The organism is Bacteroides sp. Ga6A2 (assembly GCF_000702225.1).
In the GTDB taxonomy this organism is placed as follows: Bacteria; Bacteroidota; Bacteroidia; order Bacteroidales; family Bacteroidaceae; genus Ga6A1.
Genome location: NZ_JNKX01000038.1, coordinates 1 through 40,805, shown reverse-complemented (window position 1 = coordinate 40,805; position 40,805 = coordinate 1). Strand labels below are relative to the sequence as shown.

At 46.0% G+C, this 40,805-nt stretch carries 37 protein-coding genes and 1 pseudogene; 24 read left to right on the top strand and 14 right to left on the bottom strand.

Features of this window, described 5'->3' with window-relative positions; translation table 11 throughout:
• Positions 1–188 (bottom strand): annotated as a pseudogene (locus T538_RS18410) (IS5/IS1182 family transposase); the annotation flags it as partial.
• Positions 189–790: 602 nt separating this feature from the next.
• On the opposite strand from T538_RS18410, the gene T538_RS0110565 reads away from it, so the two are divergent.
• The 4 genes from T538_RS0110565 to T538_RS0110550 all read left to right on the top strand — a co-directional run bounded on the left by T538_RS0110565 (position 791) and on the right by T538_RS0110550 (position 8,273).
• Complete coding sequence (locus tag T538_RS0110565; RefSeq protein WP_031541189.1) at positions 791–3,259, top strand: TonB-dependent receptor; 2,469 nt, start codon at positions 791–793, stop codon at positions 3,257–3,259.
• 180 nt (positions 3,260–3,439) lie between these two features.
• Entirely contained in the window at positions 3,440–5,284 is a 1,845-nt protein-coding gene (locus T538_RS0110560) for a 2-oxoacid:acceptor oxidoreductase subunit alpha (protein WP_031533715.1), read from the top strand.
• A gap of 16 nt (positions 5,285–5,300) precedes the next feature.
• Complete coding sequence (locus T538_RS0110555) at positions 5,301–6,305, top strand: 2-oxoacid:ferredoxin oxidoreductase subunit beta (protein WP_031533716.1); 1,005 nt, start codon at positions 5,301–5,303, stop codon at positions 6,303–6,305.
• A 156-nt stretch (positions 6,306–6,461) separates the two neighbouring features.
• The gene (locus tag T538_RS0110550; RefSeq protein ID WP_369794995.1) at positions 6,462–8,273 is read left to right on the top strand and encodes a pectate lyase; all 1,812 of its coding nucleotides are present in this window, start codon (positions 6,462–6,464) and stop codon (positions 8,271–8,273) included.
• Between the two features lie 49 nt (positions 8,274–8,322).
• Here T538_RS0110550 and T538_RS0110545 read toward each other — a convergent pair whose 3' ends face one another.
• On the bottom strand, positions 8,323–9,720 hold the full coding sequence (locus T538_RS0110545) for an amidohydrolase family protein (RefSeq protein ID WP_155993120.1): 1,398 nt from the start codon (positions 9,718–9,720) through the stop codon (positions 8,323–8,325).
• A 112-nt stretch (positions 9,721–9,832) separates the two neighbouring features.
• A complete protein-coding gene (locus T538_RS18405; RefSeq protein ID WP_155993118.1) occupies positions 9,833–9,994 on the bottom strand; it encodes a hypothetical protein in 162 nt (53 codons plus the stop codon).
• Between the two features lie 195 nt (positions 9,995–10,189).
• Here T538_RS18405 and T538_RS0110535 point away from each other — a divergent pair, with 195 nt between their 5' ends.
• The 7 genes from T538_RS0110535 to T538_RS0110505 are packed head-to-tail and all read left to right on the top strand — an operon-like array spanning position 10,190 to position 16,905.
• A complete protein-coding gene (locus tag T538_RS0110535; protein WP_031533719.1) occupies positions 10,190–10,693 on the top strand; it encodes a hypothetical protein in 504 nt (167 codons plus the stop codon).
• A gap of 34 nt (positions 10,694–10,727) precedes the next feature.
• Positions 10,728–11,810 carry a glutamate 5-kinase gene (gene proB / locus T538_RS0110530; protein ID WP_031533720.1) on the top strand — a complete coding sequence of 361 codons (1,083 nt, stop codon included), beginning with the start codon at positions 10,728–10,730 and terminating at the stop codon, positions 11,808–11,810.
• Between the two features lie 9 nt (positions 11,811–11,819).
• The gene (locus tag T538_RS0110525; protein ID WP_031533721.1) at positions 11,820–13,070 is read left to right on the top strand and encodes a glutamate-5-semialdehyde dehydrogenase; all 1,251 of its coding nucleotides are present in this window, start codon (positions 11,820–11,822) and stop codon (positions 13,068–13,070) included.
• Positions 13,071–13,074: 4 nt separating this feature from the next.
• Entirely contained in the window at positions 13,075–13,710 is a 636-nt protein-coding gene (locus T538_RS0110520) for a NigD1/NigD2 family lipoprotein (protein WP_031533722.1), read from the top strand.
• 12 nt (positions 13,711–13,722) lie between these two features.
• Complete coding sequence (locus tag T538_RS0110515; RefSeq protein WP_031533723.1) at positions 13,723–14,688, top strand: Rossmann-fold NAD(P)-binding domain-containing protein; 966 nt, start codon at positions 13,723–13,725, stop codon at positions 14,686–14,688.
• 24 nt (positions 14,689–14,712) lie between these two features.
• Positions 14,713–16,269: an alpha-N-arabinofuranosidase gene (locus T538_RS0110510; protein WP_031533724.1), complete on the top strand. Its 1,557-nt coding sequence runs from the start codon at positions 14,713–14,715 to the stop codon at positions 16,267–16,269.
• Positions 16,270–16,284: 15 nt separating this feature from the next.
• Positions 16,285–16,905: a nitroreductase family protein gene (locus T538_RS0110505; RefSeq protein ID WP_031533725.1), complete on the top strand. Its 621-nt coding sequence runs from the start codon at positions 16,285–16,287 to the stop codon at positions 16,903–16,905.
• 58 nt (positions 16,906–16,963) lie between these two features.
• On the opposite strand, the gene radA is transcribed toward T538_RS0110505, so the two are convergent.
• Entirely contained in the window at positions 16,964–18,379 is a 1,416-nt protein-coding gene (radA, locus tag T538_RS0110500; protein ID WP_031533726.1) for a DNA repair protein RadA, read from the bottom strand.
• Between the two features lie 209 nt (positions 18,380–18,588).
• Between radA and T538_RS0110495 the strand changes: the two genes are divergently transcribed.
• The 3 genes from T538_RS0110495 to T538_RS0110485 all read left to right on the top strand — a co-directional run bounded on the left by T538_RS0110495 (position 18,589) and on the right by T538_RS0110485 (position 22,686).
• Positions 18,589–19,875 carry a rhamnogalacturonidase gene (locus T538_RS0110495; RefSeq protein WP_051656030.1) on the top strand — a complete coding sequence of 429 codons (1,287 nt, stop codon included), beginning with the start codon at positions 18,589–18,591 and terminating at the stop codon, positions 19,873–19,875.
• Between the two features lie 315 nt (positions 19,876–20,190).
• A complete protein-coding gene (locus T538_RS0110490) occupies positions 20,191–20,586 on the top strand; it encodes a WbuC family cupin fold metalloprotein (protein WP_031533728.1) in 396 nt (131 codons plus the stop codon).
• Between the two features lie 72 nt (positions 20,587–20,658).
• Positions 20,659–22,686 carry a polysaccharide biosynthesis protein gene (locus tag T538_RS0110485; RefSeq protein WP_051656029.1) on the top strand — a complete coding sequence of 676 codons (2,028 nt, stop codon included), beginning with the start codon at positions 20,659–20,661 and terminating at the stop codon, positions 22,684–22,686.
• Between the two features lie 177 nt (positions 22,687–22,863).
• Here the strand turns inward: T538_RS0110485 and cobC are convergent, their stop codons facing one another.
• From cobC to frr, 4 genes are read right to left on the bottom strand one after another with little or no spacing between them, the layout of a single operon-like run.
• A complete protein-coding gene (cobC, locus tag T538_RS0110480; RefSeq protein WP_031533730.1) occupies positions 22,864–23,391 on the bottom strand; it encodes an alpha-ribazole phosphatase in 528 nt (175 codons plus the stop codon).
• Between the two features lie 22 nt (positions 23,392–23,413).
• A complete protein-coding gene (locus T538_RS0110475) occupies positions 23,414–24,115 on the bottom strand; it encodes an adenosylcobinamide-GDP ribazoletransferase (protein ID WP_031533731.1) in 702 nt (233 codons plus the stop codon).
• A 1-nt stretch (position 24,116) separates the two neighbouring features.
• On the bottom strand, positions 24,117–25,064 hold the full coding sequence (rsgA, locus tag T538_RS0110470) for a ribosome small subunit-dependent GTPase A (protein WP_031533733.1): 948 nt from the start codon (positions 25,062–25,064) through the stop codon (positions 24,117–24,119).
• A gap of 7 nt (positions 25,065–25,071) precedes the next feature.
• Entirely contained in the window at positions 25,072–25,632 is a 561-nt protein-coding gene (frr, locus tag T538_RS0110465) for a ribosome recycling factor (protein WP_031533734.1), read from the bottom strand.
• Positions 25,633–25,915: 283 nt separating this feature from the next.
• Between frr and T538_RS0110460 the strand changes: the two genes are divergently transcribed.
• From T538_RS0110460 to T538_RS0110445, 4 genes are read left to right on the top strand one after another with little or no spacing between them, the layout of a single operon-like run.
• Positions 25,916–26,680 (top strand): polyphosphate polymerase domain-containing protein, encoded by a 765-nt coding sequence (locus tag T538_RS0110460; RefSeq protein WP_031533735.1) that lies wholly within the window; start codon positions 25,916–25,918, stop codon positions 26,678–26,680.
• Entirely contained in the window at positions 26,677–27,360 is a 684-nt protein-coding gene (locus T538_RS0110455; protein WP_034539008.1) for a DUF4956 domain-containing protein, read from the top strand. Before T538_RS0110460 ends, T538_RS0110455 begins: the two co-directional genes overlap by 4 nt.
• 4 nt (positions 27,361–27,364) lie before the next feature.
• Complete coding sequence (locus tag T538_RS0110450; RefSeq protein ID WP_081834952.1) at positions 27,365–28,183, top strand: DUF2490 domain-containing protein; 819 nt, start codon at positions 27,365–27,367, stop codon at positions 28,181–28,183.
• An 11-nt stretch (positions 28,184–28,194) separates the two neighbouring features.
• Positions 28,195–30,171, top strand: coding sequence for a carbohydrate-binding domain-containing protein (locus T538_RS0110445; protein WP_081834953.1), 1,977 nt, complete (start codon positions 28,195–28,197; stop codon positions 30,169–30,171).
• A gap of 528 nt (positions 30,172–30,699) precedes the next feature.
• On the opposite strand, the gene pyrH is transcribed toward T538_RS0110445, so the two are convergent.
• The 3 genes from pyrH to T538_RS0110430 are packed head-to-tail and all read right to left on the bottom strand — an operon-like array spanning position 30,700 to position 32,092.
• The gene (gene pyrH / locus T538_RS0110440) at positions 30,700–31,410 is read right to left on the bottom strand and encodes a UMP kinase (RefSeq protein ID WP_031533739.1); all 711 of its coding nucleotides are present in this window, start codon (positions 31,408–31,410) and stop codon (positions 30,700–30,702) included.
• Between the two features lie 25 nt (positions 31,411–31,435).
• Positions 31,436–31,867: a nucleoside deaminase gene (locus T538_RS0110435; RefSeq protein ID WP_031533740.1), complete on the bottom strand. Its 432-nt coding sequence runs from the start codon at positions 31,865–31,867 to the stop codon at positions 31,436–31,438.
• Between the two features lie 9 nt (positions 31,868–31,876).
• Positions 31,877–32,092, bottom strand: coding sequence for a hypothetical protein (locus tag T538_RS0110430; RefSeq protein ID WP_031533741.1), 216 nt, complete (start codon positions 32,090–32,092; stop codon positions 31,877–31,879).
• A gap of 86 nt (positions 32,093–32,178) precedes the next feature.
• On the opposite strand from T538_RS0110430, the gene T538_RS0110425 reads away from it, so the two are divergent.
• Both T538_RS0110425 and T538_RS0110420 read left to right on the top strand, forming a co-directional pair.
• Positions 32,179–32,556, top strand: a complete 378-nt coding sequence (locus T538_RS0110425) for a YraN family protein (protein WP_031533742.1) — start codon at positions 32,179–32,181, stop codon at positions 32,554–32,556.
• A gap of 63 nt (positions 32,557–32,619) precedes the next feature.
• Positions 32,620–33,363 carry a biotin--[acetyl-CoA-carboxylase] ligase gene (locus tag T538_RS0110420; protein WP_231497099.1) on the top strand — a complete coding sequence of 248 codons (744 nt, stop codon included), beginning with the start codon at positions 32,620–32,622 and terminating at the stop codon, positions 33,361–33,363.
• A gap of 9 nt (positions 33,364–33,372) precedes the next feature.
• Here the strand turns inward: T538_RS0110420 and T538_RS0110415 are convergent, their stop codons facing one another.
• The 3 genes from T538_RS0110415 to T538_RS0110405 are packed head-to-tail and all read right to left on the bottom strand — an operon-like array spanning position 33,373 to position 35,082.
• The gene (locus tag T538_RS0110415) at positions 33,373–33,633 is read right to left on the bottom strand and encodes a DUF4834 family protein (RefSeq protein WP_031533744.1); all 261 of its coding nucleotides are present in this window, start codon (positions 33,631–33,633) and stop codon (positions 33,373–33,375) included.
• Positions 33,630–34,379 carry a CDP-diacylglycerol--serine O-phosphatidyltransferase gene (gene pssA, locus T538_RS0110410; RefSeq protein WP_051656025.1) on the bottom strand — a complete coding sequence of 250 codons (750 nt, stop codon included), beginning with the start codon at positions 34,377–34,379 and terminating at the stop codon, positions 33,630–33,632. The genes T538_RS0110415 and pssA overlap by 4 nt, the downstream gene beginning before the upstream one ends.
• Positions 34,380–34,389: 10 nt before the next feature.
• Positions 34,390–35,082, bottom strand: coding sequence for a phosphatidylserine decarboxylase family protein (locus T538_RS0110405; protein WP_031533746.1), 693 nt, complete (start codon positions 35,080–35,082; stop codon positions 34,390–34,392).
• Between the two features lie 162 nt (positions 35,083–35,244).
• Here T538_RS0110405 and dnaE point away from each other — a divergent pair, with 162 nt between their 5' ends.
• From dnaE to T538_RS0110385, 4 genes are all read left to right on the top strand, one after another.
• Positions 35,245–39,093: a DNA polymerase III subunit alpha gene (dnaE, locus tag T538_RS0110400; RefSeq protein WP_051656024.1), complete on the top strand. Its 3,849-nt coding sequence runs from the start codon at positions 35,245–35,247 to the stop codon at positions 39,091–39,093.
• A gap of 42 nt (positions 39,094–39,135) precedes the next feature.
• Positions 39,136–39,450 (top strand): thioredoxin, encoded by a 315-nt coding sequence (trxA, locus tag T538_RS0110395; RefSeq protein WP_031533748.1) that lies wholly within the window; start codon positions 39,136–39,138, stop codon positions 39,448–39,450.
• Positions 39,451–39,479: 29 nt separating this feature from the next.
• Complete coding sequence (locus T538_RS0110390) at positions 39,480–39,782, top strand: hypothetical protein (RefSeq protein ID WP_031533749.1); 303 nt, start codon at positions 39,480–39,482, stop codon at positions 39,780–39,782.
• A 778-nt stretch (positions 39,783–40,560) separates the two neighbouring features.
• Positions 40,561–40,805: DUF4372 domain-containing protein (locus T538_RS0110385; protein ID WP_031534536.1), on the top strand; the 245-nt coding region annotated here is incomplete at its 3' end.

Below are 40,805 nucleotides of genomic sequence, written 5' to 3'. Positions count from 1 at the left end.
ATCTTCGGGTCGTAAGGGCTGCGGCCACGCTCCTTGTACAGCTTGCGAAGACCGCTCAAGTCCAAACTGTTAACTACGCTGCTCACAAGACGGACTGGGTCGTCCTGGGCAATGTCCTTGTCGATTCTCTGAGGAAAAAGTATCGTCTGATTTGGAGAATACGGACGAAAGTGGTATCTTTGTTGCATTTTATATTGCATGTTGTAAAGATACGAAAACTTTACGACATAACGAAGCCCTGGCTTGAGAAAGTCGGGGCTTTGATATAAAAAAGGATGTGCCTATTTTGACACACCCTCTTTTATCGTTTCTAAAGTAGTATGTAATAGAACTTAATTAAGTGGTGCTTATTTGCTGGTTTGTATGAGTGAAATGTTAAGTGGATTTATGGGGGAAAACCTATAGTAGTGTTTGTTTTGGCTACCCTTTGGCTACCTGTGAAAATTAAATATGCTGATAATCAGTTAAATAATATGCTTTTATAATTCCCCTCGGGGGTACAAAAGTCAGACTGAAAATCGCTCGGTTTTCGGTCTGACTTTTTGCTTTGTTGGCTATGTAAATCGACAATATTGTGTTAAAATCTGTTAAATCGGGGATTTTATAGACGAAATCGGTAATATTATATTTAAACAATATTGTAAATATAATTCTCTTTTTGGTCTAAACATAACCGAATATTGTATGTTTTACAATAAGAAGTTTGCCGTAGAGGTTGTGCGATTTTTTTTTTTTCTTATTTTTGCGACTCGAAATATGTTTTATTAGGAGAGTAATATTATCAGTAACAATGAAAAGAGTTTTAATTCTACTATTTCTGGTAGGAGCTGCAATAAATGATATTGTAGCTGGAAATGTGAAGGGAAAGGTAGTAGACAAGGCTAAGCAACCGATAGAGTTCGTAAATCTTAGCGTTTACAAAAAAGGACAGAAGAATCTTATCAAAGGTACTATTTCCGATCTTGAAGGTAATTTTAACATCGACGGATTGGGCGACGGAACATACACCCTTAGTGTTTCGTACATGGGATATGTAAGCGTGAACCGCGATTTTACTCTGTCTGCACAGAACAACCATAGTGTAAACCTTCACAGCATCATTCTGCAAGAAGACAGCAAGACATTGCAAGAGGTAAATATTGTGGCACAGAAGAGTTCGATGAAACTAGACATCGACAAGAAGGTTTTCAATCTCGACCAGAACCTTGCAGCCGTAGGCGGCTCTGCAAGCGAGGCGTTGGAGACAATCCCGTCTGTCGAAGTAGATTCGGAAGGTAACGTGTCGCTGCGCGGAAGCCAGAGTGTTACAATCTGGATTAACGGCAAGGCGCAGGGTATGACCAGCGACAATCGTGGCGACATCCTTCAGCAGATGCCGGCAGAGAGTATCGAGAAGATTGAGGTCATAACAAACCCATCTTCAAAGTACAGTCCTGAAGGAAGTGCCGGAATCATCAACATCATTCTGAAGCGCGATCGCAAAGCCGGATATTACGGCGGTGTAAAGGCAAGTGGTCTGAGTACGGGCGGCGGTCGTCTGGGAGCAAACATCAACTACAGCAGCGGTGTGTTCGATGCTTATGCTAATGTTGGCTACGGACATCGCGTTCACAAGAACGGAACGGTGTCAAACCGTACATATCTTGGTGAAAACGGAAATCAGACAGGCTTCTTGAATTCAGATTCGAAAGGAAAGAACATTGGCAACAACGTATTTGTGCGTGCCGGATTCACTTGGCATTTCACAAAGAAAGACGATATCAGTTTGGGTTATATGGGAATGTTCGGTCACGGTCATCGCCGCACCAACATCGACTATATCGGAAGCGAGTACACTCGCGACCGCTTCACTCACAATATAAGCGACATGAATATGAACCACTTTGATTTCGGCTATCGCCACGAGTGGAAGACAAGTCATACGCTCGATTTCAACGTAAGCCGAAGCGGTTTCAACTCTGATATGGAGACTTCGTACACTCAGAACACGCAGTTCGTTGGCGGCGATAAGGTGAACAGCCTTCAGTCTCAGGATACGAAGATAAATCCTAAGAACTGGGAGATAAAGCTCGACTACGAGCAGCCGATAGGAAGCGCAGGCAAAGTCGAGGCTGGATACAACGGCCGTCTTTCGAAAGAGAACAGCCCTGTATTTACATATTCAGATTTGGCTAAGACCGATATCATCAAGAGTCTTTACAACCGATTCGTCTACAATCAGGACATACATGCCGTATATGCAAACTTCCAGAGCCGTATAGGCGAGAAGTTCGGCTATCAGCTTGGCTTGAGAGGCGAGTACTGGAAGGTCGATGCCGAGAGCCGAAGCTATGAGCAGGAGTTTCTGAACGTTGATCCTACACGATTCAAGAAAGACTATTTTGCGCTGTTCCCAACGGCATTCTTGAGTTATCAGTTGCCGCACAATCAGGAGTTGCAGGTTAACTACACCCGTCGTCTGAGTAGACCTTGGGGCGGACAGATGAACTCGTTCAAGAACATTAGCGACTCAACAAATATCTCGTACGGAAATCCGCAACTTACTCCGGAGTACACAAATTCGTTCGAGTTGAACTACATCAAGAACTGGGAGGCTCACACGTTGTCGTTCTCTGGGTATTATCGCCCTACAACCGATGTTATTCAGAACATCAGCTATGTTCTCGACGGAATCAGATACTCAACAAACGAGAACATCGCCAAGTCGTTGAGCTCGGGAGTTGAAATAATCAGCAAGAACAAACTGTTCAAAATTCTTGACCTTACGACAACGCTGAACCTGTTCTACTATAAACTCGATGGCGGAAACTTCAACTATATCCTCGACAACGGAATGCCTCAGACCGTAACGGTTTTGAGCGATGACAACTTCTCGTGGAACGCCCAGATGATGGCAAGTTTCATGCTTCCTTACAGCATTTCGTTTCAGGCAACAGGCCGATACGATGCCGAGAGAGTTATTACTCAAGGAAAGAGAAAGTCAAGCTACATGCTCGACCTTGGATTGCGCAAGACATTCTTCGACAAGAAATTCACCGTTGCAATCAACGCCCGCGACCTTCTCGACAGCCGAAAGATGCGCAGCATCACAAGCGGAAACGGCTATACTCAGGATTCGGAGAGCTGGCGAGGCGGACGTCGTTTCTCTATTCAGCTTAGCTACAGCTTCGGAAACATGCGTGCAAAGGCAAAGAAAGGCAAGCCACAGCCGGATGGTGCTGAGGGTCAGCCAGATTACAATGGAAACGTTGATGATTAAAATATGAATAAAATGTAAGTAAACATACGAAAAACGGGACGCTTTATAAGAAAAGCGTCCTTTTTTGTTGAATAATGAAAGAATATGCTTTAAAACATTTTGTTAAATGGAAAAACTTTGCGATTTTTGCAAAGTGAATTTTGTTTGTACTAATAATATAGTAAACCAAATATCAAAAATATGGCAGAAAATTTGGAAATTAAGGAGCTTGACAGCGTAGCTGTTCGCTTCTCGGGAGATTCTGGCGACGGAATGCAGTTGGCCGGAAACATCTTCTCTACGGTTTCAGCAACTGTAGGTAACAGTATCAGCACCTTCCCTGACTATCCGGCAGATATCCGCGCCCCGCAAGGTTCGCTTACTGGTGTATCTGGCTTTCAGGTAAACATCGGTGCTGGCAAGGTTTATACTCCCGGCGACTTTTGTGACGTTTTGGTGGCAATGAATGCCGCTGCTTTGAAAACACAGTACAAGTACGCTAAGCCAAATGCTACCATCATTATAGATACTGATTCTTTCCAGGAGAAGGATTTGGAGAAGGCTGCCTTCAAGACTCCTGACTATCTTGGTGAAATGGGCATCGACCCAGACCGCGTTATTGCTTGTAACATCACACAGATGGTTAAGGATTGCTTGGCAGATAGCGGTATGGACAACAAGTCAATGCTGAAGTGCCGTAACATGTTCGCTCTTGGATTGGTTTGCTGGCTGTTCAGCCGCGACCTCGACATAGCTTTCAACTTCCTGAAGGAGAAGTTTGCAAAGAAGCCGGGTGTTGCCGAGGCTAACATCAAGGTTATTCAGGCAGGTTACGATTTCGGACACAATACTCACAGTTCTGCTGCTAACGTATATCGCATCGAGACTAAGGTTAAGGAGCCGGGACGTTACATGGATATTACAGGTAACAAGGCTACAGCATACGGTTTCATCGCTGCTGCTGAGAAGGCTGGCTTGAAACTTTACCTTGGTTCATACCCTATCACTCCTGCAACCGACGTTCTTCACGAACTTTCTAAGCACAAGAGCCTTGGCGTTACAACAGTTCAGTGTGAGGATGAGATTGCCGGCTGTGCTTCAGCCGTAGGTGCATCATTCGCAGGTGCTCTTGCCGTAACTTCAACATCAGGTCCTGGCATCTGCTTGAAATCAGAGGCTATGAACCTTGCTGTAATCATGGAGCTGCCTCTTGTTGTTCTCGACGTTCAGCGTGGTGGTCCTGCAACAGGTCTTCCAACAAAGAGCGAGCAGACCGACTTGCTTCAGTGCTTGTTTGGCCGTAATGGTGAGTCTCCGCTTCCTGTAATCGCAGCAACATCTCCAACCGACTGTTTCGACGCTGCATACAATGCTTGTAAGATTGCGCTCGAGCACATGACTCCTGTCGTTCTTCTTACCGATGCTTACGTTGCAAACGGTTCTGGCGCGTTCAAGTTGCCAAACCTTGCTGAGTTCCCTGCAATCAACCCTCCATACGTTCCTGAGGAACTGAAGGGTACATGGACTCCATACATGCGTGCCGAGAATGGTACTCGCTATTGGGCTGTTCCGGGTCGTGAAGGATTCCAGCACATTCTTGGTGGTTTGGAGAAGGACGACAAGACTGGCGCAATCTCAACAAATCCAGAGAACCACGATTTGATGACTCGCAAGCGTCAGGCTAAGATTAATAATATCGTTGTTCCAGACCTTGAGGTTATCGGCGACAAGGATGCTGAGTTGCTTATCGTCGGCTTCGGTGGCACATACGGTCATCTGCGTGCTGCTATGGAAGAGATGAACGCAAGCGGAAAGAAGGTTGCTATGGCACACTTCAAGTACATCAACCCACTTCCAAAGAATGCTTCAGAGGTTCTGAAGAAGTACAAGAAGGTTGTCGTTGCCGAGCAGAACATGGGTCAGCTTGCTGCATTCCTTCGCATGAAGGTAGATGGATTCGTTCCATATCAGTTCAACCAAGTAAAGGGTCAGCCTTTCGTTGTAAACGAGTTGGTTGAGGCCTTCACTGAAATCTATAACAAATAATTAAGACTTTACGATTATGGCATATACAATTCAGGATTTTAAGAAGGGCCAGCCACGCTGGTGTCCGGGATGCGGCGACCACGCATTTCTTGCATCTCTTCAGAAGGCAATGGCTGAGATTGGTGTAGCACCGTACGATACTGCGGTTATCTCGGGTATCGGTTGTTCAAGCCGTTTGCCACACTACATGGCTACTTATGGCATGAATACAATCCACGGTCGTGCTGCTGCCATTGCAACAGGAGCAAAGGTTGCAAACTCAAAGCTTACTGTATGGCAGGTTAGTGGCGATGGCGATGGCTTGGCTATCGGTGGTAACCACTTTATCCACGCAAACCGTCGTAACATCGACCTTAACATGATTCTGTTGAACAACCGAATCTATGGTCTTACAAAAGGTCAGTATTCTCCAACATCTCCACGCGGATTCGTAAGTAAGTCATCTCCTTACGGAACTGTTGAGGATCCATTCCGCCCAGCCGAACTCTGCTTTGGTGCTCGCGGTCACTTCTTCGCTCGCGCCGTTGCCACCGATGCTGCTGCAACAGTTGACATCTTGAAGGCTGCTTACAACCACAAGGGTGCAGCAGTTTGCGAGATTCTTCAGAACTGCGTTATCTTCAACAACGGAACACACGAGTCTGTTTATGATAAGGCAGGTCGTGCAAAGAATGCCATCTACGTAAAGCATGGCGAACCGTTGATTTTCGGTGAGAACCGCGAGTTCGGTCTTGTTCAGGATGGCTTCGGGTTGAAGGTTGTAAAGATTGGCGAGAACGGTATCACAGAGAAAGATATCCTTGTTCACGATGCTCACTGTGAGGACAATACATTGCAACTGAAGCTTGCCTTGATGGGCGACAATGACGGCTTCCCTGTTGCTCTCGGTGTTATCCGTGATGTTGACGCTCCTACTTACAACGATGCAGTAGAGGCTCAGATTGAGGAGGTTAAGGCAGCTAAGAAGTATCATAACTTTGCAGAACTTCTTGAGACTAACGATATCTGGGAAGTAAAATAATTCCGAATTTGAATTTATGAGATATGGGCTTGGGGTGAAGTGATTTCACCTCAGGCTTTTTGTTTATTAAAGGATGTTAAAAATAAAGTCAAATAAGGCAAGGCGAATTTATTTTTCTTATATTTGCGAAGTTTTAAAAATAAGAAATTTACTATTATGCTAAAATTGAAAGAAAAAACGAGATTTGCCATTGCTGCGCTGACATGGCTTACGGCTGTTCCGGCAATGGCTGATGATGTTCCGGCTTTCCCGGGAGCCGAAGGGCATGCACGCTACACAACAACAGGCGGACGAAGTACGGAATCGTCGGCTGCAAAAATCTATCATGTCACAAATCTTGCTGATAATGCAGGGACAAAGGGCTGCCTCAGATGGGCATTAAACCAAACGGGGCCTCGAATCATCGTGTTTGATGTGAGCGGATACATCGATTTGCGTTCAGAACTTCCTATCCCTGCAAATACCACAATTGCCGGTCAGACTGCGCCGGGAGAAGGTATTACGCTGCGATATTACACGGTAAACTTCAACAAAGGCGACAATATTATTGTCCGCTTTATTCGTTTCCGTCGTTCACAGGTAAAGAGTGTCGATGATGGTGCGGACGCAGCATGGGGACGACAGCACAGAAATATCATCCTCGATCATTGCTCGTTCTCTTGGAGCATTGATGAGATTGCCTCTTTCTACGACAACCGCAACTTTACTATGCAGTGGTGTACGCTTGGCGAGGCTCTGGCAAATCCGGGACACTCAAAGGGCGAGCACAGTTACGGTGGAATCTGGGGCGGAAAGGAAGCCTCGTTCCATCACAATTTCCTTCTGCACATGCAGAACAGAGTGCCTCGTTTCAATGGCGCGCGTTACAACTGGACTGATTTCGACAATACAAAGTACGAGAATACTATTCAGGCAGAGCAGGTGGACTTCCGCAACTGCGTGATGTATAACTGGGGTAATGGCAACGGTTGCTACGGAGGTCCCGGCGGCGGATATGTGAACATCGTCAACAACTATTATCAAGCAGGCCCTGCAACATCAAACAAGATGCGTGTGACTCAGATTTCGAAGGCAAGCGCAAGCAATGCAGGCGACAATCCTTTCCCTGATTACACAAGCCGTTATTACATCAGCGGAAATTATGTGACGGCTGCTGGAACAGATGCTGCAAACTACGACTGGAAGGGCGTTGCATACGATAGCGGTATTCCAGAGATTAACGGAGAACGGTATACCGTCGACCCTAATCATTATTACGGCTCGTCGGTTGAGTATGTGAAGAACGGTAGCGGCGTTGATTGTGTTAAAATTAAACTCGACAATCCTCAGCCTTCGGGAGATGTTACAACTCATTCTGCCGTAAATGCTTATGATAAAGTGCTGGCATACAGCGGTGCATCTCTTTTCCGCGATGCCGTAGACGTTCGTTATGCCGAGGAGGCAAGGACTGGAACTACAACTTATATAGGTCCGGTGACAGCCCGTGCCGGAATTGTTGATTACATCAACGACCCAAGTACGACAGAAGATGTAACGCTTCCAAGTTTCCCTGCTTTGAAATCAGACTCCCGTCCTGCCGGATATGATACAGACGGCGACGGAATTCCTGATGAGTGGGAGACAGCAAACGGACTGAATCCTAATGATGCGAGCGATGCTCTTACCAAGACTCTTGACAAGGAGAAAGGTTGGTATCTTAATATCGAGGTATACTTGAACAGTATCGTTGAGGATATTGTGCGTGCCGGAAACGATAACGCGATTACTTCGGTAAATGAGTATTATCCTACATATAACAAGGTTGCCACGTCTGTTGGTGCGAAAGTCCTCAACAACAGTTCTGTCGAAAGCATAGAATATTACACTCTCGATGGCAAGCGCATTTCTTCGCCTTTAAAAGGCATAAGTGTTCGCAAGATTAAATATTCTGATGGAACGGTAGATGTTGATAAGGTAGTGAAGAAATAAAAAAACAAGCGTGTCCGATAGTATTGCATAAGCCTGTCGGGCACGTTTTTTATTTTTGCTCTGCGATGCCTCTGACAAACTCAGCCCATCGCTTCTTCCAGTCTTTCATTATCCTTTTCTTTGCCTTTTTTGAAAGCGAACTGTATGTTATGCTGTTCATGCAGAGTTGCTTAACTTCGCTTAGACTGAGATTCCATTCTGCGATTACGGCAAAGAAATCGTCTGTAAGAGCCGTGTGCTCAAAAATTGTAGGGTCGTCGCTGCAAATGGCAGCCGGAAGTCCCGAATGAATGTATTCGATGCTTGGATGCGATTTCATGTCCGAACAATATCCAAGTTTCACGCTACTCAGCGGACAAGTCTCTATGCAGATATCATTTTGTCTGATTTCGTTGTATAAATCTGGGAAAAAATACATGTTGAAGGCATGTCCTATGCGCTTTGCCCCCAATTTTATAGCCCACATAATGTTGTCGTTCTTTGTGTTCTTTGTTTCGCCTGCATGAAGATAGAGTTTCAAATCGGGATGTTCGTGCTCGCATTTTTTCAGAACATCGTAATAATATTCAAAACCATTGTTGCAGTCTTCGTTAGAAACGAGATCGAATCCAGTAACGACGTTGCATTTGCCCATCAGCGTGTCTTTTATGTGCTGCTGAACGTATGCAACATTGTCAATTCGCTTCTGAACCTCTTCGAGCGAGTAGCCTTTGTTGCCAGTGCCAATTATCGAGACATGAAAGTCTGCCTTTTTGCGCACATTGTTGCATGCTTTCATTATCATTTCCGCCATGCTTAGAAAAATGTCGCGGTCCATGGTTGAACCGATTCTTATCTCGGCAAACTGAATATTGTTTTCGACGTAGATGTTGAATGCGTTTTCCATGTATTTTTCGAAGTTCTCCGGCGAGCCGAAAGCCCCGTTGAAAATCCTTCTGAATATTGGCTGGAAATCTTTCCATGGGTTGGGCTGGGAGCCTCCGTTGAAAGTGTATAGTTTCAGACATCTGTCGCGCGTAAGATAATTGCCAGACAAACATGTTCTTGCCGGAAGATATCCTGCCGGAACATCGTAAGGATCGGTCTGATAGAGAGTGTGTCCGATGTTATCCCCCTCAATCTGAATGTATATGTTTGGCTGTGATGCCAAAAAACTGCAATAGTCGTCGAAGGCCAGAAGAGCCGTGCTGTGAACGTGCAGTTCTCCGCCTTTGGGCAGTTGCTGGCAGAATTTGTAAAGTCTTGTATTCCAGATAGTAGAATCGGTAAGGTTTATGGTTTCGAAAGGCTTTTTGTACTGCTTGTGGTATTCGCTCACCATTATGCGCATAATACTGTCGGCACGCCGTTCGAGTGTCGAGACCTTGTCGCTTGCCGTCAAATTCTGGCTGATGGCAAACAGCAGGATTAGGATTATGTTTTTAGTTGTATTATGAAATTTAAGCACAAGCAATATTTTTTGTCAGATGTTTTCTGCATAGAAAAAGTCTACTTCAATGAAAGATTATTCATTTTCCTTGCAAAGTAGACTTTTTTTGAAAATTTCTTTTTCCGAAGCTTCAGGCAAATCTGCGTGTTGCAGAGAATCTTTTGCCCAAACCTACACTAAGTGCACGGCGCATATCATTCCAACTCATCCCTCTCATACGAGTAATTCCGTAAGTGGTAGAAACAACAGGTCTCCTGTCATTTTCAGCCTTTTTCATCTTCGTAGTATTCATAACAATAAATTATTATATAGTGTAAAAAAAGTTCTTTTCTTCTTATATTATCCTCATCCGCAAATATAATGTATAAAAATGAGAAACGCAAACTTTTTTTTAAGTTTTTTTGAGCTAATGAATGCCATATCACAAAAAACTCGTAAATTTGAACACAAATTCAGAAGAACGAAAATCTTAACGTCAGTTAACTTAATGAAATGCATGGCATTGTGGGCTTTGGCGGCTTCTTTCATGAGCGCGCCGGCCGTAGCACAAGAAAGCAAAATGGTTGAGCAGGATTCTGTCCAAGCCGTTGCTTGCGTGTGGGAAAAAGGAGGCATTGCCTTCACAAGTGTTGAGCCTGTACAGATAAGGAAGAACACCCCCCAGTTGTACGAAGTTTCGGCAGAAGACTATATGGTTTCGTTGCAGATGATTGACCGCGACGGGCTTGAGCCCGACCAGATGAAGGAGACGATGCAGATGATTGCCGCAAGCATCGGGATAAAAGATGCGTCGGGTATAGACGAGATTAAGAATCTTCCGGAGATTAAAGGGCATATCGTTGAGGGCGACCTCGGCAATAACGGAGTGTATCTGATTACTCTCGCGCCCGAAAACTCTACCGTGGCGTATCTCATGATAATCGTCTATGTTGAGGGCATGGAAGAGGACATCGACCGCATTATCGACAGCATCAGGAAAGTTGACAAGTAAAAACGTTTTTGCTGAATATTTTTTTGATTCGAAAATGGAACAGAAATATAGAAGAATAACTGTAAAGATTGGTAGTAATGTTCTGACGCGTAAGGACGGAACACTCGATGTTACGCGCATGTCGGCAATTGTCGACCAAGTGGCCGAACTTCGCAAACTCGGAATCGAGATAATCCTTGTGTCGTCGGGAGCTGTGGCTTCAGGCCGAAGCGAACTTAAGGTATCGCGAAAGATGGACAGCGTAGACCAACGCCAGCTTTTCTCGGCAGTGGGACAGGCAAAACTCATTCGCCGTTACTACGATTTCTTTAAGGAACACCATATTGCGGTGGGGCAGGTTCTTACAATGAAAGAGAACTTCGGAACCCGCCGCCATTATCTTAACCAGCGCAACTGCATGATGGTGATGCTTGAGAACGGCGTTATTCCAATCGTTAATGAGAACGACACAATATCGCTTACTGAGCTGATGTTTACCGATAACGACGAACTTTCGGGACTCATCGCCACCATGATGGATGCTGACGCTCTCATCATTCTGAGCAATATCGACGGAATCTTCACAGGAAATCCGTCAGACCCGAAGGCAAGGGTGATTCGCGAGGTTAATCCGGGCGAAGACCTCACCCAGTATGTTCAGACCGAGAAGTCGGGCTTCGGCCGCGGCGGAATGATTACGAAGACAACCATCGCCCGAAAGGTGGCAGAGGAAGGTCTCGACGTTTTCATTGCCAACGGAAAGAAAGACAATATCTTGGTCGACCTCATAACACGCACCGAAGAGACAACTTTTACTCATTTCATTCCTAGGAAAGACGAGGTTTCGAGCGTTAAGAAGTGGATTTCGCACTCTGCCGGATTTGCAAAGGGCGAACTTCATCTAAACGAAGAGGCCGTGAAGGCGATAAAGGGCAGAAAGGCTGCAAGCATACTGCCTGTTGGCGTTGTAAAGATTGAAGGCGATTTCGAGAAAGACGACATCGTCAAGGTCGTGAACCATTCGGGCAAGGCAATAGGCGTAGGAAAAGTATCGTGCTCTGCCGACGAAGCCCGAGACGTTATAGGAAAGCACGACCAGAAACCTCTTGTTCATTACGATTATCTGTATTTAGACTAAACTTTGATTATGGCATTAAGCAAACTTTTTGAATCAGTTCGCGAGGCAAGCACCTCGTTGTCCGAATTGGACGACAAGCGCATTAACGAGATACTTTTAGCGGTGGCTGACGAAGCCGTTGCCCAGACTACCGCCATTCTTGAGGCTAACGCAAAGGATTTGGCACGAATGGATTCTGCCAACCCGATGTACGACAGACTAAAACTGACAAAGGAACGTATCGATGGCATTGCTTCGGATACGCGCCATGTGGCTCAGTTGCCGTCGCCTCTTGGCAGAGTGCTGAAGCATAGTGTGTTGCCAAACGGTCTCGACATCACTCGCGTGAGCGTGCCTTTCGGCGTCATCGGAATTGTTTACGAAGCTCGTCCTAATGTCACATTCGATGTCTTTTCTCTCTGCCTGAAGAGCGGAAACGCCTGCATCTTGAAGGGCGGAAAGGATGCCGACGACAGTAACCGCGCCATAATGAACGTAATTCATACTGTGCTGAAGCGTTTTGGCGTGAGCGAGATGGTTGCCCAACTTCTTCCTGCAACTCACGAGGCAACAGCCGAGTTGCTCGAGGCTGTAGATTATGTCGATTTGATTATTCCTCGCGGAAGTTCAAGACTGATTCAGTTTGTACGCGATACGGCAAAAGTTCCGGTTATCGAGACTGGTGCGGGCATCTGTCATGCTTATTTCGATGAGTTTGGCGACTTGGAGAAAGGCAAGGCTATAATAAACAACGCAAAGACCCGAAGAGTAAGCGTCTGCAACGCACTCGACTGCGCGCTTGTTCACGAAAGCCGATTGGCCGACATACCGGAGTTGTGTGCTCCGCTAGCCAATGAAAACGTCATCATCTATGCCGATGAGGTTTCTTATGCTGCGCTCAGCGGCTCTTATCCAGCCGAACTTCTTCAGCATGCCACAGCCGATAGTTTTGGTACCGAATTTCAGGACTATAAGATGGCTCTGAAAGTTGTTGCTACGTTCGATGAGGCTTTGGCTTACATCCGCAAGAATAGTTCGCGCCACAGCGAGTGCATCATAACCGAAGATTTAGCCCGCGCCGACAAATTCAGTCGCGTGGTCGATGCCGCATGTGTCTATACCAACGCTCCTACATCGTTTACCGACGGAGCGCAGTTCGGACTTGGCGCAGAAATCGGCATCAGCACCCAGAAAATGCATGCCCGAGGTCCTATGGCCCTTGAGGAAATATGCACCTACAAGTGGATAATAAAGGGCAACGGACAGGTAAGACCAAAATGATGCCATGAAGAGAATCTGTCTGTGTCTTTGCCTGCTGATGATGATTGTTGCCTGCGATGATGAAAACGACGGCGGCAGATATCCTGATGTGCTTACGAGTTTTGCCGATGTGATTACCGACAAAAGCGGAACAATCGAGAAGATGAACGATGGCGACGGCATTAGTTATTCGGTAAGTAACGCGTCGGGCGGATATAAGAAGGACACGCTCTATCGTGTCGTGGCTCAGTACAGACTTGTCGACGAATCGAGCATCTATCTGTACAACACAACAAAGACGATTTCGCCCGTTCCTGTTCCGTCGAACCACATAAAAGGCGGATTCAAGACCGATTCGGTTAGGATGCAGGGCATCTGGCTTTCGGCAGGATATATTAACATCGTCCTTCAGATTGAAGGGGCAGGCGAGGCTCACTCGTTTCACTTCGGACAAGATTCAATTTCTGTTTCCGGCGAACATCGGCTTGTGTCTCTTAGACTCTATCACAACCGTGGCGAAGATGCCGAATATTACACTCACAGGGCATATCTTTCCGTTCCGCTTAAGCAGTATCAACTTGCTGACGGCGACACGATTAGTATGGGAGTGAACCTATACGGCGAGGGAATGAAATACTATAAATTTGCTTATAATCAATAAAGAATAACAACTATGCGCTATTTTCAAAATGTAGAAGATTTGGGCGATTTGAAGCTTGCGCTTCAAGAAGCCGCAGAGATAAAGAAAGACCGTTTCAAGTATCAGGAACTTGGCAAGAACAAGACTGCCATGCTCATCTTTTTCAACAATAGCCTTCGTACCCGTCTGAGCACGCAGAAGGCAGCCATGAATCTTGGTATGAACGTAATCGTGCTCGATGTTAATCAGGGCGCATGGAAACTCGAGACTGAGCGCGGTGTTGTGATGAACGGCGACAAGAGCGAGCATCTTCTCGAAGCCATCCCGGTGATGGCTTGCTATTGCGATATCATCGGAGTTCGTTCGTTCGCTACTTTCGAGAGTCGCAAGGACGATTACGAGGAGAAAATTCTGAACCAGTTCATTAAATATAGTGGCAAGCCTGTGTTCTTCATGGAGAGCGCAACCGTTCATCCGTTGCAGAGTTTTGCCGATTTGATTACAATAGAGGAGTATAAGAAGACAGCACGTCCAAAGGTCGTAATGACATGGGCTCCTCATCCAAAGGCATTGCCTCAGGCTGTTCCTAATTCTTTTGCACAGTGGATGAACGCTGCCGATGTCGATTTTGTCGTAACTCATCCAAAGGGATACGAACTCGATCCTAAGTTTGTTGGCAATGCCCGTGTGGAGTACGACCAGATGAAGGCTCTCGAAGGCGCAGACTTCGTTTATGCAAAGAACTGGAGTTGTCCGGGCGTTACAAATCCCGATGACTACGGAAAGGTTCTCTCTCAGGACATGAGCTGGACGGTAGATTCTGCACACATGGCTGTAACCAACAATGCTTACTTTATGCACTGTCTGCCTGTTCGCCGCAACATGATTGTTAGCGACGATGTCATTGAGGCTGAGACATCGCTCGTGATTCCAGAGGCTGCAAATCGCGAGATTTCGGCAACCGTTGTTCTGAAGAGACTTCTCGAAGGATTGAAATAATACAAAATACATATAACAAATAACATGAAATTCAAAATCATTTTAGCATCGCTGCTGTTCGGAATGGGTACTACAGCCTTCGCTCAGCAAAAAGCAACTGTAGCAGTACATAACAGCACAGAAGGAAACGTAATTCCAAAGGAGATTTACGGTCAGTTTGCCGAGCATCTTGGCTCATGTATATACGGAGGACTTTGGGTTGGTGAGGATTCTAAGATTCCGAATACAAACGGATACCGAAATGATGTAGTAAAGGCGTTGAAGGACTTGAAAGTTCCTGTTCTTCGCTGGCCGGGCGGCTGTTTTGCCGATGAGTATCACTGGGTAGACGGCATCGGTCCGAAAGAGAATCGCCCACGCATGGTAAACAATAACTGGGGCGGAACTGTCGAGGACAATAGTTTCGGTACTCACGAGTTCCTGAATCTTTGCGAAATCCTTGGCTGCGAGCCTTATGTAAGCCTTAATGTAGGTAGCGGCTCTGTTGAGGAGATGGCAAAGTGGGTTGAGTACATGACTGCCGAGGACGGACCTCAGGCTAAGATTCGTAAGGCTAACGGTCGCGAGAAGCCTTGGCACGTTAAGTACATCGGCGTTGGTAATGAAAGTTGGGGCTGCGGTGGTAACATGCGTCCAGAATATTACGGCGACCTTTATCGCAGATATTCAACATATTGCCGCGAGTTTAACGGAAACAAACTTTACAAGATTGCCAGTGGTGCAAGCGACTACGACCTTAACTGGACTGAAGTTCTGATGAAGAACGTTGGAAGAAAGATGGACGGATTGTCACTTCACTACTACACCGTTCTTGGATGGAACGGCAGCAAGGGCAAGGCTACAAAGTTTACCGACGATGATTACTACTGGTGTCTTGGCAAGTGCTGCGGAATCGACTCGCTTCTTCAGAAGCATATAAAGATAATGGATAAGTACGACCCAAAGAAGCAGGTTGCCCTTCTTGTAGATGAGTGGGGAACATGGTGGGATGTTGAGGACGGCACCAATCCGGGACACCTCTTCCAGCAGAACACTATGCGCGACGCAATGGTTGCATCTTTGAGTCTCGACATCTTCCACAAGTACACAGACCGCGTAAAGATGACAAACATCGCTCAGGTTATTAACGTGCTTCAGAGTATGATTCTTACAAAGGAGGACAAGATGGTGCTCACTCCAACTTACTATGTATTCCAGATGTACAACGTTCATCAGGATGCAAAGTACATTCCTGTTGATATCACTTGCGAGTCACGCACAACACGCAACGAGCGTAAGAATGAGGGCGACAGAACTCTAAACAGCATCAGTTCTACGGTTTCTGTAAAAGACGGTGTTACACACGTAAGCCTTACAAATGTCGACTTGACAAAGAGTGCGGAGGTTACTCTCAACTTCGACAAACTGAATGTGAAGACTGTAAACGGAACAATTCTTAACTGCAAGAACGTTGCTGAATTTAACAGCTTCGAGAAGCCAGACGTTATCAAGCCAGCCGTATTTAAGGACGCAAAGGTTAAGAAGAATATGCTGACAGTCAAGATGCCTGCACACTCAATCGTAACTCTTGAGTTGAAATAAATCATTCAGAGATTTATGTTCAAGAAAATTTTAGTGGCTCTGTTGCTCGGATGTTCGCTGAGCAGCAGTGCACAATCTTCAAAAAAGATTCAGTTGCCAAAGCCTAATCTGGACAACAAAATGACCCTGATGCAGGCTTTGAAGAACCGTAAGACGGTAAGAGAGTTTGCTGCAACTCAACTTTCGCAGCAGGAAGTGAGCAATCTGCTTTGGGCTGCAAACGGAATTAACCGCCCCGAGAACAATAACCGAACTGCTCCTTCGGCAATGAACGTGCAGGACATCTTGGTCTATGTCGTAAAGTCGGACGGAACGTATCTCTATGATGCGGCAAAAAACACGCTTACTCAGGTAACCGACAAGGATATCAGAGCAGATGTTGCCGGGCGTCAGGATTTTATGAAGAACGCTCCGCTGTTCCTTCTGCTTGTTTCTGACACAAGCAAGTTCAAGGGCAATGCCGAGGTTCTTTCTGCAATGGATGCCGGATATGTTTCGCAGAACATTTATTTGTATTGTGCGGCTGCATCGCTCAACACCGTTGCCCGCGCTACAATGAATGTCGATGCCATAAAATCGGCTCTCGGTCTGAAAGAAACGCAAGTTCCGCTGCTGAATCATCCAGTAGGAAAATAAAGAAAAATCCCAGTCGTTCGATGAAAAAACGACTGGGATTTTTTTCTGAAGTGGGATGTTACCCGAACAATACACGCAAAGCTTCCTCTACCTTCTTTACTGGAATAATCTCGATGTCGAACTTGTTTCTGTCGAGTCCCTGCAAGTTGTGCTGCGGAATGATAATCTGTTTGAATCCGAGTTTTGCTGCCTCGGCTATGCGCTGCTCAATGCGAGCTACAGGGCGGATTTCCCCGCTCAGACCCACTTCGCCGCACATGCAGATGTCGTGGTCCAAGCCTGTGTCTACGTTACTGCTCAGAACGGCGGCGATAATCGAGAGGTCGATGGCAGGGTCGGTAACGCGCAGTCCACCGGCAATGTTAATGAACACATCTTTCTGCATCAGTTTAAAGCCCACGCGCTTTTCCAGAACGGCGAGAAGCATGTTAAGTCTTCGGTTGTCGAAGCCCGTCGCGCTGCGCTGTGGCGTTCCGTATGCCGCCGTGCTCACCAGAGCCTGCGTCTCAATCAAGAACGGACGAACGCCTTCAATAGCGCTGGCAATAGCCACTCCGCTCAATCCTTCGCTGTCCTTGCTCAGAAGCAACTCAGAAGGGTTGTTCACCTCGCGAAGGCCGCTCTGCTGCATCTCGTATATTCCGAGTTCCGAAGTACTTCCGAAGCGGTTTTTTATGCTTCGCAGAATACGGTACATATAGTGTTGGTCGCCTTCGAACTGAATAACAGTATCTACGATGTGCTCTAAAACCTTCGGACCTGCCAAAGTTCCTTCCTTGTTTATGTGCCCAATCATTATCACCGGCGTGTTGCTTTCCTTTGCGAATTTCAGGATTGATGCCGCACATTCGCGCACCTGACTGATGCTTCCCGGCGAACTTTCTGCCGCCTCGGTGCTTATGGTCTGGATAGAGTCGATGATTAGAATCTCTGGAAGGACATTCTTGACGTGAGTGTAAATCTGTTCGAGCGATGTTTCGCTTATGATATACAGATTTTCGAGTTCGTTGATGTCTCTGCCCGGCATTCTGGCAATAAGTCTTTCGGCTCGAAGTTTGAGTTGTCGTGCGCTTTCTTCTCCGCTGACATACAGAATCTTCATGTCTGGCAGGTTGAGCACCGTTTGCAGAACGAGCGTAGATTTTCCGATTCCCGGTTCACCGCCGAGCAGAACCATGCTTCCGAGCACCAATCCGCCGCCAAGAACGCGGTTCAGTTCTTTGTCGCGCATGTCAATTCGCGGGTCTTCGCCACCCTGAATCTGACTGAATCTCACAGGCTTTGCTCCATTCGGGTGAAGCACGCTGTCGCTCGATGCGTATCTGCTTGCAGCCGCCGACGAGTTGCTTTCTTTCCTTACAACCTGCTCCACAAAAGTGTTCCATGCACCGCAGGCAGGACATTTTCCAATCCATTTAGGCGAGTCGTAGCCACATTCTTTGCAAACGTATACTGTTTTTTCCTTGTTAGCCATAAATCAATGTTAATGTGGGGCGAAGATAGTAAAAAAAACATTCACTCTTATTATAATGTAAAAATAATGCATTATCTTTGCTACAATTGTGGCAATGCGTAGTTGCTGGCAGATGTTTTGCGCTTTGCCAAAGGTTATTAAAAACGGATATCATTGATTATAATCGAAATATGAAACTAAAGCATTTATTCTTATTAGGATTGGTGGCGATGGCTACGGTCAAGTCTGTGGCTGCCGATGACAAGTTCCCAGACGGAACCGTAATTCCTGAATGGTTCAGAAACATCTCAGTTCCGACATTGGCAGAGCAGGGCAGGGCATACGTCATCACAGACTATGGAGTGGTTAACGACAGTACTATTATTCAGACAGAGAGGATTCAGGCTGTTATCGACAAGGCGGCTCAAGAGGGTGGAGGCGTTATTGTTGTTCCCGAAGGAACTTTCCTCAGCGGCTCGCTTTTCTTCCGTCAAGGCACAAACCTTCATCTGAAGAAAGGTGCGACTATAAAAGGAAGCGATGACATCAGCAATTTTCCGATTATGAAGACCAGAATGGAAGGTCAGACGCTCGACTATTTTGCTGCGCTCATCAATGTTGATAACGTAAACGGATTTAAACTGACGGGCGAAGGCACTCTCGACGGTAACGGCTTGCGCTATTGGAAGTCGTTTTGGCTCAGAAGAAAAGTTAATCCTAAGTGTACGAACATGGAAGAACTTCGCCCACGACTCGTATATGTTTCGAATAGCAACGAGGTTCTCATCGCTGGTGTTAAATTGAAGAATTCACCTTTCTGGACAACCCATCTTTATCGTTCAAACTACGTCAAGTTGCTCGGACTAACAATCACTTCTCCTGCATCTCCTGTAAAGGCTCCAAGTACCGATGCCGTTGATATAGACGTTTGCAATAACGTGCTGATTAAAAACTGTTACATGGCGGTAAACGACGACGCCGTTGCGCTGAAGGGCGGAAAAGGCCCTTGGGCAGACAAGGACGAGAACAATGGTGAGAACACGAATATCATCATCGAAGACTGTAACTACGGATTCTGCCACGGCGCGCTTACCTGTGGAAGCGAGAGCATTCACGACAAGAACATCATCGTTCGTCGATGCAAGATTGACAAGGCAAGCCGATTGCTATGGCTCAAGATGCGTCCCGATACTCCGCAAATGTATGAATACATCACGGTTGAGGACATTACCGGCGATGTTGACAACGTACTTGTTGTGCGCCCTTGGACTCAGTTCTTCGACCTGAAGGGTCGCAAAGATACACCGATGTCTTATTCGCAGAACATCATTATGCGCAACATCAACGTAAATAGCAAGGTCGTCTTTAACTTGGAGAAGGCTGACGGCCAGTATAAACTAAAAGATTTCTTGTTCGAGAAGTTCAATGTTACAACAAAGAATGGCGATCTCGACAAGAGCATAATCGAGAATCTTACTCTGAAGAAAGTCGTTATAAATGGCGATAAACTAAAGTAAGATATTTTGTTGAAAGAGAGCCGTTTCGTTTCTGAAAGGATAGCGAAACGGCTCTCTTTCTTTGTCTTGTACTACAGATGATTTTGCTTGAAACTCAATAAAATAAGTAAAGGACCTACTTTTGAAGCGCGGTTAACCTAAATCAAGAATATTGTCTTTGATGAAAAAATAGTCATAGTAAAATCGTGAATTTTAAATATTTTATGTACCTTTACACCCGAAATTCAACCTTTCTATATATTAGAAGAAACAGACTATATAAGGGTTTGGCGAACATTTGTTTATAATTTGTTTTTGCTGGGTTAAGATTATACTATGGATGTACAAATAATAGATGATGACTTGCTTTCCGTGTTGCACGTGAAGGCTAAAGAAAACGAACGTCTTCGCATGAACTTCGATTTGCGAACGACTCCGGGCGATACATCGCAGCGAATGCTCAATGCGCTCGAACCGGGAACGAAAGTCCCAATACATCGGCACACCGACACATCGGAAACCGTTGTCTGTCTTGACGGATGTCTCGACTGGATACTGTACGAAGAACACCCAAACAATAACGGAGAATCTGATTATACAGAAAAGGCGCGTTATCGCATCTGTCCTCGCGAAAAGAAATTCGGAATACAAGTCCCGCAAGGCGTTTGGCATAGCGTGATAGTACACGAAAGCAGCACAATACTTGAAGCCAAAGACGGAGCTTACAAGTAATGAAAATGGCTTTGAAAAACAAGATGGAAAAATAAAAAGGAAAAAGAACAAACTTTAAATTTAAGTACGAATATGAGTCCTATAAGAAGAATAACAGGATGGTATTTCTGCAAGGATGCGCTGCCATATTGGTGCATATTATTGTTGGATAGCGTGGTCATCTTTTTTATTGGTATATTTACCTATTGGATGATTCACAAGTCAATGGTTTTGTTGGAGAACCGCTTTGATGTTATAACGACGATGGCTGTTTACTCGCTGCTTGGTATGGTCGGTGCTCGAATGTACAGCACTTATTCGGGCATTGTGCGCTATTCATCTTTCGACGATTTGCTTAAGGTTGCTTATGCAAATGTTGTAACATTGGCATTGGCACTTCTTGTTTCGTCTATAATGAAGGAAGAGGGTATTGCTGCTTTGTCTGCATTGTCGCGTGCCGAGACACTTATAACAATGGTGCTTGCAACAATGGTTATGTGGGGCATACGCGTAATGGTAAAGGTGCTCTACGAGGTTTCTACGCTCGATTCGAGAACGCTCCGTGTGTTTATCTATGCCAGGGAGTCTGATGGTGTTGGACTTGCCAAGAATATCCGCACTCAGCGACCACGCAGATTTGTCTTGAAGGGATTCATTTCTTCTGACACGAGACTGAGACACGCTCGCCTAATGTGCTGTAAAGTCTACAATCCTAACGACGATCTTGCAGACATTATCAAGAAAGCGCGTGTAAAAGGTATTTTGGTTAGTCCGCAGTGTGTTGATGAATTCCGCAACAATCAGGAAATACAGAACGTGCTGATAGGTGCAGGCTGTAAGATTTTCATGGCTCAGCAGGCAAAAGAAGCAAAGGTTGAAGACGGACAGATTTCAGATGATAACGAAAACCTACAGTTAAGAGAAGTTTCGGTAGAGGACTTGTTACCACGCTCAGAGATAAAGGTCGACTTGAAGTCGGTTGGCGAATTGTTGGCAGACAAGCGAGTGCTTATCACAGGAGCAGCAGGTTCTATTGGTTCTGAGATTGTCCGTCAGGTGGCTAAGTTCCATCCAAAGGCAATGATGCTTATCGATCAAGCCGAGACTCCGGAACACGATATTCGTCTGATGATGGCGCGCGATTATCCGGGCGTGAAGGCTACGACGGTGGTTGCCAGCATCTGTAACAAAACGCACATGGAGAAGGTGTTCAATTCATTCAGACCGCAATATGTGTTCCATGCAGCAGCATACAAGCATGTGCCAATGATGGAGGACAATCCAAGTGTGGCTGTACAGAACAATATCTACGGAACAAAAGTCATTGCCGACCTTAGCGTTAAGTATGGTGTTAAGAAGTTCGTGATGGTTTCTACCGACAAGGCTGTGAATCCGACAAATGTGATGGGCTGTTCAAAGCGTATCTGCGAGATTTACGTTCAGAGTCTGAACAGAAAACTCCGTATGGATTCGGAAAACAAGTTCGACGCTATGTCGGCGGTTCAGCCAACTCAGTTCGTAACAACTCGTTTTGGAAACGTGCTCGGCTCAAATGGTTCGGTTATTCCGTTATTTAGAGAGCAGATTAAGAAGGGCGGTCCTGTAACTGTTACAGACGAGAGAATTGTCCGCTTCTTCATGCTCATTCCAGAGGCTTGTAAACTCGTTCTCGAGGCAGGAACAAAGGGCAACGGTGGAGAAATCTTCGTATTCGACATGGGTAAGCCTGTGAGAATTGCCGACCTTGCAAAGCGTATGATTGCGCTCTCAAATGCCAAGAATGTTGAAATTAAGTATACAGGTTTGCGCGAAGGCGAGAAACTTTACGAGGAGGTTCTCAACGAGTTGGAAGGTACAAAGCCTACGTTCCACGAGAAGATTCGTATTGCCGAGGTTCGCGAGTATGATTACGAGGCTGTATGCAAGGATATCGACGAACTTGTTGAGATTTCAAAGCAGTACGACAATATGGAAACGGTTAGAAAGATGAAGGAGATCGTTCCAGAGTACAAGAGCAACAACTCTGTCTATGAAGAGATTGACCGTGAAATTGAACGTAATAAGAACATTCGTGTTCAGGAGAAAAAGCAGGCGAAGAATGTTCAGGTTATGTACGGCTAAATATACGCTGGTATCTCACTAAAAGATAGTACCTAACATGAAAGAATAAAAACAGGAAGCAGCGGAGTGGCAATCAGATGTCGCTCCGCTGATGTTTTTGTTGCAAACATAAAAATCCTCTCAACGCCGAAATGTGATGAGAGGATTTGCTTTTATATCTTGTTTGAATATTGTTTTCTAAAGTTCAATCTTTGTCACGCTTCCGAATGGCGGAATATGTTCGAACATTCCTTCCATTTTAAGCAGACCGGCATAAACCATGGCACAGAGAATTGTGCCGCCGTGGCAGAATATTGCCACATTCTCGTATGGTTGTTGACGCAGTTCGGTTATAAAACTTGCAACGCGAGCTGCCATGTCCTGATAGCTTTCGCCGCCCGCAGGCTTGATGTCAAGGTAGTCTTTATACCATTTTTCAAGATTAAGGTCTTTGATGTCGTCGAATTTCTGCATTTCCCAGTCGCCAAAGTCCAGTTCCATTATGCGAGGCTCTTGCTCTGCTTTTGGAAAGCCGCAATATGTCGCAAGTTTAACAGAACGACTCAGCGGACTTGTATAAACCTTGTCGAATTTAATGTCTTTTATCTGCTCCAAAGTACGGGAGGCTTCCTCCTCGAACGTGTCGCTGAGGGGAACATCCGATCGACCGTAGCACACGCCCGGCGCCACGTCAACAGATGTATGTCTAATAAAGTATGTATTCATTATTTTTTAATTGTTTTTTATTTTAAAGATGCTGCTGAAGCGAGTTCGTAAAGATAAGGCTGTGCGCAGCAATGTAGAATGTTAGTTCGCTAATGAGAAATATTGCACCCTCGTCGCCGTTGCAAAACCGATGTTGCCTCATGCTCATGATGCAGAGCAGCAGAGCCGAAGTGATGATAGGTGCAAAGCCTACAATCCAGAACATTTCGGGCAATGTGAGTAACAGCGGTGCGAAGCCGAACAAAGTTCCGGCAATTATTGTTGCAGCGCTTTTCTTGTCGTATCTGTCTGTGCCGTCTGAGTCTGGCTTCAAAATATCTACCGAGAACGATGCGCAGTATTTCGAAAGACAATCTCCCGAAATCATAAGCCACGGAAGCCAGATTGAAGGCAGTTCCTTCAGCGTTATGAACATTAGCAAGAAGTAGACAATTAGCACGATACTTCCGTCTATGCCGGCTTTGGCTGACAGCGTTTTCAACCCTTTCTCTTCGCGCCCAGCAGTGATGGCGATTCGTGCAGCGATGGCGAGCATCAGAGCCACCGGATGCGAAACCAACCGGCTTGCCAGAATGTAGACAATCGCCATGCTTCCGCCAGTGAACCAGCCGACAAGACTCCAAAAATCGAAGGCTTTTGCCTTGCAGTCTTCCGGAATGTTCTTCAGTTTTCCGAATGGCAGAGCGGTAAAGTGCGCGAACGATGCAAGAATATGATTAAACATATCAGTATCCGCTGCGATATTTGCCCTCTTCCTTGTCGTCGAGCATCGAAAGATACGATGTATATCGGCTTTCGCTTATCAGATGTTGCTCTACGGCTGTGCGGACGGCGCATCCCGGCTCGTGCGTGTGAGTACACTGGCATCCGAACTTACAGTTCTCGCTCATGGCGAAGATTTCCTTGAAGTAGCCGCCAATCTCCTCTTTTTCCATGTCGAAAGTACCGAAACCCTTTATTCCTGGAGTGTCTATGAGCGCTCCCTTGCGGTAATCGCCGTCTGAGATTGCAAACATCTCGCTGAAGGTTGTGGTGTGCATACCCTTGTTGTGATATTCGGATATGTCGCCAGTCTTTACGTTGAGGTCTGGGAGGATTGCGTTTATCAGCGTGCTCTTGCCAACGCCCGAGTTGCCGCTGAAGAGGGTGATTTTGCCTTCGAGTTTCTGGCGGAGTTCGTCAATTCCGTCGCCGTTCAGAGCCGACACCTTCATGCATTCGTATCCTATTGAGGTGTAGAGGTTTATCATTCCGTCGAGATACCTGAGGTCGTCCTCGTTGTATCGGTCTATCTTGTTGAAAACCAGCACGACCGGAATGCGGTACGCCTCGGCAGATGCAAGGAAACGGTCGATAAAAGTAGTTGCTGTTTCCGGATAGTTTACGGTAACTATCAAGAAACAGCAATCTATGTTCGATGCCAATATGTGACTCTGTTTTGAAAGATTCGAGGCCTTCCTGACGATGTAGTTTCGTCGGTCTTCGATATTGCTTATGAACGCAGTTCCGTCGGAGTTCGTGATAATCTCCACCCGGTCGCCAATGGCAATGGGGTTGGTGCTGCGTATACCTTTAAGACGGAAGTTGCCTTTTATCTTGCAATCAATAAGTTGGGCATCGTCTGTATAGACGGTGTACCAACTTCCAGTATTTCTTATGACTAAACCGTTCAAAATAAGCCTATACTGTCATTATTTCCTTATTCTTCTCGGCAAGCATATCGTCGATTTTCTTGATAAACTTGTCGTGAATCTTCTGCAAGTCGCCTTCAGCGTCCTTCTCAACGTCCTCTGCAAGACCGTCTTTCAAGCCCTTCTTCAACTTGTCAACGCCATCTCTGCGGGCATTGCGCACGCTTATCTTTGCAGTCTCCGCCTCTTTTGCACATTGCTTGGCAAGCAGTTTGCGTCGTTCCTCGGTCAATGGCGGTATGCCAAGGCGGATAATTTCGCCGTTGTTCTCGGGAGTGATGCCTACCTCGCTGTCGAGGATAGCCTTCTCGATAACCTTGAACATAGACTTGTCCCATGGCTTGATGGCAATGGTGCGTGCGTCTGGAGTAGTTACTGATGCTACGCCGTTAAGCGGAACCATCTGTCCGTAAGAGTCAACACGGATTCCGTCGAGAATCTTAACGTTTGCCTTACCTGCGCGGATATGCGAAAGTTGCTCGTCGAGGAACATTATTGCCATATCCATTTTCTCTGTCACGTCATTGAGACATTCCTTTACATCAATCATTTTTATAGGTTGAATTTAATTGTTCATGAATAATAGGACGCAAATGTATCGATTTTTTTGATACTTTCCAAATGTATAGTGTAAAATATTTAAAAGATAATGTGTGCGGAGAATGCCGGAAATGATGAATATCAATCCGGGAAATATTCATTCGAAAGAAAAAATGCGAAAAAATAACGAATTTTGAGATTTTTTTAGTATATTGGAAACAATTTTAGCGATGGTTTGTGCGTTATAAGGGCATAATAACCATAGAAGTAAAATCAAAAAATATACAATAATAATGTCACAGAATTTCTTACACGAATTGGCAGAACTGAAGCCAATATCACTTGAACAGATGTCGGGAATAAAGTTGATGAACAGACTGGACAACAAGTATGTTGCCAACCGAACTCAACTTGCGCGACTGCTCAAGATGGTTAAGGACAGTTATTTCGTGCAAGAACTGAATGGCAAGAGAATAAGCCCTTATCGCACGGTCTACTTTGATACTGTGGGCGATACGATGTATATGGATCATCACAACGGACGTGCCGACCGAATTAAGGTGCGAGTGCGCACTTACGAAGACAGCAACCTCACGTTCCTCGAGGTTAAGCACAAGAATAACAAAGGACGTACCGACAAAAAGAGAATCAAGGTCGATGGCATCGACCACTGGAACGACGTAAACGAGTGCGAACAATTTGTTAAAAAATACGCACATGTCGGCATCGGAGACATCTCTGCAAAACTGATGAACCACTTCGATCGTATCACGCTTGTGAACTATGCAAAGACCGAACGCCTCACCATCGACCTCAACCTGCAGTTCGACAATTCTCAGAATGGATGTCACAAGGAGATGGGCGACATCGTTATCATCGAGTTGAAGCGCGACGGCCACGTCTATTCACCTGTAAGAAAGTATCTTTACGACCTCAGAATCATGCCGATGGGATTCAGCAAATATTGCATCGGCAGAGCCGTGACGGACGAACATTTAAAGCAAAACCGGTTTAAAACGAGAATAAGAACGATTAACAAAATTAAATCAAAAAGATGAATGAATTGAATGATAGTGTAGCGGTTGCTACTGGCGCTTTTGAGAATATGGCGCTTTTTGACATTGCCGGGCTTGAGGAACTTCTCCTAAGGTTTTTTCTTAATTTATTTTGTGTAGGTGTCGTGGTGCACTGCCTTTATTATCCAAAGTGTAAGCGACGCGATTTTCATTTCACTTTCATGCTGATAGGCGTATCTATTTTCCTTCTTATGTTCTTCATGGGGGGAGTGAAACTGAGAGTGGGAGTGGCCTTAGGACTGTTTGCCGTATTCGGGATAATTCGTTATCGAACCGAGTCGGTGCCCATCAGAGAGATGACTTATCTGTTCATTGTAATTGCCATTTCGGCAATAAATGCCATAGCAACGGGCATCAGTTGGCTCGAACTGTTTGCTGCCGACGTGTTGTTTGTTATGTGCATCTGGCTGTGCGAGAGCAACAGAACCTTCAAGCACATGACTTGCAAACTGGTTCAGTACGATCGTATCGAGCTTATTACTCCAGAGCATGAGGCTGAACTGTACGATGACCTTCAGCATCGCCTTGGCGTTAAGGTTCAGAAGATTGAGGTTGGCTCGGTCGATTTCCTGAAGGACAGTGCCATCATAAAAGTTTATTACGAAGAAGCCAGCGACATCAACTCCGTAAATTGTCTGGCTCGCATGCCTAAAGACTGCTAATCTTATGATACATAGACGATTCTGGAATGCCATAATCATTATGGCACTGATGCCGTGTGCCCTTTTTGCTCAGACTGGGCAGAGCGATTTCGGCATCTGGACGAACATAAATCTGTCGAAACAGATTAGCAAGAAGTGGGACGCTGGCTTCGAGGGCGAGATGCGAACCTGCGACAACGTGTCGGCGGTGAGCCGATGGTCGGGCGCTCTCTTTACATCGTACAGACTGAACAAATATCTGAAAGTGGGTGGCGATTACAACCTTTTGTATCGCCACACGCTTGCCGACGAGAAGTTCTCTACAGGTTTCACCGACAAGGGAAACTACAAGGAAACAACGAAATACTATCCGTCGTATTGGCAGACATCGCACCGTTTTGGCGCGTATCTCACAGGCTCGTACAAGGTTGGTCACTTCGTTTTCTCGCTTCGCGAAAGAATTCAGTACACAATGCGCACGGGCGATTCTCTGCAATATGTCAAGGTTAAGAATGTGTACGACGGAACGTCGGCATCCGACGGACTGAAAAAGTCAGAGACGAGCATCGACAGCAAGGATATTTCGGGCGAAAAATGCCAGTTGCGGTCGCGCCTTAAGGTCGAATACAGCCGAAAGAAATGCGCCTTTGTTCCGTACGCATCAGCCGAATTGTATAACAATCTGACCGATGGATTCTGTGCCGAGAAATACCGATTAACTATCGGCTCAGAATATAAAATTGACAAGAAGAACAGGCTTGAACTTTATTATCGGTTCCAGCGCGATATGGACGACGATTTGAACTCGAACATTCTGGGCGTTGGATATTCACTTAAATTCTAAAATCATAAGAAATGAAAGCATTTAGAGTTGTTGCATCAGCAATGCTGATGGCAATCGTCGTGGCTTGTAACAAGACCGACGACATAACGGAAGATAGACTCAAGGAAATCGAGGAGGAACAGGAAACAACCTCTTCGTCAAGTAGTGATTCGGACGGAAACAAGAACGTAGGCGAAGAGGTCGTTGCCCCATCCGACGGTGACAATATTGCAAACCAGTCGTTCACGAAAGTCGTGAAGATAACGTGGAGCGGTGCTTCTGCCGTGGTTGAGAATCTTCCGGACAATGTGTTTGTAACTGATAACGCATCTGGCAAGGTCGTGCTGACATCGAATGCCGACAACGACGTTTGCTACGAACTCAGCGGCGAGGGCACAGGCTCGCTCAAACTATACAGCGACAAACTTTACAAAGTTTCGCTCAACGGGGTAAAACTGACGTCTTCTGATGGTCCTGCGCTCAATTTGCAAAGTCACAAGCGCGCCTTCATCTATACAGAAGGCGGAACGACAAACACTCTGAGCGATGCTTCGACCTACGCAAGCAGCGAGGAAGACCAGAAGGGTGCAATCTTTGCCGAAGGACAGCTTGTTTTCTGCGGAAACGGTGTTCTTAACGTTGCCGGAAACTATAAACATGCCATCTGTAGTGACGATTATGTCATCGGCATGGGCGGAACGGTTAATGTTACGAAAGCTGCGAGCGATGCCGTTCATACAAACAGTTACATCATCATTACCGATGGCTCGTGGACAACGAAATCGGTTGGCGAAGGACTTCAGGCTGAGGAAGGTAACGTATGCATAACTGGCGGAAAGGTTGATGTTTCTACGACTGGCGACAAAGGTCACGGCATCTCAACAGCCGGAAACTTCCGTCAGACAGGCGGAACGCTCGTGGCATCGGCAAGCGGTGCTGGCTCAAAGTGCATCAAGAGCGACGGACAGGTTAATATCTCTGGCGGAACATTCATGCTCACAACATCGGGCGGCGTTTATAAAGAAAGTTCTTCTGAAGTGAGCACGGCGGCGTGCATCAACTGCGACGGAAACCTCAACATCTCTGGCGGAACATTCAGCATGAAGAGTAGCGGACAGGCTGGAAAGGGCATCAACGTTGATGGCACATCGGTCTACGGCACAGAAGACGGCAGCGGTCCGGAGATGACTATTGTTACAACCGGCTCGGCATACGGCACAAGTAATTCGCAGCAGTTTGGATGGGGCGGAAATACATCGTCAAGTTCAAGCAACAGCAAGGCTATAAAGAGCGATGGCCTGCTTACGATAAACGGCGGAAAGTTCAACATCACAACATCGTCTGACGGAGCTGAAGGTATCGAGAGCAAGACGAATCTGACGATAAACGGTGGCGAAATCTACGTTCAAGCTTACGACGATGCCATAAATGCGTCGGGCGTCATTACCATGAACGGCGGATATGTGTATGCCTATGCCACAAACAATGATGCCATCGATTCGAACTACGGCAAGAGCGGAGCGATTGTAGTGAACGGCGGTGTGATGATTGCGCACGGAGCATCGTCGCCCGAGGAAGGATTTGATGCCGACAGCAACTCGTATCTGAAGTTTAACGGCGGCGCGGTCTTCACTTCAGGCGGTCAGCAGATGAACAGCAGTTCGCCAACATGTACCGTTCCGGTGGTGTATCTTGCAGGCTCTTCAATGTCGAAAGGCTATTTTACTGTTACCGATGCCAACGGAAACGTTGTAATGTCGGTTTATGTTCCGCGCGCCATGAGCCAGAATTACAGTTTTGTAAGTTCGTCGGGCATAAAGAGCGGTTCTACTTATAAGTATGACGTGCTCAGTTCTGCTCCTTCAAACTATACGTCAAGTTGGGGCACTTATTATTACGAGGGCGGAACGGTTTCTTCGACCCTTGGCAGCAGTTTTACTGCAAGTTCTGGCTATTCAACAACGGGAAGCACTTCGTCTTCGAGCGGAGGAATTCCGGGACGATGGTAATTTATCAAGATTTGTTTTTACAAATTTCCTTCTCGCACATTGTTGCGGGAAGGATTTTTTTTATCACTATGCGAGTTCGGCATAAGAAAAACTGCAACAATATGCGAGTCGCGAATCGTTATTTGGAAAAACATAAAAGAACAAAGCAGATGACAAGGGAATAGTAAGGGGCAAGTAAGCCGCAAGGTAAGTTGAAGGTACGTTGTAGATACGGGATGGTTCGGAGTAGCAAGCCGGAAGGTACGTTGTAGGAACGGGGTAGCTACGGGGTAGATTCGGGGAAGATACGTTCAAGTTACGTTCAAGGTTCGGGGAAGCAAGCCGATGATAATTGACAATTCACAATGGACATTAAACTTGAGATTTGAAAAAAGAAAGTTGAAAAATCTCAGGAGAAGAATCAAGATTGAGTCCATATCACCCCGAGCAAAGTATTATTGAATTTAAGCCGAATGGCATATTAATAAAAAACTCGCAACCAACGGAATTTGGCTGCGAGTTTTTTTTGTGTATCATAAAGGCGAATGTTTAGTTGTGAACAAGAGTTCCGATGTTTTCGCCGTCCATAACTTTTTTGAGGTTGCCAACGATGTCCATGTTGAAGACATAGATTGGCAGATTGTTCTCCTTGCACATTGTGGTTGCCGTGAGGTCCATAACCTTCAGGCCCTTGTTGTAGATTTCATCGTAAGTGATGTCGTTGAACTTGGTAGCCGTCGGGTCTTTTTCTGGGTCGGCTGTGTAAACGCCGTCAACGCGAGTTCCCTTCAGCATCACGTCTGCCTCAATCTCGATGCCGCGAAGCGATGAGCCTGTGTCGGTAGTGAAGTAAGGATTACCTGTTCCGCCCGACATGATTACAACCTCGCCGTTTTCCATTGCCTCGATAGCCTTCCATTTTGTGTAGAACTCGCCGATAGGCTCCATTCTGATGGCTGTCAGAACGCGGCTCTTGCAGCCTATTGCGCCAAGTGCGCTGCTCAGTCCGAGACTGTTGATGACAGTTGCGCACATGCCCATCTGGTCGCCCTTAACGCGGTCAAATCCCTTGCCTGCTCCGCTCAGTCCGCGGAATATGTTTCCGCCGCCAATTACGATGCCAATCTGCACGCCCATGTCGTGAACTTCTTTTATCTGTTGTGCGTACTCGTTAAGACGCTTAACATCAATACCATATTTCTGTTCGCCCATCAGGCTCTCTCCGCTAAGTTTTAGCAGAATTCTCTTGAATTTAGTCATTATGTATTTTTGATTATTTAAGATATTATCTTTTTCGCTTGAAGAATTTTTGCATCAGTTCGGTAGCCGTCTCTGCCATAAGTCCGCTTGTTACCGATGTTTTTGGATGAAGGGCTGCCGGCGCAATTTTGTGATAGCCGCGCTTTTCGTCTTCCGCTCCGTAAACGAGCCGCCCTAGTTGCGACCATCCAATGGCTCCGGCGCACATCACGCATGGTTCTACTGTTACGAACAGCGTGCAGTCGTTCAGGTATTTTCCGCCAAGCATCTGGCTGGCTGCCGTTATTGCCTGAATCTCGGCATGTGCCGTAACGTCGCACAGCGTTTCCGTAAGGTTGTGCGTCTTTGCAATCACCCTGTCGTGGCACACTATTACTGCGCCTATCGGAATTTCGTCCTCGTCAAAAGCCTTCTGTGCCTCGGCAAGAGCCATTTTCATGTAAAAACAGTCGTCCATATTCCGTGGTTATCTGCGCATATCGTGTTCGGTAAAAAGGGTGGGGCAGTCGTTCTCCTCGTTCTTTCTAATGAAGCCAAGGATAACTTCGCGATACCATCTGCCTCGGTTTGTTATCTTGTATTTTTCAAGATAACGGTCTATGATTTTTGCCTCGTCGTCAGAAAGAAGGCAGACAATGCGTTTCTGTCGCTGAACAGGAGCCTTTTCTGCTCGTTTTCTCAAGTTTGTTTTCATATAAATGCAAAAATAATTTTTTTTGTTTCAACAAAACCAATTTTCTTAAAGTTTTTTATATTTTTGCACATATTATGGCTGAGCATAACAGAATAGGAAATGAAGGTGAAGATGCCGCCGTAGATTATCTTGTTAGGCTGGGATATGATATTCTTCATCGCAACTGGAGATTCGGGCACTACGAACTTGACATCGTTGCCTATGATCCGGACGATAAGAAAGTAGCGGTTATCGAAGTGAAAACACGTTCAACTATAGATTTTGGAAATCCGGAAGATGCTGTAACTGAAGGTAAAATCCGCAGGATAGTCTCGGCAACAGACGCATACATAAATGAGTATGATGTTGACGAGGATGTCAGGTTCGATGTTATGTCGGTGGTAAAGAGTAGTGATAGCGGATGGAAAATCTGTCATATAAAAGATGCTTTTTTCCCTCCCTTGTGGGAATAAGGTTTTGAAACAAAAACATAGCAATTAAATCTTTTTGTACATATGGGATGCAATGACTATATTGTGTTAAACCTGAAATCGACGGCTTCGACCAACGATTTTGTCAGAACTTTGTCTAAGAGTCTGAAACCCGATAATCCGTATGTTGTGGTGCGTACCGACTATCAGACCAATGGACGCGGACAGACTGGAAATTCGTGGGAGTCGGAAGACGGCAAGAATCTACTTTTCAGCGTTCTGTATCGCCCAAAAAACGTAAAGGCAAAAAATATGTTCTGCCTTTCGCAAGCCATTGCCCTTAGTATTAAGGAAGTGCTGAGCCTATACATCAAGGATGTGACAATAAAATGGCCGAATGACATTTATTGGCACGACAAGAAGATAGCAGGCATCTTGATAGAGAACGAGTTGAGCGGAAAATTCGTTGACTCGTGCATAATGGGTGTTGGCATAAACGTAAACCAAAAGGTCTTTCTGAGCGATGCGCCAAACCCAGTTTCGATGATACAGATAATAAATTCCGAGATTCCCGTAACCGAACTTCTCGAACTTATAATGATAAGGCTGAAGAGTTTCGTTGAACAGATTGAGCGTGGCGAATATCTCAGAATCGAGACAAACTACAGTCATTCGCTCTACCGCGGAAGCGGCTATTACGAGTATGAGGATGATAACGGACGCTTCGTTGCCAAGGTTCACAACATCGAGCCAAACGGCGTTCTTGTATTGCTCGATACCGACGGAAAGATGCGCGAATATCAGTTTAAGGAAGTAAGATTCATTATAAGCAACAAAAAAGAGGGTTGATTGGAAAAATCAATCCTCTTTAAAGTCTATATACTCGCCTTCGTCGCTCGAAAATACTTTCTTGTGTCCCGAAGGAGTCTCGTCGGTATTTATGTTTCCGTTCTGCTGTCTGCGGTTGCTTTGTGCATTGCTGAAAGGCTCTTTTCTCGACGTCTTTCTGCCCAGTCCCAAAAAGTTTCTTACCATATTGAATGCCGACAGCACAAGTATGAGAAGGAAAACTATAATCAGCAGTAGGATGAATCCTAATATTCCAAGAATGTGAATCATTTGTTGTAATTGTCTTTATTTCCGTAGGTTGGCGGAGTAACTGTTACATAGTTCAGAAGAACAGACAATACGATGTACCATGCTATTGCGGCTGCAATTCCAGGAATCTTGAGCCATGCTATCAGCACGATGCTAACAGCCAGAAATGTGTATCTTACCTTATTGTCTTCCCAGCTTAGGTTCTTGACTTTCAGCGAGAACATCGGAATCTCTGCCACCAAGGTGTAAGAGAAAATCAACATCAGAAATATCAGCAGCAGAATGTTAAAGTGCTGAGATACAAGGAAATCCTTAGCACCTACAATCAATGCTCCCCAAAACAATGCGTTTGCCGGAGTTGGAAGTCCGATGAACGATGTTGTCTGACGTGTGTCGAGGTTGAACTTGGCCAGTCTGAGAGCCGAGAACGCCGCCATTATGAAGGCTGTGAAAGGCAGGAAAGCCTTCCAGCTTACAGGAATGAACGACGGATACTGAACCTGAGTCATTACTGTGAACAGCATTGCCGAAGGAGCAACGCCAAACGTTACGCAGTCGGCAAGCGAGTCGAGTTCCTTGCCTATAGGCGATGACACATGCAAGGCGCGTGCCGTCATTCCGTCAAAAAAATCGAACACCGCACCGAGTATTATAAACAGAAGGGCTGTCTGCAAGTTGTAGTTGAATGCAGCGCCCGCTGCTATACATCCGCAAATAAGGTTGCAGCATGTAACGGCATTAGGAATGTTATTCTTTATTAAAGACATCTTTTTCTGCTTATTTTAGTTTTGCGATAACAGTTTCGTTACCAACGGTCTTCTGGTTCATGTTTACGCATATTTCAGTTCCGAGAGGAAGATAAACGTCAACTCTCGAACCGAACTTTATGAATCCCATGTGCTCGTCAATATAGCACTGGTCGCCCTCCTCGGCGTATGTAACAATGCGTCGAGCCACGGCTCCGGCAACCTGTCGTGTAAGCACCTCTGTTCCGTCGGCAGTCTTGATGATGACTGTTGAACGCTCGTTGTCGGTACTTGCCTTTGGCAGCCAAGCCTCCATGAATCGGCCGCTGTGATGCTTAACGCTTGTGATTGTTCCCTCAACGGGATACCAGTTGGCATGAACGTTGAACAAACTCATGAAGATAGAAACCATTATTCTTCTGTCGTGAAAATACTCATTTTCATCAACCTCTTCAATAACAACCACCTTTCCGTCGGCAGGAGCGACAACGATTTTGTTGGTCTCTCCATCATAGATTCTTATAGGGCAACGGAAGAAATTTACGGCAATAGCGTATGCTACGAGTGTTATTGCCAAAATCACATAAAATGCTATACTGCAACATTCAAAAAGAGTGTAGTATATTCCAAAGTTAAGAATTGCAAGTAAAATAACTCCTGCAATCAGGATGTGAGTACCTTCGTGATGTAAACGAATTTTTTTTATTTTTTTCCTTATTTTCATTATCGGTATTTGGCCTTTTATCGTGCAAATGTAGCGTTTATTTGCCAAAGATGCAAGTTTTTTATAAATACATTTGAAAAATACTATGTTTTGCTTCTTATTTTTTTACGGGTTGATAACTTTTGTGTAAATTGCAGCGTTTTATAATTTTTTACATTTTTTATGGTAGATTTTGTTCACTTACACGTTCACTCGCAATACTCCATTCTCGACGGACAGGCTTCGATAAAGAAGATGATTGACAAGGCTATAGCCGACGGAATGAAGGGTATGGCGCTTACCGATCATGGCAATATGATGGGCGTGAAGGAGTTTTTTGATGAAATTTCGGGACGCAGGGGAAAGGCAAAAAAAGCCATAAAGGCAGATCTGGAGACGCTCTCGAAGATTGATGACGGAACTTTTGCGCCTGCCGGGGACGAGACACGCTCGGTTGACGAAATCAGGGCTGATTTGCAGAAATCTATCGAAAAGAACAAACGCATAGCCGATTTCATGCCTATCTTCGGATGCGAGATGTATGTTTCGCGCCGCAACGACATGAGACTGAAGGACGGACGTATAGACCAGAGCGGATGGCACCTCATTGTGCTGGCAAAGAACGAGCAGGGATATCACAATCTTATAAAACTGGTCTCAAATTCGTGGATTGACGGATTTTATATGCGTCCGCGAACCGACCGCTCTGAACTCGAACGCTATCACGAGGGACTGATTGTCTGCTCGGCCTGTATCGGTGGCGAGGTTCCGAGAAAGATTCTCGACGGAAACTACGAGGCGGCAGAGGAAGCCATCCAGTGGTATCACAATCTGTTTGGCGAGGATTACTATCTCGAACTTCAGCGACACGAGGTTAAAGATCCTAATCAGCGTGCCAACCGCGAGACGTTTCCGCTTCAGCAGACGGTTAATGCAAAACTTATTGAATACAGCAAGAAATTCGGTATAAAACTGATATGCTCAAACGATAGTCACTTTGTAGACGAGGAGAATGCCGAGGCGCACGACCGCCTTATCTGTCTTGCCACCGGAAGGGATTTGGACGACCCTGCCCGAATGCTCTACACCAAGCAGGAATGGTTCAAAACCCAGCAGGAGATGAACGAGGTGTTCAGCGATGTGCCTGAGGCTTTGGCTAACACGCTCGAGGTGCTTGGCAAGTGCGAAATCTACGATATCGAGCATCCGCCAATCATGCCGTTCTTTGCAATCCCGAAGGAATTCGGAACGGAGGAGGAATATCGCGAGCGCATCACTCCCGAGGAACTCTATAACGAGTTTACGACCGATGAGAACGGCGAGAATCCGCTTCCGAAGGAGGAGGCTGACAGCAAGATTAAGAAACTTGGCGGAATTGACAAGCTGTATCGCATCAAGTTCGAGGCCGACTATCTGGCAAAACTCGCCTACGACGGCGCAAAGAAACTCTACGGCGATCCGCTCGAAAAGAACGTTGCCGACCAGATAAAGTTCGAGTTGCACATCATGAAGACGATGGGTTTCCCGGGTTACTTCCTTATTGTGCAGGACTTCATCAACGCGGCGTTCAACGAGCTGGGCGTTTCGGTTGGTCCGGGACGTGGCTCGGCTGCCGGCTCTACGGTGGCATATTGCTTGGGCATCACTAAAATCGACCCAATCAAGTACGACCTTCTGTTTGAGCGTTTCCTGAATCCCGACCGTATCTCGCTTCCCGATATCGATACCGACTTTGATGATGATGGCCGTGGCGAACTTCTGCGCTGGGTTACCGAGAAATACGGAGCCGAGAAGGTGGCGCACATCATTACATACGGCGCGATGGCTACAAAATCGGCGATAAAGGATGTTGCGCGAGTTCAGAAACTTCCGCTCGAAATTTCGAACAAACTGTGTAAGCTTATTCCCGATAAGTTGCCCGATGGTTTGAAGATGAATCTGCCGAACGCAATAAAGTGCATTCCCGAACTTCAGCAGGCTGAGACATCGCCCGACGACAATCTGCGCGACACGATAAAGTATGCCAAGATGCTCGAGAACAATATCCGCAACACCGGCGTTCATGCCTGCGGAACAATCATCTGCCGCGACGCAATTTCCGACTGGGTTCCTGTAAGCACCGCCGAGGACAAGGAAACGGGCGAGAAACTGAGTTGTACGCAGTACGACGGACACGTTATCGAATCAACAGGACTCATCAAGATGGACTTCCTTGGTCTGAAAACGCTTTCAATCATAAAGGAAGCCATCGAAAACATAAAATACAGCCTTGGCGTAATCGTTGATGAAACCAAATTCCGTCTCGACGACCCTGCCACATACAAGCTATATAGCGACGGACGAACCATCGGTACGTTCCAGTTCGAGTCGCCCGGAATGCAGAAGTATCTCCGCGAACTTCAGCCTTCAACGTTCGAGGACCTCATTGCCATGAACGCCCTCTACCGTCCGGGCCCTATGGATTATATTCCCGACTTCATCGACCGTAAACTTGGACGCAAGCCAGTAGAATACGATATAGACTGCATGCAGAAGTATCTGAAGGATACCTACGGAATTACCGTGTATCAGGAGCAGGTGATGTTGCTGAGCCGACAGCTCGCCGACTTTACCCGAGGCGAGAGCGATGCCCTTCGTAAGGCGATGGGTAAGAAGAAGAAGGACATCGTTGACAAGATGAAGCCTAAGTTTATCGAGGGTGGAAAGAAGAACGGACACGACCCGGCAATCCTCGACAAGATTTGGGGCGACTGGGAGAAATTTGCGTCATACGCCTTCAACAAGAGTCACGCAACGTGCTACTCGTGGGTTGCCTATCAGACGGCTTACCTTAAGGCACACTATCCGGCGCAGTACATGGCAGCCGTTATGAGCCGAAGCTTGAACAGCATAACCGATGTTACCAAGTTGATGGACGAGTGCAAGAGCATGGGCATAAAGACGCTCGGACCGGATGTGAACGAGTCGGGCGTTAAGTTTGCCGTAAACCACAAGGGAAACATCCGTTTCGGAATGGGAGCCGTTAAGGGAGTGGGCGAGAGTGCCGCTCTTGCCATCATCTTGGAGCGCGAGCAGAACGGTGCTTTCAAAGACATCTTCGACATGGTTGAGCGCGTAAACCTCTCGGCATGTAACCGCAAGGCTGTCGAAAACCTTGCATACGCCGGAGCGTTCGACTCGTTCGGCATTAAGCGCGAGCAGTTCTTTGCACCAAACAGCAAGGGCGAACTGTTTATCGACTGCCTTATAAGATACGGAAACCAGTATCAGACGGTTAAGAAGGAAGCCACAAACTCGCTCTTCGGCGGATTCGATGCCGTTGAGATAGCCAGGCCTGCCATCCCTAATGCCGAGGAATGGACGGCTCTTGAGAGGCTGAACCGCGAGAAGGACCTTGTGGGCGTGTATCTTACAGCCCATCCGCTCGACGAGTATGCCGTTATCCTGAACGAGGTGTGCAACACATCTGCCGCCGCCCTGAAGGACAAGGACAATTTGCCTGCCGACCGCGAGACGATAACCGTTGGCGGAATAATAACTGGCAAGCGCGAGGGCATAAGCAAGAACGGAAAGCCTTTCGGCATCGTTAGCCTCGAAGATTTCAACGGCGCGGGCGAACTGGCTCTCTTTGGCGACAGTTGGACTAAGTGGCGCGACATCATTACCGTTGGAGTGGCAATCTTTGTTGAGGCGGGCTTCGAGGTGAGCCGATACGACCCTTCAAGGCGATTCTTCGTAATTAAGAGGATTCAGTACCTTAACGATGTGAGCACAAAGCTCATCGACCGCATAACCATTACCATGCCAATCGACAGCATCGACAAAGAGTGCGTGTCAAACCTCTATTCGCTCTCCGAGATGGCAAACGGAACGGCTGAACTCGACTTCAAGATAAAAGATTCTGACGGAATGTCGTACTTGCTCTTCCAATGCAAGAAGTTCAAGGTGAATCTAAACAGAAATCTCTACGAATATATAAAGTCTAACTCCAGATGGGAACTCAACGTTGACTACTCGATGGAACAGGCTTGAGAAAAATAAGAATGTGTTTAACCAATTAAAACAGTAAGAATTATGGCTTTACAGATTGATTCAGACAACTTAAAGGAGCTTTTGGCAGGCGAAAAGCCTGTTGTGCTCGACTTTTGGGCTACTTGGTGCGCTCCATGCCGCATGATTTCTCCAATCATCGAGGAACTTGCGCAGCAGTTCGAGGGTCAGGTAGTTATAGGCAAGGTCGATGTCGAGGAAAACGAGGACTTGGCTGTTGAGTACGGCGTCAGAAACGTGCCAACAATTCTCTTCATAAAGAACGGCGAGGTTGTTGACAAGCAGGTGGGCGCAGCCTCAAAGTCGGCTTTCGAAGAGAAGATTAAGGCTTTGTTGTGATTTTTAACTTAAAAGGAAATAAATTATTTATGTCAGACGGATTGGACGAAATTATGTCGGCTGTAGGAGGCGACATTGAAGAGGTTAATTATGTGCGAAGCCACATCTCTCCAGAACTTCAGGCTAAGTTCGACGATGAGCAGATACAGTATTTTGTAGACGTCATCTTCGAGTACATAGACAGCAAGGACGAGGACGAGGAGATTGTGGTTGACGACGTTGCGCAGTATGTCGTTGCTCAGGCTAAGAAAGAAGAATTCGGAGTATTCAGCCTCGACGACATCTCGGCAGTTGTAGATGCCGACTTGGACTTCCTCGAGGGAGTTGAATGAAACAGATAAAGCCATCTCTTTTTATTGAATAAGAGATGGCTTTTTATTTGTGTCTTGTGTTGGGTATTCAATAATTTTTTAGAGGAGACACGATGAAATGTTTGTATATTCTTATAATAGTATTCTTGCTTGCATGTTCTTCAAATGTCCCATGTTAAGGCACTCGGATTCTGAAACCCGAGTGAGCGAGATACATCTGGCGTTTCAGCGTTTCAGCGTTTCAAGTGTTTCAGAGGGTATATTATTGTTTCGAAACCTTTATATATAATATATAACTAATTAATAATAAATAAGTTATATAATATAGAATAAGAAATTGAAACCTGCATAGGGGTATCTGAAACGCTGAAACGCTTTGCGTGCTAAAGTTCATATTATCAATTGTTTATGAATTTCTACAAAGGCAAGTAACACAAAAATCCGTTACAACATTCCCCTAAAAAGATGCAGAAAAAGGCTAAAACATCCCAATTCGGCATCGGCATCGGACGAGAGAACGCATTTCCCGAAAAAATCCCGAACGAATCCCGAAGGCATTTTGAACTGATTGCAGATGTATATTTCTGTTTATGGGTAGTTTTCCGTAAGTTCTGAGGGTTTTACGTTTGTTAAAAAGCAAATTATCGTCGCAAAATCAGCAAAGACTTTGCGACGATAATCAAAAAAGTTATTGCTGTCCGGTAAAACATTTTTAGAGTGAAAAAAAATAAGGTCGTATTCCTCGCATGGAATCCGACCCTTTTTGTTATCTTTGTTTTAACCACAAAACAGCAATAACATGGGCAAAGATAGCAATTTTACCGGACAGCCGGTGTATAGTCAGATATTAAATCTGCTTGACCGTGAAAGAATCATGCAGATTAGCCGTGAAACAGAAGGTAGCGAGGCATATGTGAAGCGTTTTGACGGATACCAGCATCTGGTCGTTATGCTGTTTGGCATATTGAATCACTTTGATTCCCTGCGCGAACTGGAGATAGGCATGAAAGCGGAGGCGCACAAACTGCATCATCTCGGTCTGAA

What these genes read in the sequence shown, in the direction of transcription:
- T538_RS0110565 (WP_031541189.1), top strand. Translation starts at nt 791, where the DNA reads ATGAAAAGAGTTTTAATTCTACTATTTCTGGTAGGAGCTGCAATAAAT.
- T538_RS0110560 (WP_031533715.1), top strand. Translation starts at nt 3,440, where the DNA reads ATGGCAGAAAATTTGGAAATTAAGGAGCTTGACAGCGTAGCTGTTCGC.
- T538_RS0110555 (WP_031533716.1), top strand. Translation starts at nt 5,301, where the DNA reads ATGGCATATACAATTCAGGATTTTAAGAAGGGCCAGCCACGCTGGTGT.
- T538_RS0110550 (WP_369794995.1), top strand. Translation starts at nt 6,462, where the DNA reads ATGCTAAAATTGAAAGAAAAAACGAGATTTGCCATTGCTGCGCTGACA.
- T538_RS18405 (WP_155993118.1), bottom strand. Translation starts at nt 9,994, where the DNA reads ATGAATACTACGAAGATGAAAAAGGCTGAAAATGACAGGAGACCTGTT.
- T538_RS0110535 (WP_031533719.1), top strand. Translation starts at nt 10,190, where the DNA reads ATGAAATGCATGGCATTGTGGGCTTTGGCGGCTTCTTTCATGAGCGCG.
- proB (WP_031533720.1), top strand. Translation starts at nt 10,728, where the DNA reads ATGGAACAGAAATATAGAAGAATAACTGTAAAGATTGGTAGTAATGTT.
- T538_RS0110525 (WP_031533721.1), top strand. Translation starts at nt 11,820, where the DNA reads ATGGCATTAAGCAAACTTTTTGAATCAGTTCGCGAGGCAAGCACCTCG.
- T538_RS0110520 (WP_031533722.1), top strand. Translation starts at nt 13,075, where the DNA reads ATGAAGAGAATCTGTCTGTGTCTTTGCCTGCTGATGATGATTGTTGCC.
- T538_RS0110515 (WP_031533723.1), top strand. Translation starts at nt 13,723, where the DNA reads ATGCGCTATTTTCAAAATGTAGAAGATTTGGGCGATTTGAAGCTTGCG.
- T538_RS0110510 (WP_031533724.1), top strand. Translation starts at nt 14,713, where the DNA reads ATGAAATTCAAAATCATTTTAGCATCGCTGCTGTTCGGAATGGGTACT.
- T538_RS0110505 (WP_031533725.1), top strand. Translation starts at nt 16,285, where the DNA reads ATGTTCAAGAAAATTTTAGTGGCTCTGTTGCTCGGATGTTCGCTGAGC.
- radA (WP_031533726.1), bottom strand. Translation starts at nt 18,379, where the DNA reads ATGGCTAACAAGGAAAAAACAGTATACGTTTGCAAAGAATGTGGCTAC.
- T538_RS0110495 (WP_051656030.1), top strand. Translation starts at nt 18,589, where the DNA reads ATGGCTACGGTCAAGTCTGTGGCTGCCGATGACAAGTTCCCAGACGGA.
- T538_RS0110490 (WP_031533728.1), top strand. Translation starts at nt 20,191, where the DNA reads ATGGATGTACAAATAATAGATGATGACTTGCTTTCCGTGTTGCACGTG.
- T538_RS0110485 (WP_051656029.1), top strand. Translation starts at nt 20,659, where the DNA reads ATGAGTCCTATAAGAAGAATAACAGGATGGTATTTCTGCAAGGATGCG.
- cobC (WP_031533730.1), bottom strand. Translation starts at nt 23,391, where the DNA reads ATGAATACATACTTTATTAGACATACATCTGTTGACGTGGCGCCGGGC.
- T538_RS0110475 (WP_031533731.1), bottom strand. Translation starts at nt 24,115, where the DNA reads ATGTTTAATCATATTCTTGCATCGTTCGCGCACTTTACCGCTCTGCCA.
- frr (WP_031533734.1), bottom strand. Translation starts at nt 25,632, where the DNA reads ATGATTGATGTAAAGGAATGTCTCAATGACGTGACAGAGAAAATGGAT.
- T538_RS0110460 (WP_031533735.1), top strand. Translation starts at nt 25,916, where the DNA reads ATGTCACAGAATTTCTTACACGAATTGGCAGAACTGAAGCCAATATCA.
- T538_RS0110455 (WP_034539008.1), top strand. Translation starts at nt 26,677, where the DNA reads ATGAATGAATTGAATGATAGTGTAGCGGTTGCTACTGGCGCTTTTGAG.
- T538_RS0110450 (WP_081834952.1), top strand. Translation starts at nt 27,365, where the DNA reads ATGATACATAGACGATTCTGGAATGCCATAATCATTATGGCACTGATG.
- T538_RS0110445 (WP_081834953.1), top strand. Translation starts at nt 28,195, where the DNA reads ATGAAAGCATTTAGAGTTGTTGCATCAGCAATGCTGATGGCAATCGTC.
- pyrH (WP_031533739.1), bottom strand. Translation starts at nt 31,410, where the DNA reads ATGACTAAATTCAAGAGAATTCTGCTAAAACTTAGCGGAGAGAGCCTG.
- T538_RS0110435 (WP_031533740.1), bottom strand. Translation starts at nt 31,867, where the DNA reads ATGGACGACTGTTTTTACATGAAAATGGCTCTTGCCGAGGCACAGAAG.
- T538_RS0110425 (WP_031533742.1), top strand. Translation starts at nt 32,179, where the DNA reads ATGGCTGAGCATAACAGAATAGGAAATGAAGGTGAAGATGCCGCCGTA.
- T538_RS0110415 (WP_031533744.1), bottom strand. Translation starts at nt 33,633, where the DNA reads ATGATTCACATTCTTGGAATATTAGGATTCATCCTACTGCTGATTATA.
- pssA (WP_051656025.1), bottom strand. Translation starts at nt 34,379, where the DNA reads ATGTCTTTAATAAAGAATAACATTCCTAATGCCGTTACATGCTGCAAC.
- T538_RS0110405 (WP_031533746.1), bottom strand. Translation starts at nt 35,082, where the DNA reads ATGAAAATAAGGAAAAAAATAAAAAAAATTCGTTTACATCACGAAGGT.
- dnaE (WP_051656024.1), top strand. Translation starts at nt 35,245, where the DNA reads ATGGTAGATTTTGTTCACTTACACGTTCACTCGCAATACTCCATTCTC.
- trxA (WP_031533748.1), top strand. Translation starts at nt 39,136, where the DNA reads ATGGCTTTACAGATTGATTCAGACAACTTAAAGGAGCTTTTGGCAGGC.
- T538_RS0110390 (WP_031533749.1), top strand. Translation starts at nt 39,480, where the DNA reads ATGTCAGACGGATTGGACGAAATTATGTCGGCTGTAGGAGGCGACATT.